The organism is Erwinia piriflorinigrans CFBP 5888 (assembly GCF_001050515.1).
In the GTDB taxonomy this organism is placed as follows: domain Bacteria; phylum Pseudomonadota; class Gammaproteobacteria; order Enterobacterales; family Enterobacteriaceae; genus Erwinia; species Erwinia piriflorinigrans.
In genome coordinates this window covers 57672-115342 of sequence record NZ_CAHS01000006.1, presented here as the reverse complement: position 1 = coordinate 115342, position 57671 = coordinate 57672, and the positions used below count along the sequence as shown (strand labels likewise).

General features: G+C 54.2%; 48 protein-coding genes, 1 pseudogene and 1 riboswitch. Of the genes and pseudogenes, 21 read left to right on the top strand and 28 right to left on the bottom strand.

The window, feature by feature from the left end; translation table 11 throughout:
* Positions 1–6: 6 nt before the first annotated feature.
* From EPIR_RS02405 to EPIR_RS02395, 3 genes are read right to left on the bottom strand one after another with little or no spacing between them, the layout of a single operon-like run.
* The gene (locus EPIR_RS02405) at positions 7–1059 is read right to left on the bottom strand and encodes a FecCD family ABC transporter permease (RefSeq protein WP_023653704.1); all 1053 of its coding nucleotides are present in this window, start codon (positions 1057–1059) and stop codon (positions 7–9) included.
* Positions 1056–2069 (bottom strand): FecCD family ABC transporter permease, encoded by a 1014-nt coding sequence (locus EPIR_RS02400; protein WP_023653703.1) that lies wholly within the window; start codon positions 2067–2069, stop codon positions 1056–1058. The genes EPIR_RS02405 and EPIR_RS02400 overlap by 4 nt, the downstream gene beginning before the upstream one ends.
* Positions 2066–2911: an ABC transporter ATP-binding protein gene (locus EPIR_RS02395; RefSeq protein ID WP_023653702.1), complete on the bottom strand. Its 846-nt coding sequence runs from the start codon at positions 2909–2911 to the stop codon at positions 2066–2068. The genes EPIR_RS02400 and EPIR_RS02395 overlap by 4 nt, the downstream gene beginning before the upstream one ends.
* A 452-nt stretch (positions 2912–3363) precedes the next feature.
* Between EPIR_RS02395 and EPIR_RS02390 the strand changes: the two genes are divergently transcribed.
* The gene (locus EPIR_RS02390) at positions 3364–5532 is read left to right on the top strand and encodes a TonB-dependent siderophore receptor (RefSeq protein WP_023653701.1); all 2169 of its coding nucleotides are present in this window, start codon (positions 3364–3366) and stop codon (positions 5530–5532) included.
* A gap of 770 nt (positions 5533–6302) precedes the next feature.
* Positions 6303–6815 carry a non-heme ferritin gene (ftnA, locus tag EPIR_RS02380; protein WP_023653697.1) on the top strand — a complete coding sequence of 171 codons (513 nt, stop codon included), beginning with the start codon at positions 6303–6305 and terminating at the stop codon, positions 6813–6815.
* A 68-nt stretch (positions 6816–6883) separates the two neighbouring features.
* On the opposite strand, the gene EPIR_RS02375 is transcribed toward ftnA, so the two are convergent.
* The 3 genes from EPIR_RS02375 to olsF form a co-directional block, all read right to left on the bottom strand.
* On the bottom strand, positions 6884–8014 hold the full coding sequence (locus tag EPIR_RS02375; RefSeq protein WP_023653696.1) for an ABC transporter substrate-binding protein: 1131 nt from the start codon (positions 8012–8014) through the stop codon (positions 6884–6886).
* 202 nt (positions 8015–8216) lie between these two features.
* Positions 8217–9479, bottom strand: coding sequence for an acid phosphatase (locus EPIR_RS02370; RefSeq protein WP_023653695.1), 1263 nt, complete (start codon positions 9477–9479; stop codon positions 8217–8219).
* Between the two features lie 113 nt (positions 9480–9592).
* A complete protein-coding gene (gene olsF, locus EPIR_RS02365) occupies positions 9593–11320 on the bottom strand; it encodes a bifunctional ornithine lipid synthase OlsF (RefSeq protein ID WP_023653694.1) in 1728 nt (575 codons plus the stop codon).
* A 356-nt stretch (positions 11321–11676) separates the two neighbouring features.
* On the opposite strand from olsF, the gene EPIR_RS02360 reads away from it, so the two are divergent.
* Entirely contained in the window at positions 11677–12582 is a 906-nt protein-coding gene (locus EPIR_RS02360; RefSeq protein ID WP_023653693.1) for a winged helix-turn-helix domain-containing protein, read from the top strand.
* Positions 12557–13015 carry a hypothetical protein gene (locus EPIR_RS02355; protein ID WP_023653692.1) on the top strand — a complete coding sequence of 153 codons (459 nt, stop codon included), beginning with the start codon at positions 12557–12559 and terminating at the stop codon, positions 13013–13015. The genes EPIR_RS02360 and EPIR_RS02355 overlap by 26 nt, the downstream gene beginning before the upstream one ends.
* Positions 13016–13022: 7 nt before the next feature.
* Here EPIR_RS02355 and EPIR_RS02350 read toward each other — a convergent pair whose 3' ends face one another.
* The gene (locus EPIR_RS02350; protein ID WP_023653691.1) at positions 13023–14018 is read right to left on the bottom strand and encodes a lysozyme inhibitor LprI family protein; all 996 of its coding nucleotides are present in this window, start codon (positions 14016–14018) and stop codon (positions 13023–13025) included.
* A 195-nt stretch (positions 14019–14213) separates the two neighbouring features.
* On the opposite strand from EPIR_RS02350, the gene EPIR_RS02345 reads away from it, so the two are divergent.
* Positions 14214–14696 (top strand): YlaC family protein, encoded by a 483-nt coding sequence (locus EPIR_RS02345; protein ID WP_023653690.1) that lies wholly within the window; start codon positions 14214–14216, stop codon positions 14694–14696.
* Between the two features lie 53 nt (positions 14697–14749).
* On the opposite strand, the gene EPIR_RS02340 is transcribed toward EPIR_RS02345, so the two are convergent.
* Positions 14750–16162 (bottom strand): aminotransferase-like domain-containing protein, encoded by a 1413-nt coding sequence (locus EPIR_RS02340; RefSeq protein WP_193387528.1) that lies wholly within the window; start codon positions 16160–16162, stop codon positions 14750–14752.
* A gap of 497 nt (positions 16163–16659) precedes the next feature.
* On the opposite strand from EPIR_RS02340, the gene EPIR_RS02335 reads away from it, so the two are divergent.
* From EPIR_RS02335 to tcuC, 7 genes are all read left to right on the top strand, one after another.
* Positions 16660–17226 carry a spore coat protein U domain-containing protein gene (locus EPIR_RS02335; RefSeq protein WP_023653688.1) on the top strand — a complete coding sequence of 189 codons (567 nt, stop codon included), beginning with the start codon at positions 16660–16662 and terminating at the stop codon, positions 17224–17226.
* A 22-nt stretch (positions 17227–17248) separates the two neighbouring features.
* Positions 17249–17776: a Csu type fimbrial protein gene (locus EPIR_RS02330; RefSeq protein ID WP_023653687.1), complete on the top strand. Its 528-nt coding sequence runs from the start codon at positions 17249–17251 to the stop codon at positions 17774–17776.
* Between the two features lie 25 nt (positions 17777–17801).
* Positions 17802–18521, top strand: a complete 720-nt coding sequence (locus EPIR_RS02325; RefSeq protein ID WP_023653685.1) for a fimbrial biogenesis chaperone — start codon at positions 17802–17804, stop codon at positions 18519–18521.
* A 3-nt stretch (positions 18522–18524) separates the two neighbouring features.
* A complete protein-coding gene (locus EPIR_RS02320; RefSeq protein ID WP_023653684.1) occupies positions 18525–20945 on the top strand; it encodes a fimbria/pilus outer membrane usher protein in 2421 nt (806 codons plus the stop codon).
* The gene (locus EPIR_RS02315) at positions 20942–21922 is read left to right on the top strand and encodes a Csu type fimbrial protein (RefSeq protein ID WP_023653683.1); all 981 of its coding nucleotides are present in this window, start codon (positions 20942–20944) and stop codon (positions 21920–21922) included. Before EPIR_RS02320 ends, EPIR_RS02315 begins: the two co-directional genes overlap by 4 nt.
* 253 nt (positions 21923–22175) lie before the next feature.
* Positions 22176–23069: an SDR family oxidoreductase gene (locus EPIR_RS02310; protein ID WP_023653682.1), complete on the top strand. Its 894-nt coding sequence runs from the start codon at positions 22176–22178 to the stop codon at positions 23067–23069.
* Positions 23070–23417: 348 nt separating this feature from the next.
* On the top strand, positions 23418–24737 hold the full coding sequence (gene tcuC / locus EPIR_RS02305; RefSeq protein WP_023653681.1) for an MFS transporter: 1320 nt from the start codon (positions 23418–23420) through the stop codon (positions 24735–24737).
* Between the two features lie 53 nt (positions 24738–24790).
* Here the strand turns inward: tcuC and exbD are convergent, their stop codons facing one another.
* Positions 24791–25213: a TonB system transport protein ExbD gene (gene exbD, locus EPIR_RS02300; protein ID WP_023653680.1), complete on the bottom strand. Its 423-nt coding sequence runs from the start codon at positions 25211–25213 to the stop codon at positions 24791–24793.
* 5 nt (positions 25214–25218) lie between these two features.
* A complete protein-coding gene (gene exbB / locus EPIR_RS02295) occupies positions 25219–25953 on the bottom strand; it encodes a tol-pal system-associated acyl-CoA thioesterase (RefSeq protein WP_023653679.1) in 735 nt (244 codons plus the stop codon).
* A 243-nt stretch (positions 25954–26196) separates the two neighbouring features.
* Here exbB and metC point away from each other — a divergent pair, with 243 nt between their 5' ends.
* Both metC and EPIR_RS02285 read left to right on the top strand, forming a co-directional pair.
* Complete coding sequence (gene metC, locus EPIR_RS02290; protein ID WP_023653678.1) at positions 26197–27387, top strand: cystathionine beta-lyase; 1191 nt, start codon at positions 26197–26199, stop codon at positions 27385–27387.
* Between the two features lie 197 nt (positions 27388–27584).
* A complete protein-coding gene (locus EPIR_RS02285; RefSeq protein ID WP_023653677.1) occupies positions 27585–28241 on the top strand; it encodes a DedA family protein in 657 nt (218 codons plus the stop codon).
* Positions 28242–28336: 95 nt separating this feature from the next.
* Here EPIR_RS02285 and EPIR_RS02280 read toward each other — a convergent pair whose 3' ends face one another.
* From EPIR_RS02280 to EPIR_RS02270, 3 genes are all read right to left on the bottom strand, one after another.
* A complete protein-coding gene (locus EPIR_RS02280; protein WP_023653676.1) occupies positions 28337–29809 on the bottom strand; it encodes a pyridoxal phosphate-dependent decarboxylase family protein in 1473 nt (490 codons plus the stop codon).
* A 4-nt stretch (positions 29810–29813) separates the two neighbouring features.
* Positions 29814–31208, bottom strand: a complete 1395-nt coding sequence (locus EPIR_RS02275) for a diaminobutyrate--2-oxoglutarate transaminase (protein ID WP_023653675.1) — start codon at positions 31206–31208, stop codon at positions 29814–29816.
* A gap of 202 nt (positions 31209–31410) precedes the next feature.
* Entirely contained in the window at positions 31411–32298 is an 888-nt protein-coding gene (locus EPIR_RS02270; protein WP_023653674.1) for an AraC family transcriptional regulator, read from the bottom strand.
* A 238-nt stretch (positions 32299–32536) separates the two neighbouring features.
* On the opposite strand from EPIR_RS02270, the gene dkgA reads away from it, so the two are divergent.
* Positions 32537–33361: a 2,5-didehydrogluconate reductase DkgA gene (dkgA, locus tag EPIR_RS02265; protein WP_023653673.1), complete on the top strand. Its 825-nt coding sequence runs from the start codon at positions 32537–32539 to the stop codon at positions 33359–33361.
* Positions 33362–33403: 42 nt separating this feature from the next.
* On the opposite strand, the gene ftsP is transcribed toward dkgA, so the two are convergent.
* The 4 genes from ftsP to EPIR_RS02245 form a co-directional block, all read right to left on the bottom strand.
* The gene (gene ftsP, locus EPIR_RS02260; protein ID WP_023653672.1) at positions 33404–34828 is read right to left on the bottom strand and encodes a cell division protein FtsP; all 1425 of its coding nucleotides are present in this window, start codon (positions 34826–34828) and stop codon (positions 33404–33406) included.
* Between the two features lie 96 nt (positions 34829–34924).
* Positions 34925–35662 carry a 1-acylglycerol-3-phosphate O-acyltransferase gene (locus EPIR_RS02255; RefSeq protein ID WP_023653671.1) on the bottom strand — a complete coding sequence of 246 codons (738 nt, stop codon included), beginning with the start codon at positions 35660–35662 and terminating at the stop codon, positions 34925–34927.
* A gap of 174 nt (positions 35663–35836) precedes the next feature.
* Positions 35837–38113 carry a DNA topoisomerase IV subunit A gene (gene parC, locus EPIR_RS02250; protein WP_023653670.1) on the bottom strand — a complete coding sequence of 759 codons (2277 nt, stop codon included), beginning with the start codon at positions 38111–38113 and terminating at the stop codon, positions 35837–35839.
* Positions 38114–38376: 263 nt separating this feature from the next.
* Positions 38377–39147, bottom strand: a complete 771-nt coding sequence (locus EPIR_RS02245; RefSeq protein ID WP_048696719.1) for a transporter substrate-binding domain-containing protein — start codon at positions 39145–39147, stop codon at positions 38377–38379.
* A 134-nt stretch (positions 39148–39281) separates the two neighbouring features.
* Between EPIR_RS02245 and EPIR_RS02240 the strand changes: the two genes are divergently transcribed.
* Positions 39282–39863, top strand: coding sequence for an NAD(P)H-dependent oxidoreductase (locus tag EPIR_RS02240; protein ID WP_023653668.1), 582 nt, complete (start codon positions 39282–39284; stop codon positions 39861–39863).
* Positions 39864–39897: 34 nt separating this feature from the next.
* Complete coding sequence (locus EPIR_RS02235; RefSeq protein ID WP_023653667.1) at positions 39898–40209, top strand: putative quinol monooxygenase; 312 nt, start codon at positions 39898–39900, stop codon at positions 40207–40209.
* Between the two features lie 47 nt (positions 40210–40256).
* Here EPIR_RS02235 and EPIR_RS02230 read toward each other — a convergent pair.
* The 6 genes and pseudogenes from EPIR_RS02230 to nudF all read right to left on the bottom strand — a co-directional run bounded on the left by EPIR_RS02230 (position 40257) and on the right by nudF (position 45717).
* Positions 40257–41158, bottom strand: a pseudogene (locus EPIR_RS02230) (LysR family transcriptional regulator).
* A 42-nt stretch (positions 41159–41200) separates the two neighbouring features.
* Positions 41201–43096, bottom strand: coding sequence for a DNA topoisomerase IV subunit B (gene parE / locus EPIR_RS02225; RefSeq protein ID WP_023653664.1), 1896 nt, complete (start codon positions 43094–43096; stop codon positions 41201–41203).
* Positions 43097–43150: 54 nt separating this feature from the next.
* Positions 43151–43729 (bottom strand): esterase YqiA, encoded by a 579-nt coding sequence (gene yqiA / locus EPIR_RS02220; protein ID WP_023653663.1) that lies wholly within the window; start codon positions 43727–43729, stop codon positions 43151–43153.
* A 3-nt stretch (positions 43730–43732) separates the two neighbouring features.
* Positions 43733–44560 (bottom strand): 3',5'-cyclic-AMP phosphodiesterase, encoded by an 828-nt coding sequence (cpdA, locus tag EPIR_RS02215; RefSeq protein ID WP_023653662.1) that lies wholly within the window; start codon positions 44558–44560, stop codon positions 43733–43735.
* Between the two features lie 99 nt (positions 44561–44659).
* Entirely contained in the window at positions 44660–45085 is a 426-nt protein-coding gene (locus tag EPIR_RS02210; protein WP_072066005.1) for a DUF1249 family protein, read from the bottom strand.
* Complete coding sequence (nudF, locus tag EPIR_RS02205) at positions 45082–45717, bottom strand: ADP-ribose diphosphatase (protein ID WP_023653660.1); 636 nt, start codon at positions 45715–45717, stop codon at positions 45082–45084. Before nudF ends, EPIR_RS02210 begins: the two co-directional genes overlap by 4 nt.
* 211 nt (positions 45718–45928) lie before the next feature.
* Between nudF and tolC the strand changes: the two genes are divergently transcribed.
* The 3 genes from tolC to EPIR_RS02190 all read left to right on the top strand — a co-directional run bounded on the left by tolC (position 45929) and on the right by EPIR_RS02190 (position 49409).
* Complete coding sequence (gene tolC / locus EPIR_RS02200; RefSeq protein ID WP_023653659.1) at positions 45929–47404, top strand: outer membrane channel protein TolC; 1476 nt, start codon at positions 45929–45931, stop codon at positions 47402–47404.
* 166 nt (positions 47405–47570) lie between these two features.
* On the top strand, positions 47571–48242 hold the full coding sequence (locus tag EPIR_RS02195) for a DUF1190 family protein (protein WP_023653658.1): 672 nt from the start codon (positions 47571–47573) through the stop codon (positions 48240–48242).
* 6 nt (positions 48243–48248) lie between these two features.
* On the top strand, positions 48249–49409 hold the full coding sequence (locus EPIR_RS02190) for a glutathionylspermidine synthase family protein (RefSeq protein WP_023653657.1): 1161 nt from the start codon (positions 48249–48251) through the stop codon (positions 49407–49409).
* 103 nt (positions 49410–49512) lie between these two features.
* Here the strand turns inward: EPIR_RS02190 and ygiD are convergent, their stop codons facing one another.
* Both ygiD and ribB read right to left on the bottom strand, forming a co-directional pair.
* The gene (ygiD, locus tag EPIR_RS02185; RefSeq protein WP_023653656.1) at positions 49513–50295 is read right to left on the bottom strand and encodes a 4,5-DOPA-extradiol-dioxygenase; all 783 of its coding nucleotides are present in this window, start codon (positions 50293–50295) and stop codon (positions 49513–49515) included.
* 195 nt (positions 50296–50490) lie between these two features.
* Positions 50491–51147 carry a 3,4-dihydroxy-2-butanone-4-phosphate synthase gene (ribB, locus tag EPIR_RS02180; RefSeq protein ID WP_023653655.1) on the bottom strand — a complete coding sequence of 219 codons (657 nt, stop codon included), beginning with the start codon at positions 51145–51147 and terminating at the stop codon, positions 50491–50493.
* Positions 51148–51254: 107 nt separating this feature from the next.
* Positions 51255–51403: riboswitch (FMN riboswitch) on the bottom strand.
* A 148-nt stretch (positions 51404–51551) separates the two neighbouring features.
* Here ribB and ubiK point away from each other — a divergent pair.
* On the top strand, positions 51552–51830 hold the full coding sequence (ubiK, locus tag EPIR_RS02175; protein WP_023653653.1) for a ubiquinone biosynthesis accessory factor UbiK: 279 nt from the start codon (positions 51552–51554) through the stop codon (positions 51828–51830).
* 44 nt (positions 51831–51874) lie between these two features.
* On the opposite strand, the gene hldE is transcribed toward ubiK, so the two are convergent.
* From hldE to EPIR_RS02160, 3 genes are all read right to left on the bottom strand, one after another.
* Entirely contained in the window at positions 51875–53311 is a 1437-nt protein-coding gene (gene hldE, locus EPIR_RS02170) for a bifunctional D-glycero-beta-D-manno-heptose-7-phosphate kinase/D-glycero-beta-D-manno-heptose 1-phosphate adenylyltransferase HldE (protein ID WP_023653652.1), read from the bottom strand.
* Between the two features lie 87 nt (positions 53312–53398).
* Positions 53399–56233, bottom strand: coding sequence for a bifunctional [glutamate--ammonia ligase]-adenylyl-L-tyrosine phosphorylase/[glutamate--ammonia-ligase] adenylyltransferase (gene glnE / locus EPIR_RS02165; RefSeq protein WP_023653651.1), 2835 nt, complete (start codon positions 56231–56233; stop codon positions 53399–53401).
* Between the two features lie 41 nt (positions 56234–56274).
* On the bottom strand, positions 56275–57579 hold the full coding sequence (locus EPIR_RS02160; RefSeq protein WP_023653650.1) for a CYTH domain-containing protein: 1305 nt from the start codon (positions 57577–57579) through the stop codon (positions 56275–56277).
* Positions 57580–57671 lie beyond the last annotated feature (92 nt).

Here is a 57671-nt window from a genome sequence, read left to right as displayed (position 1 = left end):
AGAGGGTTAAAACACGTCACGACGACGCCAGAGCAACAGCAGGAAAAACGGCCCGCCGACCAGCGCCATCACGATACCCGCCGGGATTTGCAACGGTGCAAACGCCAGCCGCCCGATGGAATCAGCGACCAGTACCAGCAGCGCACCCAGCAGCGCACTGCCGCTCAGCAAGGCCACCTGCCCGCCACGCAGCAGGAAACGCGCCATATGTGGCGCGATCAGCCCGACAAATCCGAGGCTGCCAACGCAGGAGACGCTGGCCGCCGTCAGCAGCACCGGAGCGGTGAAACGCCACAGCGCCAGCCGCGTTAAATGCACGCCCAGCCCGCTGGCCGCCTGGTTGCCCAACGCTGCCACATCAGAAGCACGGGCGGTGAGAAACAGGATCAGCGCGCCCGGCAGCGCCCAGCCTGCCGCCAACGCCAGCAGTGGCCAGGTCGCCGCATGCAGGCTGCCCGTCATCCACACCAGCGCCGTCTGCACATCACGCACGTCTGCGGTGGTGATAAACGCGCCAATACCGGCGGCAAACAGCCATGAGACGCCAATGCCGACCAGGATAAAACGCGGACGCGTTATATCCCGCGCCAGCAACACCACCAGTAACGCCACCAGCAGGCCACCCGCCATTCCCGCCAGCGGCCGCCACAGCAGGCTAAGCCCCGGGAACAGCAGGATCAGCGTCAGCACCACCGCGCTGGTGCCCTCTTTCACCCCGATCAGCCCCGGATCGGCCAGGCCGTTACGGGCGATCGACTGCATCGCCGCCCCGGCCATGCCGAGCATGGCACCACTCAATGCGGCCATCAGTAAACGCGGCAGCCGGATATCCCACACGATAAAGTGCTGCTGCGCGGGCAGCACTTGCGGATATAACAGCGCCCGACCAATCGCCGAGGCCGGAACCGGCAGGGAGCCCTGGGTCACGCCCACTATCACCAGCCCCAACAGCACGCCGAACAGCACCAACCCCAGCGCCAGTACGCGTGGACGCAGCAACAGGGTATAACGTCCTAGCTGAAGAGGCCGAAAACCGACCTGCTGTGCAATGGGTTTCATTTGAATAACCTTGAGGCAATAAAGATAAAGACCGGTGCGCCGACCAGTGCGGTCATCACCCCGGTAGCCAGCTCCTGTGGCGCAACCAGCATACGCGCCGCGATATCGGCCAGCAGCAGCAGCAGCGCGCCGCACAGCGCCGCGAGCGGCACCGCCAGCCGTATATCTTCCACTCCCCCACGGCGTAGGATATGAGGCACCAACAGACCGATAAAGCCCACGGGGCCCGCCACCGATACCGCCGCTCCGCATAATAAGGCGGCAGACACCAGGCCGAGCAGGCGCGTACGGGCGATATTCACCCCCAATCCGCTGGCGACCAGATCGCCAAGCGCCAGCAGGTTCAGTCGCGGGGCAATCCATACCGCCAGCATAAGCCCCACCAGCGCCGGAAGCGCCGCCGCGCGCGTGACTTCCCAGCTCTGTCCGGCCAGGTCGCCCGCCAGCCAGGTGCGCATCGCCAGCAGGGTCTGCTCGTCAAGGATCAGGATGGCGGCGGTGACAGAAGAAGCAAATGCAGAGAGCGCCACGCCGCACAGCGTCACCTTCAGTGGTGTCAGCCCGCTGCGTCCGGCTGAGGCCAGCAGCATCACCACGGCAAACAGCAGCGCGGCACCACAGGCGGCGATCGGCGGCCGACCGGTTAACAGGCTGCTGCCGCTGACGCCCAGCGCCGTGCTGGCGACGACCGCCAACGCCGCCCCGGCATTCAGGCCGAGAATATGCGGCTCTCCCAGCGGATTACGGATCGCCGACTGGAGTAGCACCCCGGCGACACCCAGCGCCGCCCCGGTTAATAGCGCGCCAACCAGCCGCAGCAGGCGCAGATCAACAATCACCCGGTGGTCAAAGTTGCGCGGATCATATTCCAGCAGCGCGCGGATCACGGCCTGCGGCGCGATATAGCGCGTACCCAGTCCGAGGTGAAGCACCGCGCTTGCGGATAACAGCACGAACAGCGCGATCGTCATGAATATCGTGCGGGACTGGCGGCGAGGTTGCGCACTCATTCATCACCCTCGTCGCGGCGGCGAAACGGGATAAAGAAGGGCCGACCGGTTAACGGGTTGACCGACATCTGCACTTCAACGTCAAACACACTTTTAATTAACGCCGCGCTGCATTTTTCAGCCTCGCTCACAATACCTGCCAGCTGCCCCTGTTTAAGAAACACCAGCGTGTCGGCATAGTTCAGCGCGAAGTTAAGATCGTGTAGCACCACCACAACCGTGCGCCCGTGCCGCCGCGTCAAATCGCTTAACAGTTCAAGAATGTCTACCTGATAGCGAAGATCGAGGAAAGTGGTCGGCTCATCCAGCAGGATGGTGGCGGTTTGCTGCGCCAGCGCCATCGCAATCCAGCAGCGCTGGCGCTGGCCGCCGGAGAGGCTGTCGACCGGCAAATGGGCAAATTCCAGCGTGCCGGTCAGGCGCATGGCTTCGTTTACCGCCTGCTCATCCTGTACCGACCACTGGCGCATAAATTTCTGCCAGGGATAACGCCCGCGTGATATCAGCTCAAATACCGTCACTCCTTCCGGCAGCAATGGTGACTGCGGCAGCATACCGAGCTGGCGCGCCACGGCTTTGGTGGGCTGGTGATGGATAGATTTGCCGTCCAGACGCACGCTGCCGCCAAGTGGGTTAAGCATGCGCGCAATGGTGGTCAACAACGTGGATTTACCAGAACCGTTAGCGCCAACCAATACCGTCAGTTTGCCCCGTGGAATGGTCAGACTGACATCATCAACGATACGCTGTTTACCGTAGCCAGCCGACAGGCGATCGAGGACAATCCCCTGCTCTGCGCACGCGCCGGATGCGCCAGCTTCGTTTTCCACCTGCTGTGGCATTTCTTACTCCCGCTGTGCGGCGGCATGGCGATAAAGCCTGCGCGTGCACAGTTATTAAATAAAAACAAATCTCATTCGCTTTCAAGATCATGCGGAGAATGGCTGTAGTAGTCAAGAATTAAAGCCCTGCTTATCAGCCTGATTGATTACATCAAATCATGTGAGAGCATGAAAACGAAAAGAAGAGTTATCATATTGATAAAAAACGGATTTAAAAAACAATCCCGCACTCTTATTACGCCATTTTGCCGCTCATTTAGCGTCATATTATTTGTCTTTTTTTTCATTTACTACTACACCACTACATGTTTGAATGATTCTCAATTACATATCTGCGCCACGTCTGACGTGCACAACAGATAGAAAAGCGCTTGATGCCATTGAGCGAGCAATGATTTTACCAACCTCTTCTCATTTAACTGAAAATGCGAAGCCTGCGGGAAATAACAAAAATGACAGAGTTAATACCTTCTTTTCTGGGGAAAAAAGGGCATGGATTATTTTCAGTGCTGTTTATTGGGGCACTGAGTTCACCGACGGCGATGGCGGCCAAAAGCCCCTCCACCGCCGACGACAAGGCCACCAGCGATGGCGGCACGTTGACGGTCGATGCCAGCACCTCCGACGTGCCGATGACTTCCGGCTATCAGCCGCTGAGCTCCTCGACCGCCACCCTGACCACCATGCCGCTGCTGGATATTCCACAGGTGGTGAACACCGTCAGCGACAGGGTCATTGCCGACCAGCACGCCACCACGCTCGACGAAGTGCTGAATAACGTCAGTAACGTTGTGCAGACCAATACACTCGGCGGCACCCAGGACGCGTTTGTGCGCCGGGGTTTTGGCAGTAATCGTGACGGTTCGGTGATGACCAACGGGCTGAAAACCGTGCTGCCGCGCAGTTTTAATGCCGCTACAGAGCGCGTTGAGGTGCTAAAAGGCCCGGCCTCCACCCTGTACGGCATTCTCGACCCTGGCGGGTTGATCAATGTGGTGACTAAACGGCCGCAAACCACCTTCGGCGGTTCCCTTCAGGCGACCTCGACCAGCTTTGGCGGCGGAACCGGCAGCGTCGATATCACCGGGCCGATTGAAGGCACCCGTCTGGCGTACCGCCTGATTGGTTCTTATCAGCATGAAGACTACTGGCGTAACTTTGGCAAAGAGCGCAGCAGCTTTATCGCTCCGTCACTGAGCTGGTTCGGCGACGATGCCACCGTGAATATCTCTTATTCACACCGCAACTACTCTACGCCTTTTGACCGTGGCACCCTCTTCGACCTGAACACCGGCCATGCGGTCAACGTCAGTCGTGAAACGCGCTTTGACGAGGCGTATAACGTCACCGACGGCGAATCCGATCTGGCGCAGCTGAACGGCGAGTACCGCATTAATAATCAGTGGACCGCAAAATTTGATTACAGCTTCAGCCAGGACAAGTACAGCGATAATCAGGCGCGCGTGATGGCCTACGATGCCACCACCGGTACGCTGACAAGGCGCGTTGACGCGACCCAGGGATCGACCCAGCGGCAGCACGCGGCACGCGCCGATTTGCAGGGTAATGTCGACATTGGCGGGTTTTATCATGAGATCCTGACCGGGATCGCTTACGAGAACTACGATCTGCTGCGTACCGATATGATCCGCTGTAAAAACGTGAAGGATTTTAATATTTATCGTCCGTCATATGGTTCGAGCGGAACCTGTAGCAGCGTGTCGGCATCCGACAGCGATCAGCGTATTCAACAGGTGGGCTACTCCGCCTACGCCCAGGACGCGCTCTACCTGACGGATAAGTGGATTGCGGTCAGCGCCATGCGCTACCAGTATTTCACCGAATTTGCTGGAAAAGGCCGACCGTTTAATACCAATACTGACAGCAGCGACAGCGCCTGGGTGCCGAAGTTTGGCCTGGTCTACAAAGCGACGCCAAACATATCGCTGTTCGGTAACGTCTCGCGTTCGTTTATGCCGCAGTATTCAATCGCCAGCTATATCGGCGAACTGCCGCCGGAAACCGCCACGGCTTATGAGGTGGGAGCTAAATTCGATCTGTTCAGCGGCGTGACCGCCAACGTGACGCTGTTTAATATCGACAAGCGTAACGTGCTGTATACCGAAACGGTTGGCGACGAAAGCGTGGCGAAAACCGCCGGTAAAGTCCGTTCTCGCGGCGTTGAGGTCGACGTTGCCGGTGCGCTAACACAGAACGTTAACCTGATCGCCAGCTACGGCTATACCGATGCCAAAGTGATGGAAGATCCCGATTATAAAGGCAAAATGCTGCCTAACGTCCCGCGCCACACCGGGTCGCTGTTCCTGACGTACGATTTCCATAATGTTATCGGCGGTAATACGTTAACCGTTGGCGGCGGTGGCCATGCGGTAAGCCGTCGTTCAGGCAATAACGCTGAGGATTATTCGCTACAGGGCTATGCGGTGGCCGATGCGTTTGCCGCTTATAAGATTAAGACGCAGCACCCGGTGACCCTGCAAGTTAACGTGAAGAACCTGTTTGACAAGACGTATTACACCTCGTCTATCGCCACTAACAATCTGTCCAATCAGATTGGCGATCCGCGTGAAGTGCAGTTCACCGTGAAGATGGATTTCTAACCCCCAGCTATTGGCCAGAATCGACCCAAAAGAGGGGTTGATTCTGGCTTATCTGCAACGATGCGTTAAAACACGGCAGCCGTCTCCTCTGGCAAATGAGGTCGACGCCTTTTTCCCTTCATTGATGAAAATTAAATATCTTTCTCTGTCTGTATATAGCCGGGTCATCCGCACTGGGCTATTTACGGCGATTATTTTAACGTCCGGTGATAACGATATGATCCGGATAAAGATATAAAAAAACATGGCGTCTGACATTGCCAAAAAAAAGGGTGGCATTCTGTGAGAAATAACAGGCGCTTTTTATATCATGCATTTTGCCAATTAACTCACTATCAATAATCATCTCAGTCAGCGCTTTTTGGCTGCACCTCATCAGCCTTACCGCAACGCGCCGCCACTGCCATCACGGTGACAGGCTGCGTCAGGGCTGGACGGGCGCATGCGCGCTGCGGCTCTTTTTCCCGCAGAACGCCGATACAACGAGCCGCCCTGCTGGGGCACAATAGCGTATCAGAATACTATTAATCAGCATTGATTCTCATTTATCCTCAGTGCCCTTATCCTTAATAAGAATGGTTATCAGACTTATTTAAATCATTTGAGGAGAGGAATTTAAATAATGGAATGATTATCAATTACCTAAAAAAAACGGGACAGGAATATTAATTTAGCCACTGCTATAATTAATCGTGTTTATTTGCGCGTAACATGTGCATAATGCACCGAAATCACCTGTTTAATACCGCCCATCGGGTAAAGGAGTCACCATGCTGACTAACGAAATGACCGCTCAGCTGAACGATCAGCTGAATCTGGAATTCTATTCTGCCAACCTGTACCTGCAGATGAGCGCATGGTGCAATAACAAGGGGTTTGAAGGCGCTGCCGCTTTCCTGCATGAGCATTCGGTAGAAGAGATGCAGCATATGCAGCGTCTGTTCAACTACCTGAGCGATACCGGCGCCATGCCGGTGCTGGGTACCATTGATGCGCCACCGGTCACCTTTAACTCCCTGCATGAAGTGCTGGAGCTGGCGTATCAGCATGAGCAGCTGATCACCGGCAAGATCAATGAGCTGGCGCACTCCGCTATCACCACCCAGGATTACTCCACGTTTAACTTCCTACAGTGGTATGTCTCCGAGCAGCATGAAGAAGAGAAACTGTTCAAATCCGTGCTGGATAAATTGGCGCTGGTCGGTAATAGCGGTCAGGCACTGTTCTTCGTGGATAAAGACCTGAAGAAAATGAGCGAGCCCGGCGCACACCCTCAGGCTTGAGCCTTCAGTATGATCGATTAAAAAAGGCGGCCCTGTTTCAGCGGCCGCCTTTTTTTATCCTGTCGTATTTATCCTGCGGTCGCTGGCAACGTCACCCAGTAGCCTGGCTGATAATCTATCGGCAAGAAACGCTGATAAAACTCACGGAAAGTCGCATCCGGGTCGAGATCCTTAAACAGTTCGGGATGCAGCCACTTCGCCAACGCCTGGATCGCGACAAACTGATACGGGCTGTCATAGAACTGGTGCCAGATGGCGTGCGCATTGCCATTGGTGGCGACTGGCAAAGTACGGAATGCCGGACGCGCCATCAGCGCGGTCAAACGCTGGCTGGCAACGGATAAATCAGCACCCGGCCCAACGCCCACCCAGCCGCCTGCGGTATTGTAGTTTTTCCAGTTGGCTCCGGTGACCACCACCACATCCGGGCGCGCGGCAATAATCTGTTCCGGATTAAGCATGCCGAAGGTGCCGGGGATCAGCTGTTTGGCGATGTTGACGCCTCCGGCGACTTCAACCATGCGGCCAAAGTTCTCGTCACCAAATGACATGCAGCACTCTTCCGTATACCCCCCCGCACGATCCAACATCACTTTCGGACGCTTGCCCTGGAAGTTTTTCAGACGGTCAGTAACGATATCGATCTGCCGCTGACGGAAGGCGACGATCTCTTCTGCGCGCGCTGACTTACCCACCAGCTGCCCCATGATGCGGATACTTTTTTCGGCATTTTCAAAGGGTTTTTCACGGAAGTCGATAAAGACAACGGGGATGCCCAATTTGCCGAGTTTTTCGGTCAGTTTGGACTCATCGGTCGCGGCCTTAGACTCAAGATTCATCAGTACCAAATCCGGTTTCAGCGTCAGCGCCTGTTCAATGTTAAAAGTGCCATCTTTTGCACCGCCAAAGGTCGGCAAGGCGGTAATTGACGGATATTTCTTGGCGTAAATCTGATAGCTGTCGAAATCGGCTTTCGGCAGATCGTCACGCCAGCCGACCACGCGTTTAAACGGCGCGTCGGTATCAAAGGCAGCCAGCAGATAGATCTGCCGCCCTTCTCCGAGGATCACCCGCTGTACTTCAGACTTGATTTCAACTTTACGTCCACTGACGTCTTCCACCACAAAGGGTGCCGCCAGCAGCGTCGCAGACGTGAGCAAACCGCCAACCAGAATCAATAATTTACCCCAGAATGTCATAACCTACCCCACACAAAAGAAAATGATTATTATTATCAATCTCAAAACTGCACCGGGATGCTACGACGAATAAAAAACAATGACAATATGCGTCAGGAGATTTCTTAAGATGTCTGTTGGCGGGAAGGACGAGATAGCAGGTGCGGGCGAAGCTGCCGGTGTATAGGTGTATAGCAGCCTGCGCCCGTTTTATCGTTGGCGGTTAATGCGCAGCGGCTACCGCATCATGCAGGTTCAGACGCTGCCAGAAGCTCTGGTCGGCACTCCCCGACAGCGGATAGCCGCCCGCCAGTGCCGTTTTCACCATCAGCTGACGGCGCTGCGCCGTGCTCAGATGAGGTAACGGTGCTTCCAGCAGTACTTCAGCCCCTTGCGGCACCTGTACCGGTGATGGCGCTACCCGCTCGCCCGGCAGGTTGTAGGTCATGGTAAAACGATAGAAGGTCTGCATCGATGCCGCCGCGTAAGGATCGTCTTTTAACGGTACTTTCGCACAGGCAGAGAGTGACATGCCGCACTCTTTCTCCAACGCGGTGCGTAACTGCTGTTTCGCCGTCTCAAACAGAGCCCGGTACTGCGGGTCATTGAGATAATGCGCCACGTTACGCTGCGCCACCATGCGCGATCCCATCACGTCCAGCGGGTAGTGTACGCCGAGCACAACACGCGAATAGCCGTAGCGCGCGCCGCGATCCACCAGCGGAACAAAGCGCTCCGGAACCATTTCAGCCATCAGCAGCGCATCGGTGTAGCCGGCATTGGTATGGCCGCTGGGGAACGCGCCGCCATCTGCGCTGTACGGGTGGTTATCTTTGACTACCGCGCTGTCCGGCACCAGATGAATGGTGTTAGCAGGTATCAGGAACGGACGCGGATAGCCGAAATGCTTTTTCGCTTCGCTGGTACTGACTTCGCTGGCTTTGATCAGCGCGGCGGCTTTGTTTAACTCACCGTTGTTATAGGCACGGATAAAGGCCTGGCCGAGACGAGGCCCCAGCGCATCGGCGAGGAAAAAGAGATAATTCTGTCCTTCGGCATCCACCAGCGCCTGCTGACGCAGCCCGCTGGTCGCATTAAGATTGATGCTCTCCACCGTTGCCAGATTTTGTTGCAGCGTATTTTTCGGCAGATGGCTAAACGTTTCCAGCAGGGCTATACCCGCCTGCTGCTGCTCTTTTTTAGCAAAATCGTAGCCGGTGGATTTCAACCACGCCTTATCCGCCAGCGCCTTGCCCTGCCCTGCACTCTCCAGCTGACTGCGGGTTAGCGTGCTGCTCTCCCCTTTCAGCGCATTGATAAGCGAGCTATGCGCCTGATTTTCCAACTCAACAAAAGCAGTACTGCTGCCAGCCGCCGTGGTTTCATTCGCGGTCGCCGCCACCTGCGGCAGGTCGGCGGCGTTTTTAGCCTGGGTAAGCGGGCTGACCAGCAGCGCAGCGGTGAGTAACGTGTAACGAAAGCGCATACATTATCCTTTTTATCATCATAAATTGAACCTTGCCGACAGCCAGGCTAAGCGCAAAAGATGACGTTTTTATGGCAATTCATATTCGGTAACAGATAAAACCGTTCAAGATTTTATCCCGCATGGGCTGGCTTCAATGTCGGCTGATAAGGCGCGATGTAGCGCTGGAAACGGCTCTCTTTCAACATAGTGATATCGACCAATACCAGCCCATCGATGCAGTGATTAAAATTCGGGTCGCAGCCAAAATCGATAAACTGCACCCCGCCGGTTTCGCAAAGTTCAGAATACTGTTTGTATAAAGGAGGGATCGCGCAGCCGAGGTTGCCAAGCAGCTGCTTCAACCGCTTCAAATCTTCGCCGTAATTATTGCCGCTGAACTGTGCCAGCACGTCTGGCAACGAAGCCGGATAAGGACGGCGCGAGATCGCCAGCGGCAGCTCGGGAGCAAAGTACAGACGATAAAATGCCACCAGCAGGTCGCGTGCCGCCAGCGGAAGACCGCCGGAAATAGACACCGGGCCAAACAGATAGCGATACTGCGGGTATTTCGCCAGATACGCGCCAATGCCCATCCACAGATAATCAAGGCCGCGTTTACCCCAGTAGGCTGGCTGAATAAAACTGCGTCCCAGCTCAATTCCCTGCATCAGCACCGGTTCCATGCGCCGATCGTAATGGAACAGGCTGTGACTGTAGATGCCATCGATCCCTTTGTGCTCAAGCTGCTGGGCGGTAGGAATAAAACGATAGGCACCCACGATCTCCAGGGCCTCGTCATCCCAGAGGATCAGGTGATAATAGTCATCGTCAAAATCGTCGAGATCGCGCCGCGTACCGCTCCCTTCGCCCACTGCCCGGAAGGCAATTTCGCGCAGTCGCCCCAGTTCACGCAGGATTGGCACATATTCCTCACCGTTACGGCGGTAAAGCCAGACGGTTTTACCATCCGGCAGCTGCCCCAGCATCTCACAGCCACCCAGCGCACGTTTTAGCACCGCGCGATCTTCGGCACGGGCGATGGCCGCTTCGGTATGAAAGAGTTCGGGTTTACCCTGAGCAATATGGTACAGGTGGTCGCGAAAACGGGTCGCGAGCGCCTTCGCCGGGAAACAGCTATCGTGCCAGCTGGCCCAGGGGATACGCTTGCCGACGATCAGCTTGAGCCGCGTACCGCGTTTGTTAAACATTTCTTTAGCCAGCAGCAGCATTGACAGTGGCTGATAAATGACGGAGGTGAGGTAGAACAGCATGCTGTTGTGACCACTAATATGAACCGGCACGATCGGAGCACGAAAACGCGCAGCAAGCCGCAAAAAACCGCTGCTCCACTGACCGTCTTTTATCCCCTGCATTCCCAGGCGCGCGACTTCTCCCGCCGGGAAGAAAATGAGTACCCCCTGCTGCTCCAGCTGCTGCTGCATCATCTCAACCTGCTGGCGGCTAGTGCGATTACCCATGTTGTCTACCGGCACCATCAGGCTATTCAACGATCCCAGGCAGCTCAACAGCCGATTGGTGACGATTTTTACATCCCGCCGCACCTGTGAAACCGCATGCAGCATCGCCAGACCATCCAGCGTGCCAAGAGGGTGGTTCGCCACAATGACCACAGGCCCCTGACTGGGGATCTGCTCCAGATCGCGCTCGCTCAGCTCACAGCTGATATCCAGATATTCGAGCACCTGCTCGACCATATCCAGCCCTCTCAGATGTCTGTTTCGCTGGCTGAAAAGCTGAAACTCTTTTTCATGCAGCAGATACCGCAACAGGTTTTTTTGCCAGGCTGATGCCTGATATTTGGGACGCAAATCGTTGAGTAGGCTTTCGACAGTAAACACAGGCTCACCTCCGGGTAGGTTATCGGCACACTACCCCACCAAAATGACGGTTCGATATCAAAGAGATGACAAATAAATAATTCAGCATTAAGGAAAGAACGATCTGTTTCACCATTCAGCTCCGTGTCGGTGATGCCGTTTTCCGGCAAGAGCAAAAGAGCAACATCATCAGGCTATGAGCACCTGATGATATAATTCATTAATTTCTCAGTTGTTTTTCGCCTTAATTAATTATCAGACTTCATAATAATAACCGTTTATAATCAGCGTGCATGCAGTGAGGATAATGCCAACTTGTAGAGTGAAACCGGCTATTAAGTGGTGACTCACGTTTATTCCGATGATATACGGCGACTATGACTGTGGATTGTATTATTAATCACTGGAGCGTTGATTTTGCTACCGGTACTTTGCTCCATCAAAGCAGCGGCGAACAACGCCGTTTGGGGGAGTATCAGCTCAAGCTGCTGCGCGTCCTGGCTGAGAATGCCGGAAAAACGCTTTCGCGAGAAGAGTTAAATCACCTGGTCTGGGAACGGCGTGTTATTGGCAATAACAGCCTGCCGAATGCGATCCATGCGCTGCGTATCGCGCTTGAGGATGATGGTAAGCAGCAGAAAATTATCAAGACCGTCCCCAAAAAGGGCTATATTCTTGAGGCTGAATTCTGTGAACTGATCCCCAATCCTCAACCAGAAACAGAGCGGGCAGACGCTGATACGGCGATTGAGCCGTATGCACCCGCAGAACCCGAGTCCGTGTCTGCCGCTTTCCCCGCACCTTATACTGCCCAACAACCTGAACATCGCCAGAGGCCCGCCGTGCGTAAGCTATGGTATTGGCTGGTTCCTTTGCAGGTCATTCTTTTAATAGGTTTGCTGGTTTGGATCCTGGTGCCGCGCGAACTCTGGTTTCGCACACAAATACTCGAACAGGATGCGGGGGTTTACAGCAATATTCGCCTGCTTGAATTACACCGCCGCAATGAGAAAACCTCCGCCGCTGGCGAATTGAGTAAACAGCTGGAACCCGCTTTTTATGCTCTCAACCAGAATTTAAAAAATAAGCAGGTCGACATGGAAGTATTCTTTTTTTCATCCGGCGTTTCGCTTAATTACACGCTGACGCTGAAAAGCCGCTGCGACAGTAAGCAGCTAGCGATGAATATCGTCAACTGGCGTATGAATGGTCATCTGCTTAGTGCTTTGATCTATCGGGAAAGTGAGAGAAAGCTGAATGAAATGGCGAACTGCGTCAATTAGTCTACTGCTGGTCACCCTGGCGATAGTGCTGGTGGCCGCCCTGATGAAACGGCTGCCTGGTCAACAGGAGGCGCTTTTATCTCCCGGATTTGCCGCAGAAGATCTGCAACTGGGATACTACGATTTGCTGTCAAGGCAGCGTGAAGTTTACGACTCCAGTATTGTCTCCCATGACAAAACCTCGCTGATGACGCTGACCAGCCCTAACGATAGCCGTTTTGTGCTTAAAATTTACCTGCAGCAGCACAACTCAATCTTCAGAGGCGTCACTTTTGATTATCAGCTGGTCTATTTTGCCGAGAGTCATCAGGCGCGCATGATTAAAAGCATCATTGGTAATTCCGGGCGTAACGGCATCGCGTTTGTTACTCTCGATTTTGAAGACAAACACCTCATCGTTACGCCCTCAGGGCAAATTTACAGCTATCATTAAGGCGAGATTATCGATCTGTAAACCTCGCCTGCCAATTGGCGAGGGTTTTGGGCAGCGTCTTTTTATCGTTTTCGGTGGTTACATAGTGCAGCTTTACCCGCTTCCCTTCACCCGCAGGCTCCAGCCGTAGCGCCCATATTTTCCCCTGCGGGCTGGTCATAATCATCGCGGCTTTTTGATTCGCCAGACCTTTAACCCATAGAACCATCACGGTTGCCCCGATATTGTCGAGATCCTTTCCTCTGGCAAAATCCGTGGCGGTATCGACATACTGCTGATAATCCGCCCCTACCAGCTGGCGGAATTTATCATCCGTTGCCCTGTCGGGGAAAATCCCGATACTGAACAATGTCGCGGGCGGGCGCGGGTCGGTCTGACTCTTGACATAAATACCATCTATGGCCATCTCTCCCGGCAACAGCAGGCTGCAACTCCCGGCGCTGTCACTACTGACTTTCAACCTGCCATCTGCCAGTGGCACCAGGACGATAGCACAGTCACCACCCCACTTGATGTTATCGGTAAAACCGACGCCGGTATAAAGGCGCACATCCCCCGCGAAAACCGCGCGGTTAGCACCGCCTTTTACGCTGGCATCCATATGAAAGTGCTGACCGTCATATTTATTAATCAGGATATGACCGCTGTTGCCAGCGCGGGCGGTGCTGTTCCACCATGTCCCCTGCCAGTCATAGGGACGATCGGCCCCGTACAACTGGCCGATCTTGCGAAGATAAGCGCCACGCAGGCAGCTGGTATTGGAACACCAAGGCGATCCCTGACGTTGGGGCGCGACCCACAGAGCGGCATGATGGGGATCTTCAGTCATCCGTTGATGAAAAGCATCATTGAACAGCCGATCGAGCCAGAGCAATTGAGGATGAGTACAGACGGTATATTCCGCCGTATTTACCGTTCGACCACAATCCAGCGCACTGGCTGGATTCGTCGCGGCTATCAGCCAAGAGAAAAGCAATAAGGGAAGGATTTTTTTCAACGTCATTCTTTCACCAACCAAGGGACATTCGCACAGCCCCTGTACGAAGCCGAGAGTCTACACATTGCGATGTCAGCTGGCTACTGTCGCACCGGGGCATAGGTCACTGTTATAACTTAATTGGCCTAAACTGTGTCTGCTATTATGGCTGAAACCTGTGTCTAATAACATTATGCCCGGAATGTCTATCGGAGAGACAAAATGGAAGAAGTGAAACAGATACTACTGCGCGAGATCGATACGATAAACCGCGAGGAAAAGCGCGATAACAGACCCCGTTTCAGCTTTCAGTTCCTGAAGACCCACCCCGGCCTTTGGGCATCCATGTATGGCTGCTACGCGTTGACCGTTGCACTGATTTTCACCACCGATTTTCTCGGCTGGCCTGCATTTTGGGGAGCAACGGTGTTTGTTCTACTGATGAGTGGCCTGATGCTGATGGATATCAACCCCCGATATCGCTTTGAAGACATCGACACACTTGACCTCCGCGTGTGCTACAACGGCGAATGGTATTATGTGCGCACCCTTTCTCAGCAGGCGGTAGCTGATATTCTTGCCAGTGAAAACGTCCCCGCTAACGTTAAGCAGGGCATCAATAAACTGCTGTCGCTGAAGGGCGAAGTGGACTTCTATGATGTGTTCCACTTAACCTGGGGGCAGAAGCGCGCGGCCACGGTATAGGGCATTGATCGCGGATACCGGACGACCGCTAATACGGCCGTACCGGCCCGCTACTAGTGCTCAATACCGTCGGCGATCAGCCGTCCCAGCGTGGCAACCGCTGTTTCCTGCGACTCGCTCCACCATGCGGTGTTAAAACGGAAATAGTTGGCGTATTGCTCGCTGGAGGAGAACATTTTGCCCGGCGCAATGCTGATATCGTGGCGCAGAGCGCGATAGCACAGCTCGGTCGCATCTATCTGTTTCGGCAGTTCAATCCACAGAAAATAGCCGCCGCGCGAATCATTGATTTGCGCCCCTGCGGGCAGGTATTTTTTCAGCGCCTGACGCGCCAGATTCTTACGCTGCTCCAGCACCTGACGCAAACGCCGCAGATGGCGGTCATAGCTTCCGGTGCCCAGATAGGTGGCCAGCGCCTGCTGCATTGGCGCACTGGTCGACAGCGTGCTCATCAGCTGCAACCGTTGAATGCGCTGGGCATGTTTCCCCGCCGCAACCCATCCGACACGAAATCCTGCCACCAGATTTTTTGAAAATGAAGAGCAGTGCAGAACATGATCATGGCGGTCAAACGCCTTTGCCGGTAGCGGCTTCTCGCTGCCAAAATAGAGTTCACTGTAAACATCATCTTCAATCAGCGTGACGCTATATTGCGCCAGCAGCGCGACCAGCTGCTGTTTCTTTTCTCTGCTTAACGTGCAGCCCACCGGATTCTGCTGGTTGGTCATCATCCACAGCGCTTTTATCGGCCAGCGCTCCAGCGTACGCTTTAACTCATCAAGATCGATGCCGGTTTGCGGATCGGTGGCAATGGCCACCGACTTTAACTTGAGTCGTTCAATGGCTTGTAACGCGCCATAAAATGAGGGGTTTTCAATCGCCACCCAGTCTCCTGGCTCGGTTAACGCCTGTAGGCTGAGGTTCAACGCCTCCAGCGCACCGTTGGTAATAACAATATCATCCGGCGAGACCTGAACGCCCTGTGAGGCATAGCGCTGCGCCAGCGTTTTGCGCAGCGCTTCATTACCGGGGGGCAGATTATGCAGGGCATCAACCGCTTTCATACTGTGTGAAACGGTGGTCAACGCACGCATCATCTGGCGTTGGGGAAACAGTTCAGGGTCGGGAAACGCAGATCCAAACGGCACAATGCGCGGGTCGCGGCAGGCCTGCAACACATCAAAAATAAAAGCATTAATATCCACGGATTCAGCGAGTTGCACCTTCTGGTGGCTGGACGGCTGGCTGAGAAATTCAGCGTGAGGCGCAACAAAGTAGCCTGACTGCGGGCGAGACTGGATTAATCCCTGGCTTTCCAGTACTTGGTAAGCGTGCATTACCGTCATCAGGCTCATGCCGCTCAACCTGACCTGATCGCGCAGCGAAGGCAACTTCTCTCCCGGCAACCATATTTCAGATTCTATTTGCTGGCGAATTAGCGCCACCAATTGTTCATATTTTGCCACTGCGCTACAACTCGCTACCATCAATGAAAGCTCAACAGTATATACCCTTATTCCTCAGGTTGCAGATGGTCCTAAAGTCACAGCACGCGTGGTGAAATTCGCGCTGCCAGCAGAGTCCCAGCTCATATTATTGTTAAATCGAGTCAACCAAATAATGATATTTTAACCTGATTAAAAATGGCTAACCTTTTGTTATTAGGTATAGAAATAAAACCTACCCTCGATGAAAACAATTAAAACAGCAGATTACATTTTTTATACATAGGGATATTCTTATATGTTTATACGCCGCTATATTTCACTTCACACAACAGATTTATTCCCCCTATAGTTTCTCCAGATAACTCCAAATTTGTTAACAGGAGTTACTAATACTGATGGCTAAATTATTAACTCCGTCACATTTTCGCCCTTATTTCTTATGCTGCTTTTTATGGCAGACAATAAGACTTCATCAGGAAAAAAAACCTTCTCACTCTGATAAGTAAGGAATAGTTATGAAAATGAAGCTTTTCTTGCTGGGCTGTGGTCTTGGACTCGGCGTCATTTCTACGGGTTATGCTGCAACCGTGACCGGCACCATCAATGCAACCCTTAATTTGACCAATAGCTGTCTGGTCAACGGACAAACGGGAACCACCGGGGTTAACTTCGGTAGCCTGAACTTCGGTACCAGTCCTGCAACGTTCACCACCTTGACCGCCTCCGTATCCGGATCGGCGGGCAGCGGTATCTACGTTAACTGTAGTTCGGGCGACACCTATAACGTTCAGATCACCGGAAGTAACACTGCGCCGACGACCGTTTACGGCACCGTAACGGCCTCCCCGCGCTATCTGATCAGTACCACCAGCGCCACTACGGGTATTGCCTATACCCTTTACCCAACATCATCCTCAAGCACACCCATCGCCAACAATACCAATTTGGCGGCGAACGGCACGCCCGATCCGGTCCTGGGATCGAACTATCAGATCTTTGGTCAAATTACCGGTGGTGGTAATAGTGCGGCCATTCCGCAAGGAACCTATGCTGACGTGATCAACGTTGTCGTGAACTACTGATTGCTGCCCCGGGGAACTTATTGTGCCACATCGGGCTTATCGGTTTGCGGGCGCTATGCGCCCGCTTATCCCGCTACTGCTGCTGTTCAGCCATAGCGGATCGTCGTTACCAACCCAATCCTTTGCGGTTAACGCCGCGATTGTTAACGGTTGCGTGATATCCGGCACCAACACCGGCGTATATGGCACGCTGAATTTTGGCACCTTACCGGCTATTGGCACCTATAGCGCTAACGCCAGTCTGGTTCAGAACGCAACCATTACGCTGGCCTGCACGCCCGGCACCACGCTGAATATGAGCATTAACGGCGGCAGTTACTACGCCAGCGGCAGCCGTAAACTCCAGCAGACTACCGGAACTAATCGGGTGGCTTACAGCCTGTACAGCAATGCCGGCCTGACGACCGCTATTCCGGTTAATCAGAACGTGGCGCTGAGCTATAGCAATGCGAACAACATTATTTTACCTGTTTATGGTCATCTTCAGGTGACCGGAGTGAATACTGCCGGTAGCTATACCGACACGTTAACGGTGACGTTGAACTGGTGATTTTTGCCACAAGGAGCCATAAAGGATGATGTCATTACCGCGTATTTCCGGGCTGTTATGGGTTGCGTTCAGCATGCTGCTTTCCCTGAGTAGCCGTGCAGCAAACTCCGTGCTGATTTGGCCTATCGATCCAAAAATCAATGGTGATGAAAAAGCCGCCGAGCTGTGGCTGGAGAATCGCGGTACCAGCACGACATTAATGCAGGTTCGGGTATTTCAGTGGCAGCAAAATCAGGGCCAGGAACAGTTCCATACCCAGCAACAGGTGATGGCCAGCCCGCCGATGGTGCGCATTGAACCGGGAAAGAGACAGTTAATACGCTTAATCAAGCAGACGCCCCCCGCAGCCGGACAAGAGTCTGCCTATCAGGTGGTACTCGATGAAATCCCTACGCCGCAAAAACAGGAAGAGAATAACGTCGGGCTGAATTTACAAATGCGCTACTCCGTGCCGCTTTTTGTCTATGGTTCCGGCCTGAGCGCAAACACGATTAAACCAAACCTAAGCTGGCGGTGGGTAAGGGAGGGAAACCAGCAGGCTATCGAAATTATCAATCATGGCAATGGCCATGCACGGCTGAGTAATGTGACTTTGGGCGGACGCAGTATCACCGACAGCCTGATGGGCTACGTGCTGGCCAACGCCAGTCATACCTTCCCATTGCCGTTTAAGGCCCCGGATGGCGCAGAAATCAGCGCAGAGCTGGGCAATAAAATCAGCTGGCGCAGCAGCGCAGTGCGGTAACCCATGCAAAGATGCCGCGCTGCCTCACTATACAGCCGCACCCTGGCGATGACCGGGCTATTGAGCAGCCTGGTCTCATCAGGCATCAGCGCGGAAACATTCAACGGGCTACCGCCTCCGCCACCTGCCGCTTCGTCAACGAGAGAAAAACAAACCTGGACGCTGGCACTGATCATTAACGGCCGGGATACTGGCGAACTGATCCCGGTTCAGTTCCATGACAACCATTATCTGATCCGCGCCAGCGATCTGTTGCGTGTCGGTATTCCAAGCTCGCGCATCACTTCCACTATTATGGATGTGTCGGCTATGGAGCAGGTGAAAGCAGATTATGACAGTCAGGGCCAGCGTATCGTCCTGACCGTGCCGCCCGGTTGGTTACCCGAGCAAACAATCAGCGGCGCGGCACGTAATGGCGACTTCTACGCCGGGCGAAGTAGCAACGGGGCGTTATTCAACTACGACTTCTATACCAGTAATACTCGCGGCAGCGGTTCACACCTTTCCGCCTGGAACGAGCTGCGTCTGTTTGGCAGCAAAGGGCAGTTTTCCAGCAACGGCATCTGGCAACAGCAGCTGTCTGGCGCTTCCGCTGCTCAGAATGATGGCTATACGCGTTACGACACCTGGTGGACAAGTGAAAATGAAGAAAATGCCCAGACTTTGCGCGTCGGGGACTTGGTCACAGACTCACTGGCGTGGAGCAACAGCGTACGTCTTGGCGGGGTTCAATTTGGGCGTGATTTCTCGGTAAGACCAGATTTAATCACCTATCCACTGCCTTCATTTGCCGGCCAGGCGGCAGTCCCCTCCACCGTCGACCTGTTTATCAATGGTTATAAAAACAGCAGTAACAGCGTTCAGTCAGGGCCGTTTTCTCTGACCAATATGCCGTTTGTCAACGGTGCAGGAGAGGCGGTCGTGGTGACCACTGATGCGCTGGGACGGCGCGTCAGTACCACTCTGCCCTTTTATGTTGCCAGCGCGTTGCTGAAGAAAGGTCTTTCTGACTATGCAATATCTGGCGGCGCACTGCGTGAAAACTACGGATTAAACAGCTTTGATTATGGCCAGGCGGCAGGCAGTGGATCATACCGCTATGGGGTCAGTGACTGGCTCACTCTGGAAAGCCATGCTGAAGCAGCAAAATCGCTGGCTCTGGGCGGCGGCGGATTGCAAATGGGGATAGGGCCTTTTGGGGTAGTAAACGGTGCCATCAGCCAAAGCCAGATGCAGAGTCAGACTGGCAAGCAGTACAACTGGGGCTATCAGTATAGCGCCAGCCGTTACAGCTTCGGTTTTCAACAAACCGTTCGCTCCGCTGAATTCGCTAACCTTGCCCTGTATGGCGAGCGGCAGATTTCAAGCACGCTTACATTCGCCTCTCTGAGCCGCCGCAGCGCACAATATAGCGCCAGTCTGGCGCTGGACAGATTAGGCAATCTCGGGGCAGCGTTGATCGATATTACCCCCGGCATGGGCGAGCGTACCCGGTTGTTAAACCTGTCGTGGAGTAAAACGATATTTAAAAACAGCAACCTGTACTTATCCGCCACCCGCGATCAGCAGGAGGGGAGCTGGTCCGGCGCGCTTTCGCTGATCGTACCGTTCAGCGATCTGAGCAACGTCAGCATGACGATGCAGCGCGATGCACAGGGCAATAACTCACAGCGCATAGATGTTTCCAGGGCGATGCCGTCTGATGGTGGCCTGGCCTACAACGCCGCATGGGCCAACCAAAGCATCAATGGTGATTACCGCCAGGCCACGCTGCAATGGCGTAATAACCAGCTGGACGCATCGGCCGGTTTCTATGGCGACGACAGCTACAGCACGCGCTGGGCCGAACTGAGCGGCTCGCTGATCCTGATGGATAACAACCTGTTTGCTGCTAATCAGGTGAACGACGCCTTTGTGCTGGTGAAAACCGACTATCCGGGTATTAAAGTGAGTTATGAAAATCAGCTAATGGGCGAAACCAATAGTAAAGGGTATCTGCTGGTGCCGCGCGTCAGCGCCTGGTATCCGGCAAAATACGAGATTAATACGCTCAACCTGCCTGCGGATATGACCAGCAGCAGCGTGGAGCAGCGCTTCGCGGTCAGACGACAAAGTGGCTATCTGCTGCACTTACCGGTAACACCGCTGCGCGCCGCCAATGTGATCCTGCAAGACCAGCACGGTGAGCCACTGCCGGTATCCACCATCATCACCCGAGAAGGACAACAGGATGAATATGTCGGCTACGATGGCATCGTTTGGATGGAAAATCTGGCTATTCGTAATGTTATTCGTGCCGAGACCCCTGACGGGCGCCACTGCAACACCGAGCTGACGGTTGCGGAGACTAAGCCAAAATCACTGATGACTTATGGCCCTGTGGTCTGCGCGCTGTCATCGTTACCTACGGGAACCGCCCGATGAAAAAACCACTGTGGCTTTGCACCTTTTTGCTGTTGATGCTGTACTCTCTGGCGGGCCGGGCGGCATGTAGCATCAGCCCTACCATCGATAATGTCAGCCTGGGTACGGTGACGTCATTTGTCCTTAACACCACCCCCAGTACCGTCAGTACCACTATCACCGTTAACTGCGGTAGTGGCCTGGTGGTGCTGCTAAGCAGTGACTTTGTCTCCGTCCAGCTGACGAGCGCCACGCCTAACGCCGGGGGGCGCGGTGAACTGGCGTTTGGATCCGACAACATCCCGATCCAACTCTGTTCCACCTCTAACTGTAGCACCGAGTTAACGATAGGCGGCACGGCGACCACCTACAGCCAGAGCCAGTTGATAAACCTCGCCAATTTACTGGGGGGATTCGTCTTCCCGATCCCGTTTTATATTCGTACGCTGCCCAATGTGGTAGTACCGGCCGGAACCTATACGGGCCAGCTGTCGGTGCTGTTCACCTATCGGATCTGTACCGGCATCGGCCTGTTCGGTGCCTGCTTGCTGGGCCAGCAACAAACCGGCACGTTTACCGTACCCATTAACGTGACCATCACCATTACTAACGACTGCACGACGATAACAGCCCCAGCGATCAACTTTGGCAGCGCGCCTTTGGTGGGCAGTTTCCTGCCGGTCAGCCAGTCAATCAGCGTAATTTGTACCAAAGGCAGCACTTACACCGTGGGGTTTAACAACGGGCTACACGCCACAGGAAATCAGCGTTATATGGCAAGCGGCGGTAATCTGCTGGCCTACCAAATCTATCAGGGCAGCGGGAGTACTTACTGGGGCGATACCGGCACCGCTCGCGTATCCAGCTCAGCCTCCAACTCAATCAGCAGCGATCAGCTAACGCGAACCTTTAACTACAATGCGCTGATCCTGACCAGCCAAAATACGCCGATGGCCGGCTCCTACAGCGATACGGTGACGGTTGATTTGTCCTTTTAACCGACTGTCGGGGAGGGCTGGCATTTATGCCCCCTTCCGGTTGACGCTGACGAGTGAAATTATGAGGTGGCGCATTAATTATGCAAATTTCTGTATTTTTTTATATTTAGCAATATTCTGTTGCTTTTAAAAACAATGTTTTTTCAGCATGATTTCAGTGAGATAAAATAAATTCCCAACATTTTCTGGACGTATCACTCTCGTCTGCCAAGCTTAGAAAGTTAAAAAAAATTAATTAACAGCTGGAGGACGAATGACAGACCAATATAAAATACAGAATCCCCTTACTCAGTATCCAGCCACTGATTTCCCAAAACAGCACCAACCAGCGCCAGGCGTTCAGGCCGAAATGCGTCCGGCGCCGGACTGCGGTGAAAAAACCTGGCGCGGTAGCGGACGCTTGCAGGATCGTAAAGCGCTGGTGACCGGGGCTGATTCAGGTATCGGCCGGGCAGCCGCCATTGCCTATGCGCGAGAAGGCGCAGATGTTGCACTGTCCTACCTGCCAGACGAACAGCAGGATGCGGAAGAAGTGGCAAAACTGGTGGAACAGGCAGGACGTAAAGCCGTACTGCTGCCGGGTGACATTAGCAATGAAGCCTTTAGCAAAAAGCTGGTGGCAGACGCCCACAAAGCGCTCGGCGGACTGGATATCCTGGCACTGGTCGCCGGAAAACAGGTTGCGGTGGAAGATGTTGCCGACCTCAGCAGCGAGCAGTTCCGTAAAACCTATGAAACTAACGTCTTCGCCCTGTACTGGATAACCCAAGCGGCCATTCCTCTGCTGCCTGCGGGTGCCAGCATTATCACGACATCGTCTATCCAGGCTTACCAGCCCAGCCCCAACCTGTTGGATTATGCCTCAACCAAAGCGGCAATTATCGCCTACACCCGGGCGCTGGCCAAACAGGTTGCCGCTAAAGGGATCCGCGTAAACAGCGTGGCGCCGGGGCCTATCTGGACGCCATTGCAGATATGCGGTGGGCAGCCGCAGGACGCCATCCCGACATTCGGTCAGCAGACGCCGCTCAAGCGCGCAGGACAGCCGGCAGAACTGGCGGGCGTTTATGTTTACCTGGCTTCTCAGGAGTCCAGCTATGTTACCGCCGAGGTTCACGGTGTAACGGGTGGTAATCACCTGGGCTAAACCCTGTTTACCCGTGGGTTGACAGGGAACGTCACCCGCAGGATGCATAACCGCTGGAACGGGCTGTTTTTACCCGTTCCAGCGGTTCGCGTTCGGTTTCCGCTAACCCTCTCTGACCAGCGACCGCTGGCCTTCATTGCAATGACCTCTCTTCACAACACCAACTCCAAACGGCTCCCTGTGTAGGAAAACGCTTCCTGTGCATCCAGCCCGGCTCACCCCTAAGACAGGGTATCTTGTTATATTTTTGTTACAAAAATGTATCATTTACAATTTAGAAAGCAGATCGTAATCACATTAAAACCGCCGCTGCCAGGCTAAAAGGGTGAAAAACATAAGGAAACGTTAATGACCTCACATGTAAGCCAATCCACCTCACCTCAAAGCGGTGCCCGACGTATCTTCAACGTTACCAGCGGTAACTTCCTCGAAATGTATGATTTTATGGTATTTGGCTATTATGCCACTGCCATTGCCAAAACCTTTTTCCCCGGTGATGATCCCTTTGCCTCGCTGATGCTGACGCTAATGACCTTTGGTGCGGGCTTCCTCATGCGTCCGCTGGGAGCCATCATCCTCGGCTCATATATCGACAGGCACGGACGTCGCAAAGGTCTGTTACTTACCCTCGGATTAATGGCGCTTGGCACGCTGTCCATCGCGCTCACGCCTGGTTACAGCACGCTCGGAATGGCGGCACCGATAATGATCCTGTTGGGTCGTCTGTTACAAGGGTTCTCGGCCGGGGTCGAACTGGGCGGCGTGTCGGTTTATCTGTCGGAAATTGCGCCAAAGGGGAAAAAAGGGTTCTACGTCAGCTGGCAGTCCGCCAGCCAGCAGATTGCCGTGATCTTTGCCGCGCTGCTCGGCCTGCTGCTGAACCACCTTTTGGATAAAGGTGAAGTGACCGACTGGGGCTGGCGCATACCGTTTGTCGTTGGCTGTCTGATCGTGCCATTCCTGTTCTGGATCCGCCGCATGCTGGAAGAGACGGAAGCATTCAGCCAGCGCAAGCACCACCCCTCCATACGCCAGATTGTTCACTCGGTAGCGCGCAACTGGGCGCTGGTACTGGCTGGCATGCTGATGGTGGTCACGACCACCGTGATGTTTTATATGATTACCGCCTACACGCCAACATTCGGCAAAACCGTGCTGATGATCAGCGATAAACAGAGCTTTATGGTGACCCTGTGCGTGGGTATATCTAACCTGTTCTGGTTACCGGTAATGGGTTCACTGTCCGACCGGGTTGGCCGCCGTCCGCTGCTGCTGCTGTTTACCGTGCTGATGATCGCCACCGCATGGCCGGTACTGCACTGGCTGGTCGGATCGCCGAGCTTAGCGCACCTGCTGACGGCCGAACTCTGGCTCTCTTTCCTTTACGGCAGTTACAACGGAGCGATGGTAGTCTACCTGGCAGAGGTGATGCCCGCCGAGGTGCGCGCGACCGGATTCTCGCTGGCTTACAGTCTGGCGACGGCACTGTTTGGCGGCTTTACTCCGGCAGTGTGTAGCTATCTGATCCATGTGACGGGGGATAAAGCGATGCCGGGCGTGTGGCTCTCTTTCGCCGCCATATGCGGCCTGATCGGAACATTGATTATTAAGCGGCTGGTGAAACAGTATCAGGTGAAGCGCCTGTTGGAACCGGCTATCGAGGTATAAAATTAAGGGCGGCTCAATGAGCCGCCCTGATAAACGTTGCATCCACCGCCAGGTTATTTGCTGGCAGTTTCCATGCCCATCAAACCAATCTTCAGGTATCCGGCCTGGCGCAGTTTATCCATTACGCTCATCAGCGTTTCGTAATCCACCGACTTATCAGCCTGGAAGAAAATGGTGGTCTCTTTCTTGCCTTCGGTCTGCTGTATCAGGGTCTCGATCAGCGTCTCTTCACTTACCGCATCATTGCCAATAAACAGCTGTTTATCCGCTTTAATTGACAGGTACACCGGTTTTTCCGGGCGCGGCTGTGGCGCACTGGTAGAAGCAGGCAGATCGACACGCACGTCAACGGTAGCAAGCGGGGCGGCGACCATAAAGATAATCAGCAGCACCAGCATCACATCGATAAACGGCGTCACGTTAATGTCGTGCATTTCACCGTTGCTATCGAGATCTTCGTTCAATCGCATTGCCATAATGCTTAACCCACCCGCAGCTTCTGAGCAGGCTGAACGCGGTGAGCGCTTTCACTGGATCCGAGGTCGAGATCACGGCTTTGCAACAGCAGAACTTGCGCCGCGACATCCCCGAGTGAGGCTTTATAGCTACCGATAGTGCGTGCAAAGACGTTATAGATCACCACCGCAGGAATGGCCGCAACCAGACCAATGGCGGTAGCCAACAGCGCTTCGGCGATACCGGGAGCGACAACCGCCAGATTCGTCGTCTGGGTTTGAGCAATGCCGATAAAGCTGTTCATGATGCCCCAAACGGTTCCGAACAGACCGACGAACGGCGCTATCGCACCGATAGTGGCAAGAAAACCGTTACCCCGGCCCGCATGGCGGCTGATGGCTGCCACTCGGCGCTCAAGGCGGAAGGCGGTACGCTCTTTAATGCCGTTGTTGTCGTCAGAACCGGTGGACAGCTCCAGCTCGTTTACCGCTTCATTAACCAGCAAACGGCTGAGGCTCTGGCGATGAAAACCGTCACAGGTTTGCGCTGCATTTTCCAGCGAACGCACATCGCTTAGCAGGGCCTGCTCACGCTTAATACGCTTGCGCGCGCGGCTTAATTCGATACTTTTGCTGAAGAAAATCGCCCAAGTAACAACCGATGCCAACAGAAGCCCAATCATCACCGCTTTTACCACGATGTCTGCATGCTGGTACATGCCCCAGACGGACAGGTCCATCTGCATCAAATTATTTGTCACGCTGCGTCTCCAAGGTCTGATTGCTGACCTAAAAAATTCCAGTGCGAATGATACCAAAACAGTCGGGAATTGATAGTGTGTCTCATTACTATTTACCTTAAACGGGGCGTTTTTTACACTTTTTCCCTGCGTGCCTATGGCTATCAGGGCGGTATTTTTTTGTCACTTATCCATCGGCTTAATATCGTCGCGGCGGCTGGCGTGTTAACGTTGAAACAGGGCAGCAAAGGACACAGGATTTCCATGACCAGCAAAAAAATTGAAACGGCACTCGTCAGTGCCGGGCGCAGCAAACGTTATACCCAGGGTTCGGTAAACCCGGTTATTCAGCGAGCTTCATCGCTGGTATTTGAAAACGTCGCCGAGAAAAAACGCGCTACGGCAGGACGTGCAGACGGCGAACTGTTCTATGGTCGCCGTGGCACCCTGACCCATTTTTCGTTGCAGGAGGCGATGACTGAACTGGAGGGCGGCGCAGGCTGCGCGCTCTATCCCTGCGGTGCGGCAGCGGTGGCCAATGCCATCCTTGCCTTTGTCTCTGCTGGAGACAACGTGTTAATGAGCGGCAGCGTGTATGAACCCACGCAGGACTTCTGTACCAAGATCCTCAGCAAGATGAATGTCAGCACCACCTGGTTTGACCACAGCTTAGGGTGCGAAATCGCCGAGCAGGTGCAGCCGAACACGCGCGTCGTTTTTCTTGAGTCTCCGGCTTCCATTACGATGGAAGTGCAGGATGTCCCGGCCATCGTTGCGGCTGTACGCAGCAAAGCGCCAGACGCGATCATTATGCTCGATAACACCTGGGGAGCAGGAATTCTCTTCCGTGCTCTGGATTTCGGCGTCGATATTTCTATTCAGGCCGGGACAAAATATCTGATTGGTCATTCCGATGCGATGATCGGCACCGCCGTTGCCAACCAGCGCTGTTGGGCACAGCTGCGGGAAAATTCCTACCTGATGGGGCAAATGGTCGATGCCGATACCGCTTATATGACCAGCCGTGGCCTGCGCACCCTGGCAGTACGCCTGCGCCAGCACGAACAGAGCGCTATTCAGGTGGCACAGTGGCTGGCTGAACGTCCGGAAGTCGCGGTGGTCAACCATCCTGCCTTGCCACAGTGCAAGGGCCATACGTTCTGGCAGCGCGACTTCACCGGCAGCAGCGGTCTGTTTTCCTTTGTTTTAAAGGAAAAGATCGGCGATACGCAGCTTGCGCACTATCTGGATAATTTTAGCCACTTCAGCATGGCTTACTCCTGGGGAGGTTATGAGTCGCTGATCCTCGCCAATCAGCCCGAAGAGCTGGCGGCAATTCGTCCTGCTGGCGCGATCGACTTTAGCGGCACCCTGGTGCGTGTGCATATCGGGCTGGAAAACGTGGAAGATCTTATCGACGATTTGCGTAAGGGTTTCGAACGTTTGCATCAATAAAGCCTAAAAGAATCGATGATACCTTGCGATTTGTGTGTCTTTCATCGATGTCTTTGCGCGTAATGACGTTAGAATAGCCAATCTTATTAGCAGTACGGCAGGTGGCACTTCGCGGGCTGGCGACGAAATAGCGTTAGCAAGCTGCCATTGCTGCCGCAAGACTGGGTATCAAAGCGACGGAATAAACGGGAAAAAAAATGGATGTACTGTGCGAAATTGTTAAGGCGTTATGGCATCAGGACTTTGCCGCGCTGGCCAATCCGAACGTCATTTGGATTGTTTATGGAGTGATGTTTTTAACATTGCTATTAGAGAACGGTCTGCTTCCGGCCGCCTTTTTACCGGGCGATAGCCTGCTGCTATTAGCCGGTGCCATGATCGCCAAAGGGGTAATGGATTTTATCCCCACCATGATGATCCTGACCGTGGCCGCCAGTCTCGGCTGTTGGCTGGGCTATTTGCAAGGCCGCTGGTTGGGCAATACCAAACTGGTGAAAAGCTGGCTGTTCCACCTGCCGGAACAGTATCACCAGCGCGCCCGGCATCTGTTCAATCGTCACGGTCTGATGGCTCTGCTGCTTGGCCGATTTTTGGCGTTCGTTCGGACTATCCTGCCTACGCTTGCCGGGATTTCCGGCCTGAAAAACGGGCGTTTTCAGCTGTTCAATTGGCTCAGCGGTTTACTGTGGGTGATGATTCTGGTCGGCCTCGGTTATGCCATAAGCCAGGTGCCATTTATTAAGCGCCATGAAGATCAGATGATGGCCTGCCTGATGGTGCTACCGCTGGTGATGTTGTCCATTGGGCTGATTGGCAGTATTGCGGTGGTGGTTCGCAGTAAAAAGGCCCGATAAATATCGGGCCTGAAGCGGTAACGACATGGCGAGATTAAGCGCTCATGCCGCTCGGACGATCGGAGGGCTGGGCTATGCGCCCAGCCGCACTGATATCAGGCACTCTGCAATTGTTCTGCCGTGCGTTCAACCAGAGCCAGCAGCAGTTTAATATCCTGTAGGCTCACCGTCGGATTCAGCAACGTCATCTTCAGGCAGGTGATGCCCGCAAACTCAGTGACGCCAACGTTGGCTCGCCCGGACTCCAGCAACGCATCGCCAATCTGCTGGTTAAGCAGCGCGACGGCAGCATCACTGCCGTCAGCCAGCTGCTGCGGACGGTAGCGGAACAGCACGCTAGCCAGCTGCGGCTGCATGACCAGCTCCAGTGACGCCAGCTCATCCACATACTGCGCAACCTGCTGTGCCAGCGTGACGCCGTGATCGATGATCTCGGCATACTGTTTTTCGCCCAATGCTTCCAGGCCCATCCACAGTTTCAATGCGTCGAAACGGCGAGTGGTCTGTAACGATTTGGAGACCAGGTTGGGTACGCCCTGCGCTTCATCGAACTCAGAGTTCAGATAAGCGGCCTGATAACGCATCAGCTCATAATGGCGCGCTTCTTTTAACAGGAAAGCGCCGCAGCTGATGGTCTGGAAGAACTGCTTATGGAAGTCCAGCGTAATGGAATCCACCAGTTCAATCCCGTCCAGATAGTGACGGTACTGTTCAGACATCAGCAGCGCGCCGCCCCATGCAGCATCAACGTGCACCCAGATCTGATGTTCTGCCGCCAGTTGCGCAATGTCACGCAGCGGATCGATAGCACCAGCATCAGTGGTTCCGGCGGTAGCGACGATCGCGAGGATCTGTTCGCCGTTGGCCTCGGCCTGCGCCACTTTTTCCGCCAAATCATTGATATCCATGCGCGCGAAGCGGTCGGTTTTCACCAACGTCACCGACTGATAGCCCAGCCCCATCAGCGCCATATTCTTCTGTACCGAGAAGTGAGCGTTTTCAGAGCACAGCACTTTAATCTTACGCAGATCGCCCACCAGTCCATCCTGCTGGATGGAATGACCCTGGCGGGCAAAGAAGGCGTCACGCGCCAGCATCAGACCCATCAGGTTACTCTGGGTGCCACCGCTGGTGAATACGCCAGCATCGCCAGCCTGGTAGCCAACCCGGGTACGCAGCCATTCAATCAGCTTCATCTCAATGAGGGTGGCTGACGGGCTTTGATCCCAGGAGTCCATGCTTTGGTTGGTGGCGTTAATCAGCACCTCGGCTGCCTGGCTGATCACCAGGCTTGGGCAGTGAAGATGCGCCACGCACTGCGGATGATGCACCGCAAGGCTGTCTTTCAAAAAGAATTCAACCGCACGCTCAATGGCGACCTGGTTGCCCAGGCCCTGAGGATTGAAATCCAGCGCAATACGTTCACGCAGTTCGGCAACGGTTTTGCCCTGATACATTTCGGGCTGTTGCAACCACTGCACCACGGCTTCGCTACTTTGCGCTATCGCCTGCTGGTATGCCTCGCGGCTTTGCGCGCTGGCGGCCAGAATAGGATTCAATCTGGACATCAATTTACTCCACACAAACCGGCTTGACGCCAGCGGCTAACAGCGCCATTTCAAATTTATCGAGGAAAATCGCCAGCTCTTCATTGGAGATCAACAGGGATGGCAACAGACGCAGTACGCAACCGTGACGCCCGCCGCGCTCAAGGATCAGCCCGTTCTCGAAGCATTTTTTCTGTAGCAGAGCCGATAACTCGCCATCAGCCGGGTAGCAGCCCATGTGATCCTGCGCTTCGCCAGGTTTGACGATCTCAACCCCGAGCATCAGGCCGAGGCCACGCACATGACCGATGACCGGATAGCGTTTTTGTAACTCAGCCAGCTGCGCTTTCAGCCATTCGCCCTGTGCGGCGACTTTATCGGCAAGTTTATTATCTTTCAGATACTGCAAGGTAGTCAGACCGGTTGCCATCGCCAGCTGGTTGCCACGGAAAGTGCCGGTATGATGACCCGGTTCCCAGGCGTCGAACTGCTTCTTGATACCCAGTACCGCCAGCGGTAAACCGCCGCCGACCGCTTTGGACATCACGATGATGTCCGGTTCAATACCCGCATGTTCAAAGGCAAACAGTTTTCCGGTACGCGCGAAGCCAGCCTGAACTTCATCAATAATCAGCAGAATACCGTGTTCTTTCGTCACTTTACGGATGCGTTGCAGCCACTCTGCCGGAGCCGGATTAACCCCACCTTCGCCCTGCACCGCTTCCAGAATAACGGCAGCAGGTTTACGCACGCCGCTCTCGACGTCGTTGATCAGGTTTTCAAAGTAGTAGGTTAATGCCTGTACGCCCGCTTCGCCGCCGATGCCCAGCGGGCAACGATACTGATGCGGATAAGGCATAAACTGTACTTCCGGGATCATGCCGTTCACCGCTTCTTTCGGTGACAGATTGCCGGTTACCGCCAACGCGCCGTGTGTCATGCCGTGATAGCCACCGGAGAAACTGATCACACCGGTACGGCCGGTGTACTTTTTCGCCAGCTTCAGTGCGGCTTCAACCGCATCAGCCCCGGAGGGACCGGTAAACTGTAGGCAATACTCTTTGCCTTCGCCCGGCAGCAGAGAGAGCAAATATTCAGAGAAGCGATCTTTTAATGGCGTAGTCAGATCCAGTGTATGTAACGGCAAGCCGCTGGTAATGACATTTTGGATGCTTTGCAATATATCAGGATGGTTGTGTCCCAGTGCCAGCGTACCTGCACCAGCCAGGCAATCAAGATATTGATTACCCTCAACATCAGAAATCCACACGCCCTCAGCCTTTGCAATGGCTAACGGCAATTTGCGCGGATAACTCCTGACATTCGATTCAAATTCAGCTTGTCGCGCCAAATAGGTTTCATTGTTACCATCAAATGAAGTCGCACCTAAATTATCAATACGGACTTTATCCGTCATCATATCACTCCTACAACTGGGGGTATCAGTTACGCCGCAGTTGAAAATTTAAATTAAAGGAAAATTACCACTGTTAAAAACGCGGCCAATATATGGCTTTTTAAGTATCTTCTCAATCACTTATTTTTTTAAGATTTTGTTAATAATTATCAGTGCGTTACATGTTATTTTCTCCGTTACCGTCTGTTACAATGCGTGGTGAACGCTACCCCATATAGCGCATACGCATCATTTCTTCTCCCGGCGTCACGCCGAAGTAACGTTTAAATTCTCGCGAAAACTGCGACGGGCTTTCATAGCCGACCTTCAGCGCCGCCACGCCGGCCTTCATCCCTTCCTGTAACATCATGATCCTCGCCTGATGCAATCTGTAACTTTTCAGGTACTGCAAAGGAGAGGTACTGGTGACGGCCTTGAAGTTATGATGGAAGGCCGAAACGCTCATATTGGCCTCCGCCGCCAGCTGGTCAACGCTCAGGCTATCGGTGAAATGATGTTCAATGCGCCGCAGCGCGCGGGCTATTTGGCTGAACTGCGTTTGACGGCTGACCAGAGACAGCAGCGCACCGCCACAGGGCCCTTGCAGCACATGGTAGAGAATTTCACGCACGATATATGGGCCGAGCACGCGGGCATCGCGCGGATGCGCCATCGCATCCAGCAGGCGTTCGGTGGCACACAGCATCTCTTCCGTTAGCAGCGCGGAGTGGATGCCGTGAGTGAGCGGAGGCGGATGAAGCTCGTCGTCTTCACCGATATCGATCAGCAGATCCTGTAGCTGGAGCGCATCCACCCGCAGTGACAGCCCGGCGAGCGGCAGTTCAGGGGTAGCAGAGGTTTCGCATTCAAACGGCAGCGGTACCGTTAGCATCAGGTATTTGCTGGCATCATAGTGAAAAACACGCTGGCCGAGATAACCGGTTTTCTCGCCCTGGAACACAATCACAATCGCCGGTTTATACATCACCGGCTGACGTACCGAGCCAGATTCGGAATGAAACAGAGTGATGCCCGGGACCGGGTTTAATTTATCCTGCTTCACCAGACGGGTGACCTGTTGCGCCAGCCGGGCACAGACGATTTTTCGATCCATAGGTGTTAGCCGCTCGCTGAAAGAATCATGCGCCTATCATCACCGGAGGCAGATCTTTTCTCCAGCAGTTTGGAGGATTGGGCAAGATTCAGCGAGAAATGGGCACTGAATAACACGTTGCGCCCCCTCACGCGCATCGAATGTCTGTTTCTCACCCACCGCTTATCTATGCATCAACTAGAATTAATCTCACCCATCGGTTTCAGTACACCGGTTAACCTGCACAACAGGAGATATCATGCCAAATCAACCGATCATCAAATTACACGACGGAAACAGGATGCCGCAGCTCGGCCTGGGCGTCTGGCAGGCCAGCATTGATGAGGCGCGCAGCGCGGCAGTTAAAGCACTTTCCGTGGGCTATCGCTCCATCGATACCGCCGCCATCTATAAAAATGAGGAAGGCATCGGCCAGGCACTGCGGGAGACCGATGTTGCTCGCGACGATATTTTTATCACCACCAAATTATGGAATGACGATCAGCTGAACGCACAGCAGGCGCTGGAAACCAGTCTGAAAAAATTGCAGCTAGAGCGTGTCGATCTCTACCTGATGCACTGGCCGTGTCCGCAGACAGACAATTATGTCGCCGCCTGGCAACAGATGATCTCACTGCAACAGCAGGGGCTGACCAAAAGCATTGGCGTCTGCAATTTTAATGAACCGCATTTAAAACGCCTGATGGACGAAACGGGCGTCAGGCCGGTGATCAACCAGGTAGAATTGCATCCGCTGTTACAGCAGCGCACTCTGCATGCATGGAACGCCCTGCACCAGATTCAGACGGAGTCATGGAGCCCGTTGGCTCAGGGGGGTAAAGGCGTATTCGACCGGGAAGAGATCAAGAAACTGGCGAAAAAATATGGCAAAACCCCGGCACAGGTAGTTATTCGCTGGCACCTGGACAGTGGTCTGGTGGTGATCCCTAAATCGATCACGCCATCACGTATTGAAGAGAACTTCAACGTGTTTGATTTTCGTCTGGAAAAAACGGAAATCAGCGAGATTACCGCGCTGGACCAGGGCAAGCGCCTTGGGCCGAACCCGGAAGAACTGGATTAACCCGCAGATGCAGGGCGACCATAAAGGTCGCCCACTGCTGATTCAGCCCGCCTGCGGTGTCGGGTTGACCACCAGCTGCCCCGCCGTTCCGCGATCGGCCATCTCCAGCGTCTGGCTGTAGTAGACAAACGGGAAATGATCGGACGATGGCTGTGTAAAGGAGACAAACAGCTCCACATTGCCATCAACCCAGACGGTATCTTTCCAGCCACGATCCTCCGCCATCGGCTGCGCGCCATTGACGTTTTTGATCAGGAACATCACTCCCTGAATATGGAACGCCTGCGGCGTATCCGCGTGTATGGTCCAGCGCTCATAACTTCCCTGCTGCGCCTGGGCGTCAACGCGCAGCATATCCCACAGAGCACCGTTAATGCCTGGCGGCGAATCCTCAAGACGTAACTCACGCGTGCGGCTCACCGCACCTTCAATGATCTGATCGGGCAGCAGACGCATCGGTAAGTTGTCCGTCATCAGCGGCAACAGGCCGGTAGGCCGTAACGTGAGAATAAGGGTTGAGGTCAGAATAGAAGATGGCTCAAAGAAACCACGCAGGCGGTCAACAATACCCGCCGCTTCACCGGCGGTGATCGCCACTTCATTCCCCTGCGACATATCCACCAGCACTTCACGCCGCTCTCCCGGAGCCAATGAGAGCTGTGACACCGCAACCGGTGCTGGCAGGAATCCCTGGTCGCTGGCGATCACATTGAATGGACGGTCATCGCTCATCCGCAGCAGATAGCGGCGCGCGTTTGACGCATTCAGCAAACGGAGACGCACCCAGCCGCGCGAGACTTCGACAAACGGGTTTTGTACGCCGTTGACCAACAGGATATCACCAACAAATCCGCCATTCCCGGAGGGGGTGTACATCGGGGTGCCAAAATTATCCAGACGCTTGTCCTGAATAATCAGCGGGAAATCGTCGACGCCGTAGTGGTTAGGAATTTGTAAGGACTTACTAACTTCATCTTCCACCAGCCACATGCCTGCCAGCCCGTTATAGACGTGCGGAGCCATACGGTTCGGCGTATTGGCGTGATACCAGCAGGTAGCCGCCGCCTGACGGATCGGCACGACCGGCGCCCAGTCAACGCCAGGCGACATCAGACGTGCGGCCCCGCCCATCAGCGCACCCGGCACCTGCAAACCGCTGACCGTCATCGCCACCGGTTCAGTCAGACGGTTGCTGTATATCAGCTTCACGTCGTCGCCGTTCCACACCCGTACCGTTGGGCCAAGATACTGGCCGTTAATTCCCCAGACTGCCGCCTTAGTGCTACCGTTAAATGACCAATGGCTACGTTGCAGCGTCAGAAAAAGCGGCTGCCCACGACGTGACTCAATCAGCGGAGGGATCGGTAGCGCGATGCCCGGTACTGCGGCACGGGCGCTGAAAGGTAAAGAGGAAGCACAGAGGGCAATGCCCGAGGCCTGAAGAAATTGACGACGACTGAAGGACATACCCACTCCGTAAGCCAAAAATGGGCCACCCCGGTGGCCCCGTTACTTTTTATCATTCTGCGCGGACGGTCTGGCCGCATGGCGATGCCATTAAATTTATAGCTTACCTGAGGCTTCGCGTTCGGCGACTTCGGCATTTAGCTCATCCAGCTTCGCGGACATCAGCTCACGGCAATGCGTCGCCAGCTTACGCACCGACTGGTCGGCAAAGGCCTGGGTATCTACCGGCGGCAACATTTCAACAATCGCCAGACCATTTTTCAGCCGGTTCAACTTAATTTTGCCATGAGTGTTGGAAACCACTACCGGGATAATCGGCACGCCAGCCGCAACGGCAGCATGGAACGCGCCGGTCTTAAACGGCAGCAGGCCACGACCACGACTGCGGGTTCCTTCCGGGAACATCCAGAAAGAGATTTTCTTCTTTTTGAACTGCGCAACCAGCTCACCGATAGTGCCATGCGCTTTGGTGCGGTTTCCCCTGTCGATCAGCAGGTTGCCGGTCAGCCAGTAAAGCAGGCCAAAAAACGGTATCCACAGCAGGCTGGTCTTGCCAACGGTCACGGTAGTCGGCTGCACGATGGCAGCGGCGGTGACCATATCAAAGTTATTCTGGTGGTTGCAGATATAAATCGCATTCGGATAGTTTTCAGCTCCTGCGGGCTTTCGCAGCTCAACCTTGAGGCCAAGCACCGGCGCAAGGCGACCAAAAAGATGGCCAAACGTCGCCACATGGCGTGGATTCCGGGGGCTGAACAGACAGTAAATACAGCCAAAAATACACACCAGCAGAGAGTAAACCACGACGACAATTGTTCGTAACAGAGCAAGCATCAGAACCTCATATCCCTTATTCCCGTCATCGTTCAGGCAGCACAGACGCTGGTGTATTTCGCAGTGCGAATCACCAACATCCAGGCCCTGACGATACAGCAATACGCTTTCTTAAAAGTAGAAATCATACTATTCAGTCAGTTGACTAAGCTATTTTTCAGATAAAACAGAGGATCACTCCCCGCTGTTATCCACGGCAGCTGCACGCACCGCACCTTCCACGTCAACCCGATCAATACGCTGGAGGCCACGCGGCAACAGCGTGCCTCGGCGACCACGCTCGGCACGGAATTTCTGCAAATCAGCAGCTTTCAGCGTCAGCTTACGTTTGCCGACATGCAAGGTAATATCGCTTTCGGGCGTCAGTAGCAGCAGCCAGGCCAGCTTATCTTCCCCTGAAGCCGCCTCGGCAGAAGGGATGGAAACAATTTTATTGCCTTTACCCTTCGACAGCTGAGGCAGGTCGCCCACCGGGAACATCAGCATACGGCCAGCAGCGGTGATCGCCAGCAGCAAATCGTCATTGCTGTGGATGGCTAACGGAGCCATCACTTTGGCATTTGTCGGAAGGCTTAACAGCGCCTTGCCAGCGCGGTTACGCGACACCAGATCGGCAAAGGTGCAGACAAAACCATAACCGGCATCAGAAGCCATCAGCAGTTTCTGCGTATCCTCAGCCATCAGCACCTGTTCTACCACCGCCCCCGGCGGCGGGGTCAGTTTACCGGTGAGCGGTTCGCCCTGACCGCGCGCTGACGGTAACGTCACCGGATCAAGCGCATAGCTGCGCCCGGTAGAGTCAATAAACACAACCGGCTGGTTACTCTTACCGCGCGCCGCGCCGAGGAAGCTATCCCCGGCTTTGTAACTGAGGCCAGCGGGATCGATATCATGGCCCTTAGCGCTGCGCACCCAGCCACTCTGTGACAAGACGATAGTCACCGGTTCTGACGGCATAAGTTCATGCTCACCGATCGCTTTTGCTTCTTCGCGCTCGCGCAACGGTGAGCGGCGATCGTCGCCATAGGCATCGCTGTCGGCCTGCAATTCTTTCTTCAGCAGGGTATTCATTTTGCGTTCGGAGGCCAGAAGACCTTCCAGATGGGCGCGCTCTTTTTCCAGCTCATCCTGTTCGCCACGGATCTTCATCTCTTCCAGTTTAGCAAGATGGCGAAGTTTCAGTTCAAGGATCGCTTCTGCCTGGATTTCTGAGATATCAAAGCGCGACATCAGCACCGGCTTAGGTTCATCCTCGGCACGGATAATCTCAATTACTTCATCAATATTGAGAAAGGCCACCAGCAAACCGGCAAGAATATGCAGGCGTTTCAGCACTTTTTCCAGACGATGATTCAGACGGCGACGTACGGTATCGCGACGGAACACCAGCCACTCGGAGAGGATCTCCAGCAGATTTTTTACCGCCGGACGATTGTTCAACCCAATCATATTCAGATTGATACGATAGCTGCGCTCCAGATCGGTGGTGGCGAACAGGTGATTCATCACTTGATCCATGTCCACACGATTGGAACGCGGAACGATGACCAGCCGGGTTGGGTTTTCATGGTCGGACTCATCGCGCAAATCTTCAACCATCGGCAGCTTTTTATTGCGCATCTGTGCGGCGATCTGTTCCAGCACGCGTGCGCCGGAAACCTGGTGCGGCAACGCGGTGATCACCACGTCGCCCTCTTCCTTCTTCCACACCGCGCGCATACGCACCGAACCGCGCCCGTTCTGATAGATTTTGCGAATTTCACTACGCGGAGTGATGATTTCCGCTTCGGTCGGATAGTCCGGCCCCTGGACAATATCCAGCAGTTCATCCAGAGTGGTTTTTGGGCTGTCGATCAACGTGATGGCGGCTTTCGCCACTTCCCGCAGGTTATGCGGGGGAATGTCGGTGGCCATGCCGACGGCAATCCCGGTGGTGCCGTTCAGCAGAATATTCGGCAGGCGTGCCGGTAGCATCGACGGCTCCTGCATGGTGCCGTCAAAGTTCTGCACATAGTCGACGGTGCCCTGGCCCAGCTCCCCCAGCAACACTTCAGCATACTTTGACAAACGCGACTCGGTGTAACGCATTGCCGCAAAAGATTTAGGATCGTCCGGCGCGCCCCAGTTTCCCTGGCCATCCACCAGCGGGTAGCGATAGGAGAAGGGTTGCGCCATCAGCACCATCGCTTCATAACAGGCACTGTCACCGTGCGGATGGTATTTACCCAGTACATCCCCGACGGTACGCGCCGATTTTTTAAACTTAGCGTTGTTGCTCAGCCCCAGCTCCGACATCGCATACACGATACGGCGCTGGACAGGCTTCAACCCATCGCCAATATAGGGCAGCGCGCGATCCATGATGACGTACATGGAATATTTAAGGTAAGCATTTTCAGTAAACTCATGCAGGGCGAGACGCTCTGCACCATCCGGCGTCAGGTCACTCATTCTTTATCTTTTCCTCATATCGCGGCGCGTTCAGGGCCAGCACCGCCACAGCGGTAAGTTTGGCGAGGATAGTACCTTATCTGGTAAGGGTCTGTCACAGAGATCGGTGGTTAAGCGGGGGGCTGCCTGCAACGAATAGTATCATGCAGCGGTGAAACAGGATTTACGCCGCGATCCTTCGCTGAATCACCTAAAAATGGGGAGGCATCATTGTCCGAAGGCTCCATGAGTGAAGGCCAGGCATTGCGCTCCGGCCTTTTCGTTCAGCCCTTCATCGCTAACCATTGCCCCACTATCATCTGGTATTCGCCGTTGGCTTTACTCAGATGTAGCCACTGGTCAACGTACATCTTCCAGCTGATATCATCGCGCGGCAACATCCACGTCTTCTCGCCGTACTGCAAAGGCTTGTCAGGATTGATGGCGCAAAGCTGTGGATAGCGTTTCTGCTGATAGAGCGCTTCAGAGGCATCGGTTATCATCACGTCCGCCTTTTTGTCGACCAGCTGCTGGAAGATCGTCACGTTATCGTGAAACAACGTCAGGTTAGCCTGCGGCAGATAAGCATGTGCAAAAGCCTCATTGGTGCCGCCCGCTGGTTCGATCACCCTCACCGTCGGCTTATTCATCTGCTCAAGGGTGCGGTATTTATTTTTATTTGCACAGCGCACCAGGGGAATTTTACCATCGCTATCCAGCGGGTTAGCAAACCATGCGCTCTGCTGGCGCTTCAGGGTGACCGATACGCCTCCCAGCGCCACATCGCACTGTTTGTTGATAAAGTCGTCGGTCAGGGTTTTCCATGTAGTTGGCACCCACTTCACCTCCGCTCCCAGACTTTTTGCCAGTGACTGCGCCAGTGAAATATCGATCCCCTCATAGCTGCCATCCGCACGCAGATACGTATAGGGTTTATAGTCCCCGGTGGTACAAACGGTCAGGATTTTACTCTGCATCACCCTATCGAGATGCGATTGCGCACTGGCGCTACCTGCCACTAACATCAGAGCCAAAATCCCTGTTTTCATCATCATTTTCTCTCTCGTTATGGGTCTTTATGACTACGGATTATTGCCTTAAACGCAATAGTATTGTGACCTAAACCACATTTTTTCGGCAATATCCGTCCTGTAGACTCGCATTCATTGCCCACCGTTGCGAGATATTCATGAAACAGATCCTTATTATTGATGCTGGTAAAGCCTTTGCTCACTCTAAAGGTGAGCTAAACCACACCTTAACCGATATTGCCGCCAGCTTGCTGCGTGACGCGGGTCATCACGTCAATATCACCGTTGTGGATGATGGCTACGTGGTAGCCGACGAAGTCGAAAAATATCTCGCCGCCGATACCGTCATCTATCAGATGCCGGGCTGGTGGATGGGAGAGCCGTGGACGCTGAAGAAATACATTGATGAAGTCTTTACCGAAGGCCATGGAAAACTCTATGCCAGCGATGGCCGCACCCGCACCGATGCGGCAAAGCAATATGGCTCCGGCGGTCTGTTGCAGGGCAAAAATTATATGTTGTCCCTGACCTGGAATGCCCCTTTACAAGCCTTTACCGATCCGCAGCAGTTTTTTGAAGGCGTGGGAGTCGATGGCCTGTATTTGCATTTTCACAAGGCGAATCAATTCCTTGGCATGCACGCTTTGCCGACCTTTATCTGTAACGATGTGATCAAACAGCCAGATGTCACCGGTGATATTGTGCGCTATCGGACTCATCTGAGCGAAATCTTTGCTTAACTGATTACCTGATTTGTAGAAAAAAGGAAATCGTATGCTGACCGTTCTCGCTGAAATTTGTATCAGGCCAGGCCGCCGCAATGCCGTTTTACAGGCAATTGAGGAACTGATCCCGATGGTACTGGCGGAGGAAGGCTGCGGAAGCTACCAGGCACTGATCGATCATAAGGCTCAAGTCCCCTGGAAACAGCACTCCCCACATTCGATTTTTATGGTGGAACACTGGGAATCGCTGCGTCATCTTGAACAGCATCAGCAAGCGCGACACATGGAACATCACCGGGCTGCGATAAGGGATGATGTTATTGACGTAAAAATCTTTGTGCTGGAACCCACCGTTAAATAACACTGGCCAGAGGTGTTACGGCCGATCCATGCTGTGGATCGGCCTTTTTACAGCAGCGTGTTGCTGGCAAACTGCTCGGCCAGATAATCAAGAAAACAGCTGATACGTGCCGAAAGCGTACTGTTACGATAGTAGACCGCATGGATTGGATGGCGCATTTCATGGGTTTGCGATTCCAGTACCGGCACCAGACGGCCAGAAGCCACATCCTCACGGCTCAGAAAATCGGAAATACGCACGATCCCCATGCCGTTTACCGCCAGCTGGCGCAACGTCTCACCGCTGGAAGCGCTAATGGTGGGTTTGATATGCAATAATTCGCCTTCCGAGCGCCAGATCGGCCAGATATTATGCTGTTCCAAATTGCAGAACCCCAGCAACCGGTGATTGGCGACCAGATCCGCCACGCTCTCGGGTTCGCCGCATTCGGCAAGATAGGCCGGACTTGCCACCAGACGTAGCTTGCTGTTGCCCAGAGAGCGGGCATGCAGCGTAGAATCGCGCAGTTCACCGATGCGGATAGCGATATCGGTCTGCTGCTCTAGCAGGTCGATTACCACCTCATCCGTATTTAACTCCAGCTGGATCAGCGGGAAACGCCGTGAGAACTCGGGGATAAGCGGCACGATCGCATGTAACATAAACGGCGTAGCGGCATTGATGCGCAGCCGCCCGGAGGGGATCTCTCGCCGCTGGCAATCTGTTCTTCAGCGGCTTCTACTGAACGAATGATCTGCCGCGCATGTTGCAAAAAAATCTGCCCTTCTTCGCTCAGCGCAATACGGCGGGTCGTGCGATGCAACAGGGTCGTTTGCAGTTTGCTTTCCAGCCGACTCAGCGCCCGACTGATGCCGGATGTCGTCTGATTCAGCTGGTCTGCGGCAGCGGTGATCGAACCGCTGTCGACCACCACCACCCACGCACGTAGCTCTTCCAGGGTAATTTTCACCGGCTGCTCTCTGTCAGTTGATACATCTTCCCGGCAACGGCTTTAGACTTCGACTTCGGCGCTGTCGCCTTTTTCCTGTAGCCAATTACGGCGATCCTCGGATCGTTTCTTCGCTAACAGCATATCCATCACCGCCAGCGTTTGATCCACATCCTCATCGCCTATCGTTAACTGCACCAGACGACGGGTGTTAGGATCGAGCGTGGTTTCACGCAGCTGTAACGGGTTCATTTCACCCAACCCTTTAAAGCGCTGCACGCCCGGTTTGCCTTTCTTACGCTTCAGCTGCTCAAGGATGCCCGCTTTCTCTTCTTCGTCCAGCGCGTAATAGACTTCTTTGCCCAAGTCGATGCGGTAAAGAGGCGGCATGGCGACATAAACGTGGCCATTTTTCACCAGCATGCGGAAGTGGCGCACAAACAGGGCGCATAGCAGAGTCGCAATATGTAGACCGTCGGAGTCAGCATCGGCAAGAATGCAGATTTTCCCGTAACGCAGTTGGCCGAGATCTTCGCTATCAGGATCGATGCCGATCGCCACCGAAATATCGTGCACTTCCTGCGAGGCCAGTACCTCATCAGAGGAAACTTCCCAGGTATTCAGGATTTTACCCTTCAGCGGCATAATCGCCTGGAATTCACGGTCGCGCGCCTGCTTGGCAGAACCGCCCGCCGAGTCCCCTTCCACCAGAAACAGTTCGGTTCGACTCAAATCCTGTGCGGTGCAGTCAGCCAGTTTCCCCGGCAGCGCAGGGCCGCTGGTGAGCTTTTTACGCACCACTTTCTTTGCCGCACGCATACGGCGCTGGGCGCTGGAGATCGCCAGCTCGGCCAGCATTTCTGCCGCCTGGACATTCTGATTCAGCCACAGGCTGAAAGCATCTTTGACTACGCCTGAAACAAACGCGGCGCACTGACGTGATGACAGGCGCTCTTTGGTCTGACCGGCGAACTGTGGGTCCTGCATTTTTACCGACAGCACGTAAGCACAGCGATCCCAGATATCTTCCGCCGACAGCTTCACGCCACGCGGCAGAATATTGCGGTATTCACAAAATTCGCGCATCGCATCCAGTAAGCCCTGGCGCAGTCCGTTAACGTGAGTGCCACCCTGCATCGTAGGGATCAGGTTCACGTAGCTCTCGGTCAGCAGCTCTCCCCCCTCCGGCAGCCATAGCAGCGCCCAGTCTACCGCTTCAACATCTCCGGAGAATGTCCCGACAAAGGGTTTTTCGGGCAGCAGGGGCAGGCCGTTGACCGCCTCCATCAGATAGTCGGTCAGACCATCTGCGTAGCACCAACTCTGTTCGGTTTTGTTCAGCTTGTCTTTAAAAACGATTTCCACGCCGGGACAGAGCACCGCTTTGGCTTTTAGCAGGTGGCTTAAACGCGACACCGAAAAGCGGGGACTGTCGAAGAAAGACTCATCTGGCCAGAACTGTACGCGAGTACCGGTGTTACGCTTACCGACCGTGCCGGTAACCGTTAATTCCTGAACTTTATCACCATTCTCAAACGCCATTTCATACACTTCGGCATTGCGGCGTACGGTGACTTCGACGCGTTTTGACAACGCGTTAACCACCGAGATCCCCACGCCGTGCAGGCCGCCGGAAAACTGATAGTTTTTATTAGAGAATTTTCCTCCGGCATGCAGACGGCAGAAAATCAGCTCAACCGCCGGTACGCCCTCTTCGGGATGGATATCCACCGGCATGCCGCGCCCGTCGTCAATCACTTCCAGTGACTGGTCGGGATGCAGGATCACCTCCACGCGTTTGGCGTGACCGGCCAGCGCTTCATCCACGCTGTTATCGATCACTTCCTGGCCTAAATGATTTGGGCGCGAGGTATCGGTGTACATACCCGGGCGGCGACGCACGGGTTCAAGTCCGCTGAGAACCTCAATGGAATCTGCGTTGTAGCTGGATTGGGTCATGGTAACAATCTGATTAGTGGTGGCTAAAAATGCGTGGCCAGACTCCGGCTCGGCTCAATCCTTAACGCTAAGGAAATCGAGGATGGCGGAGAAATGACGTTCGAATCCGACAAAAGCATGATTTCCGCCCTGTTCTACCGTCTGTCGGCAGGCGCTGTAATAGTCCAGAGCCTGGCGGTAGTCGAGCACTTCATCGCCCGTTTGCTGTAGTAACCAGAGCAAATCCGGTGACTCCAGCGGGTCAATTTGCATGACTTTTAGATCGTAAATATGGCGTGACTCTAACACATATTGCTGGCCGGTGTACGGGTTCTCGTTTTCACCGAGGTAATCGACCAGCAGCTCAAATGGGCGCACGGCGGGATTGACGATCGCCGCAGGCAGGGTAAAGCATTGCGACAGCCAGGTTGCGTAATAGCCGCCCAACGAAGAGCCGATAATCCCCAACGGCTCGCCGGCCGACTGCATCACGAAATCCTCCAGCAGCTGAGCAGCCTCTGCCGGATAAGCCGGAAGCTGAGGCACATAAAGGCGAATATCAGGATGATACTGCGCCAGCCACTGCCCGAACTGGGTCGCCTTAGCCGATCGTGGCGAACTGTTAAAACCATGCAGATAAAGCAACGTAGCCATAGGTCAGTACCCTTCCGAGTCGAGATCCGGGTTAAACATGCGGGTGTTCAGACGCCGAACCTCAGTCTCCAGACGGCCATCTTCATGCAGTTCCAGATAGCGCCAGCCCGGCGCTTCGGCATCAATCGTAAAATTAGTACAGTGCGGCTTGAACTGCACGCAGGTTGACGGCGTTGCCAACACGCGTCGTCCTTGCCAGTTGAGGTCAAGCTCTTGATGAATATGACCACATATCAGCGTTTTTGCCAGCGGATAGCGCTGCAAAACAGCATCAAGCATATGCGGATTACGCAGACTGTGCTGGTCAAGCCATGAGCAGCCGGAAGGCAAGGGATGATGATGCAGTAAGATCAGCGTGTGACGCTGCGGTTCAGCGGCCATCGCCCGTTCCAGCCATTCCAGCTGGTAATCGCTCAGTTCACCGTGAGGCACCCCGTAGACCTGACTGTCCAGCAGCACGGCTTGCCAGCGATCTCCTACCAGCACCTGCTTTTGGTCAGCAATGCTGGATGCCCCCAACGTTCTGAACATCATTGGTTGATAGTCATGATTGCCGGGTAGCCAGACGCAGGGCGCAGGCAAGCGAGCAATACCCTCAGCAAAATGCTGATAGGCTTCCATCGAGTGGTCCTGCGCCAGATCGCCCGTGGCAACGATCAGGTCATAGTGCGCTTGTTCTGCAACGATAGCTTCCAGCACCGCGTCAAAACTGGCCCAGGTATTCACCCCCAACAGCGTTTCATGCTTACCTGCAAAAAGGTGGGTATCCGTTATCTGTAAAATCCTGACTCTTGACCCACTCGCCACAGGAAGTTTTAACAGGCTATCCAATCAAAGTCCTTAAAGTAAGATCGCTACCAGTTATGCCGAAAAGCTGCAGGTGAGTTGGCTGCAACCCGGATTATTGCGTCATACAATCTGTCGTTGGCGCTAACAGACCGGCACGGCCATTGCACCGTGGGACAGACAATAGCGTAACCAGTCCGCTAAGAACTGATTAATCTGGTGTTTTTCGTCACGCTGATGCAGCTTTTTATTAGGATAATCATAGCGTGCTTTGAAGCGATAGATCTGCTGAGTGGAACACACTTCTGCCACCATAGCGTCATGATATAAGCGTACCGACATGGAAGGCAGGCTCCAGTAACTGACTGCCGGTGCGGTCTGTCTGACTTCCACCAGCGTGGTATAACGGGTCGATTCCTGAACAGTGATCTGATAACTGGCCCCGTTGACCTGATATGCAACAGATTCGCCTGCCCGATCTTCTTTAGGCAATAAGCGGCGTAGCTGCGCAAAATTTGTTTCGCAGACGCGCATCATTTCAGGAAAGTCAGGGACATAGCGTTTCATTATTCGTTTTTCCACTCAAGGCGTAACTGTCTATGGTGCAGCTCCAGCCATTGCAAAGCAATAACGGCAGCAGCATTATCAATTCTCCCCTGTTCCACCCATTGATAAGCCTGACTACGACTCACCACATGCACAAGAATATCCTCATTCTCTTCCTCCAGACCGTGGTTTCCCTGCGCCACGCTGGCATCCACTTCACCAACAAACACCGCCAGCCGTTCAGACGTTCCTCCCGCACTGGAAAGATAATTGATAATCGGTTTAATGCGTCCGGCGGTCAGACCGGCTTCTTCTACCGCCTCTCGGCGAGCCACCGCTTCCGGCGTTTCACCCGCTTCAATCATACCGGCCACCAGCTCAAGCACCCAGGGAGTGGGGCTGGTATCGTAAGTAGCGATACGGATCTGCTCGATCAGTACCACTTCATCGCGCTGCGGATCATAGGGTAGCAGCACTGCGGCATGACCGCGCTCAAAAATTTCTCGGGTGATTTCACCGCTCATGCCCCCATTAAATAGACGGTGGCGGAAGCGGTAACGTTGCAACGAAAAAAAACCTTGGTATAACGTTTCGCGGGCAATGATTTCTACATCGTTTTTGGTAAAAGTGACCGGATAATCGTTAACTGCTGTCATCAGTGCATCTCCTGCAAAATGGTGGCGAAAATGTTAAGTTCAATAGTAATCTGCCGGATGTCTGGTTCTTGATGAATTATTTGAGTAAATTAAAAGAAGGATGGCACTTTCAGCCAACTTACCTTATCCGGACTCTCTGCTATTATCGGCGATAATTTTTGGCCTTCATCAGCGCTACCATAGCAATTTTGCTGCACTACAAGGAATGCAAATGAACAAACTGCTCCCTTTACTTATCGGTCTGAGCCTGGGCGGCTTCAGTGTTGCCAGCCAGGCTGAAAACCTGCTGCAGGTATATCAGCAGGCGCGTTTATCAAATCCTGACCTTCGTAGCTCAGCAGCCGATCGTGATGCGGCATTTGAGAAAATTAATGAAGCACGCAGCCCGCTGTTACCCCAGCTTGGCCTTGGGGCAGACTATTCTTACACCAACGGCTACCGCGATAGCAGTGGCTCTAACAGCAACACCAAAAGTGCCTCACTGAAACTCACTCAAACCATTTTTGACATGTCAAAATGGCGAGCACTGACCTTACAGGAAAAGACCGCAGGGATTCAGGATGTCACCTGGCAGACCGCGCAGCAGACGTTGATCCTGAATACCGCTACCGCCTATTTTAACGTACTGAATGCCATCGATACCCTGTCATATACCGAGGCACAAAAACAGTCTATTTATCGCCAGCTTGATCAAACCACACAGCGCTTTAACGTAGGTCTGGTCGCCATCACCGATGTGCAGAATGCTCGCTCACAGTACGATACCGTGTTAGCCAGCGAAGTCACCGCACGCAATGCGCTTGATAATGCAGTGGAAACCCTGCGTCAGGTCACCGGCAACTACTATTCAAGCCTGGCCTCACTGAACGTTGATAACTTTAAAACGGATAAACCGCAGCCTGTCAGTGCTCTGCTAAAAGAAGCAGAAAATCGCAATCTGAGTCTGTTATCAGCACGCCTTTCTCAGGATCTGGCGCGTGAGCAAATTCGCTCATCCGAAACTGGCCATATGCCAACGCTGGATCTGACCGCGTCTACCGGTTTATCTAACAACCGTTACGGCGGAAGCCGAGCTAACCAGTCATCCAGCAATCAGGACAATATCAGCGGCAGTAACCAGGTCGGTTTGAGCTTTAACCTGCCGCTGTACAGCGGTGGCTCAGTCAGCTCACAGGTTAAGCAGGCGCAGTATGCCTTTGTCGCCGCCAGCGAACAGCTCGAAGGCGCTCACCGCACTGCCGTTCAGACCGTGCGCTCTTCGTTCAACAACGTGAATGCTTCAATCAGTAGTATTGCAGCCTACAAACAGGCCGTTGTTTCAGCACAAAGTTCGCTGGATGCAATGGAAGCCGGATATTCGGTGGGTACCCGCACCATCGTCGATGTGCTGGATGCCACCACGACGCTGTTCAATGCAAAACAGCAGCTGTCTAATGCGCGTTACAGCTATATGATAAACCAGCTGAATATCAAGTCTGCGCTGGGTACGCTTAACGAACAGGACCTCCAGACGTTGAATAACCAGCTGGGTAAAGACGTGGTTACCGCGCCAGACGCCGTTGCCCCGGAGAATCCACAGCAGGATGCCAGTGCCGATGGCGCTGCTCACGAGTCACGCAGCAGCAAAGCCAATGCCACCAGCCGCCCGGCGGCTACCCGCACCAGCAATAATCCCTTCAGTCATTAATCCCTTTCGGGGCAGCACCCGCTGCCCCTTTTTACAGGACTGGCGCTTCCCACACCATTGAACGTATAGCTAAGTAAAGATCCCCCGCCACTCTGGCCCCATCGCTTCATTTTTCGCCGCAGTTCCCCTATCCTAAGCGCTACCTATGGGCACAGGACGAAAATTGATGAAACGGACTAAACAGATTAATCACGCCTCCTTTCGCAAAAGCTGGAGCGCCCGCCATTTAACGCCGGTGGCGCTGGCGGTAAGTGCTGTATTTATGCTGGCCGCATGTGAACAGGCCGACGAAACCGTATCAATGTATCAAAATGCTGATGATTGCTCGGCTGCTAACCCCGGCAAGAGCGCGCAGTGCACCACGGCGTTTAACAGCGCTAAAGAAGAAGCGGCCAAAACCGCGCCGAAATATGCCAGCCGCGCAGACTGCGTAGCAGAATTTGGCGAAGGCCAGTGTCAGCAGGCACCGGCTCAGGCTGGGGTTGGCAATACCAATGCGGAATCTCAGTCCAGCGGCAGCTTCTGGATGCCGCTGATGGCCGGTTATATGATGGGCAGACTGATGGGCGGTGGTATGGGCGGCCAGCAGCAGCCGCTTTTCAGTTCAAAATCCCCCACCAGCCCCGCCAACGGTAAATTTGTTGATGCCACGGGTAAAAGTTATGGTGCCGCCACACCGGGCCGTACCATGACGGTGCCGAAAAGTGCGATGGCTCCTAAACCTGCGACCACCAGCACCGTAACGCGCGGTGGCTTTGGTGACAGCGTCGCCAAACAAAACACCATGCAGCGGAGCAGTAGCAGTGCTGCCAGCACCAACCGCAGCATGGGGGGCTAATCGCTGATGAAGCGTATTGCCATTGCAGAACGACCGGGCTGGCGTGAAAAAGCGACTGAATATGGTTTTCGCTTTCACACCATGCACGGCGAACCATACTGGTGTGAAGATGCTTACTACCAGTTCACTTTGCAGCAAATTGAATCACTGGAAGATGTCACCAGCGAACTGCATCAGATGTGTTTGCAGGCGGTAGAACGGGTTACCGGTAGCGAAGAGCTGCTCACCAAATTCCGCATCCCCAAACATACGTGGGACTTTGTGCGCGAATCCTGGAAAAGCGGTCAGCCATCGCTCTATTCCCGACTCGATCTCGCCTGGGATGGTCAGTCACCGGCCAAACTGCTGGAAAACAATGCCGATACGCCCACCTCACTGTATGAGGCCGCTTTTTTCCAGTGGCTTTGGCTGGAAGACCAGCTGAAGGCAGGTCAGCTACCCGCAGGCAGCGACCAGTTCAACAGCCTGCAGGAGAAGCTGATCGAACGCTTTAGTGAGCTGCATCAACAGCACGGTTTTAGCTGGCTGCACTTTGCCTGCTGCCGCGATTCTGAAGAAGATCGGGGCACCATTCAATACCTACAGGACTGCGCCACGGAAGCCGGACTGCCGACTGAATTCCTTTATATGGATGAAATCGGCCTCGGTGAAAAAGGGCAATTTACCGATGTCCATGACCAGGTGATTGGTAACCTGTTTAAGCTCTATCCGTGGGAATTTATGCTGCGCGAAACGTTCTCCACCAAACTGGCCGATGCTGGCGTGCGCTGGCTGGAACCGGGCTGGAAGAGCATCATTTCCAATAAAGCGCTGCTGCCTCTGCTGTGGAAAATGTTTCCTAATCATCCGAACCTGTTACCCGCCTGGTTTGCAGAAGATGACGTGCCCCACATGGATAAATATGTGGTGAAGCCGCTATTTTCCCGCGAGGGAGCAAATATTCGCATCGTAGAAAACGGTCAGGAGATTGCGCGCGTTGACGGGCCGTACGGTGAGGAAGGGATGATTGTGCAACAGTTCCATCCGCTGCCTAAATTCGGTGACAGCTATACGCTGATTGGCAGCTGGTTGATCAACGATCTGCCAGCCGGCATCGGCATACGCGAAGATCGCGATTTGATCACCCAGGATCTGTCGCGCTTCTATCCGCACGCGTTTATTGAATGATCGGTAAGGGCGAGTCATCACTCGCCCTTGTGCCATTTTGAGATGCGATATAAGGCGTCAGCATGCCGCTGACACAGACAATAATCTTCCAGCCAACGCCCGGTCAACCTACCTGCACAGACAGCATACTGAGTGACCCCATTACTATTCCGTCCACCGGAACAGACACCGCTTCGCCCGGTGCGCGTGCGCCGAGCACATAGAGCAGCGGCAAATAGTGCTCAGGCGTCGGGTTCGACAGCGCCGCGCCCTCATGTTGCATAAAGTTCACCAGAGGATGCTGCGAAACGTCTCCTTCCCAACTCAGATTATCACGTACATATTGATTAAAAGATTCCGCCCAGGGCCACGCTGCGGCTTCATGCTGCCCGCGTATCTGGCTCAGGTTATGCACTACGTTGCCGCTGGCGATAATCATAATCCCTTGCTCACGCAGCGCGGCCAGCTTACGTCCAAGCTCGAAGTGGTAAGCCGGTGGTTTGCTGGCGTCCACGCTCAGCTGTACCACCGGAATATCCGCGTCAGGATACATCTTAATTAGCACTCCCCACGAACCGTGGTCGAATCCCCACTCCCGGTCGAGCTTTACTGCAACAGCCAATGTCTCAGCAACCTGTTGTGCCAGCGCCGGAGATCCCGGTGCCGGATAATGCGTGTCAAATAACGCCTGTGGAAAACCGCCGAAATCATGGATAGTGCGCGGATTTTCCATTGCCGTTACCGCAGTACCACGGGTATACCAGTGGGCGGAGACCGCAACAATCGCTTTCGGCTTTGGCAACGCATCCCCCAATTTACGCCAGGTTTGCGTATAGATATTCTCTTCCAGAACGTTCATCGGGCTACCGTGTCCAAGAAAAAGCGCAGGCATAATTTGCTTACTCATGATGTGACTCCAGGCAAAATGTTGCTCAATGGACACCACATTACGCCCTTTCATCGACGGATGAACCTGGATAACCCTGAAGAAGATATTCAGTAAATTTGAATGCCAAAGAGGCATGTTTTGACAGGTATCAGCCTGATGCTGTTGATGCCCAGGCTGATACTAACGGGCCGGAGAAACCGGCCCGAAACAGGATTAACTTGCCTGAAGCGTTTCGCGGCTACGACGATAAGACACCAGGTCTTCGATGGTGACCACCGGCATATCGTGCTGGCGGGCAAACACGATGACTTCTGGCGCATGCGCCATTGAACCATCATCGTTGGTCAGTTCGCAAAGCACGCCAGCTGGTTTGAAACCGGCCAGAGTGACCAAATCAATGGTTGCTTCAGTATGACCGCCACGGGTTAACACGCCACCGGAACGGGCGCGCAGCGGAAATACATGGCCGGGACGATTCAAATCGCTGGGCTTCGCATCATCTGCAATAGCGGTTCGGATGGTGGTCAGGCGATCTGTAGCAGACACGCCGGTCGTCACGCCCTGGGCTGCTTCGATAGTGACGGTAAAGCCTGTTCCGTAAGCACTGGTGTTGTCCTGCACCATCATGGGCAGATCAAGCTGTTCCAGGCGTTGTTCGTTCAGGCACAGACAGACAATACCGCTGCCATGACGGATGGTGAGTGCCATTTGCTCAACGGTCATGGTTTCGGCGGCGAAGATCATATCACCTTCGTTTTCACGATCTTCATCGTCCAGTACCATCACGCCACGGCCTGCGCGCAGCGCCTCAATGGCATGAGTAACACGTTGTTCAGACGTGCCAAATTCAGAAAGTAGCGACTGATTCATGGTAAATAAACCTTAATAAATGTATGGGTTACCAGAACCAGGGCGTGCTTAGGAGTGTTATGCGGTGACAACAAATAACGCGAGGCGAGCTTCAGCCCGTCAAGAATCGTTACTCTCTCCCATCCGGACTTTAACCGTCGGCCCCGGAATTACACCGGATCTGCTGACCTTCAGAATGGATCTGAAGCGCTCGCGGGCTTTCAGCATCAGCTGATTTACCGCCGGTGGGGAATTTCGCCCCGCCCTGAGAATAAGCGAGTTCATGATAGCGCTGAAAAAGTAACAGAGCAACGAACAAAAAGGGCTATTGGCTATCCATTTTATCACTAAGGCATTTTAAAGTTTGTGGCTGACAGCGGAGCGATTACACTAGAGGCAAACTCGCTGCTATCAGGAAACCTGCCATGATTGATGCAAAAAAAATTGAACAGCTGGCCCGTCAGGTCCATGACGCCATGCCGAAAGGCATTCGTGATTTGGGTGACGATGTTGAAAAGAAAATCCGTCAGACTTTGCAATCACAGCTGACGCGGCTGGATCTGGTTAACCGGGAAGAGTTTGACGTACAGACTCAAGTACTGCTGCGCACGCGCGAGAAGCTGGCCGCGCTGGAACAGCGGCTGTCCGAACTGGAAAACCGTGCGCAACAGCCTGCTGAAATAGCCGAAAAGCCAGCAGAGTAAGCCACGGTGGATCATGGCTGCCCCGAGCGGGCAGCCGTCAACCGTCAACTTTTCCCGCTTCCTGAAATGATGGTTTTGATGATATTACTGGTAGAAATGCCGTCTTCGAAATTGAGTACCTGCACGTCTCCGCCGTTCGCCCAAACCTCTTTGCTCCCGGCAATATCTTCCGGTTTATAGTCACCACCTTTCACCAGCAGATCCGGCAATACTTCAGCGATCACTCGCTGCGGCGTATCTTCTTCAAAACCGATCACCCAGTCTACCGCCTCAAGCGCACCTAATACCATCATACGGTTAAGCAGCGGGTTAACCGGGCGTGTTTCACCTTTCAGACGACGGGTGGAAGCATCGCTATTCACCGCCACAATCAGGCGATCCCCCAGCTTACGCGCATTAGCAAGGTAAGAAACATGACCGGCATGCAAAATGTCGAACACGCCGTTGGTCATCACCACTTTTTCGCCACGCTGGCGGGCTTTGTTCACTTCAACAATCAGCTGTGCTTCGTTCATCACGCCAAAACCCGACTCCGGGCGAGCATGAATGGCATTTTCCAGTTCCATCGGAGACACCGTGGAGGTGCCGAGCTTACCCACAACCACGCCTGCCGCCGCATTAGCAAGAAAACAGCTCTCTTCCAGCGTGTTCCCTGCAGCCAGCGCTGCGGCTAGCACACCGATTACCGTATCTCCAGCGCCGGTGACATCAAAGACCTCCTGCGCCTGGGTCGGCATATGGAAAGGTGCTTTTCCCGGTTGCAGCAGCGTCATACCGTGTTCGGAACGAGTGACCAGTAGCGCAGAAAGGGCATGCTGTTGCATCAGCGCCGTGCCACGTTCCACAATGTCGGCTTCGCTTTTACACTTACCCACTACCGCCTCGAATTCAGACAGGTTTGGCGTCAGGAGGGTTGCGCCGTGATAGCGAGAGAAGTCCGTTCCTTTGGGGTCTACCAGCACTGGAACACCCGCTTTACGCGCCAGCGCTATCATGGTTTCCACGCTGGCCAGCGCCCCTTTCGCATAGTCAGACAGCACCAGCGCCCCGATGCCCGGCAGTGACTGCTGGATACGTTTAAGTATTGGCTCGGGATCGACGTCTTCAAATCCTTCCTCGAAATCCAGGCGGATCAGCTGCTGGTTACGTGACAGCACACGCAGCTTGGTGATAGTCGGATGAGTCGCCACAGAAACAAAGTCGCACTGCACTTTTACCCCAGACAGGGCGGTGTTTAGGGCACGCGCCGCGTCATCAACCCCGGTCAGGCCAACCAGACGCGACTTTGCGCCAAGAGAAGCGATATTCATGGCAACGTTAGCTGCGCCGCCGGGGCGCTCTTCCACGCTATCAACTTTTACCACCGGAACCGGCGCTTCAGGAGAGATGCGGTTGGTGGGGCCATACCAGTAGCGATCCAACATCACGTCGCCCACTACCAGCACACCCGCGCGCGTAAAATCGGGCAGGGTAATTTTCATTCCAGAGACTCCAGACTGCAGTAAAAATGAATGCGCGCGATGATAGCATAATTGTTTGGCTGGCTAACCATCGAGTGCGAATGGTGCTCAGGGACTTAACCACGTCTGCCAGCAGGCTTGCACCTCGGCTTTCTCCTGGGCGAAAGCGTCGATCGCAACGTGCCCCGGTAATTCCTGCAAGGCAAGATGATGAAGCGCATCGCGCAGCGTCACATAGGCATGTGCCAGCGCCTCAGCCTGAACCGACTCCATTTTACCGCTGCGCGCCAGAAGCTCAAGAATGCGCACGTTATCAGACCAGCGCGTCAGTTCAGGCACCTCGGAGGCGTAGCGCAAAACCAGATATTGTGTAATAAATTCAATATCGACGATGCCGCCTGCATCGGCTTTGATATCCCAGCGCCCTTTGTGCTTGTTGCCGAGATGCGCCCGCATTTTCTCACGCATCTCACGCACTTCCGTTTGCAATGTCTGGCCTTCACGCGGTCGTGCCAGAATGCCGTGACGGATATGCGCAAAGCGCTCACTCAACGCGCTGTCGCCAAAAACGATACGGGCACGTACCAGCGCTTGGTGCTCCCAGGTCCAGGCATCGTTGCGCTGATACTCATCAAAAGCATCAAAAGTACTGACCAACATGCCCGCTGCCCCGGAGGGACGCAGGCGGGCATCCACCTCGTAAAGAATGCCCGAAGAGGTGCGGGTACTGAATAAGTGCATCACACGTTGCGCCAGGCGCAGATAAAACTGACGACCGTCAATAGTGCGCTCCCCCATGGTCACCGCTTCGGCCGGGCAATCGTGCAGGAATACCAGATCGAGATCGGAACTGTAGCCGAGTTCCCATCCGCCGAGCTTACCGTAACCGACTACGGCAAAACCGCGTTCGCTATCGTCAGCCAGGTGCGAAGGGCGGCCATAGCGCTGAACCATCATATTCCACGCCTGCTGCACCACGGATTCAGTTATCGCCTCCGCCAGCCAGGTCAAATGATCGCTGACTTTCATAACCGGTAGCGTTTTGGCGATATCCGCAGCGGCAATACGCAGATGCTGTGCCTGTTTAAACTGGCGCAGCGCCTCCAGCTGCTGTTCTTCATCCTCTTCCGGAATACGCAGCAGATACTGACGCAGTTCGTCGCGATAGGCATCGGTGGCGGTAGGATGATACAGCGTAGCCGGGTCGAGTAGCTCATCGAGCAGCAGCGGATAGCGCGCCAGCTGGCTGGCAACCTTTGGCGAGGCGGCACACAGGCGGATTAAGTGCTGTAGCGCACCGTGATATTCGCTGAGCAATTCCAGATAGGTGGAACGCGTCACCACGCCCAGCAGCAGCGGCGTCAGGCGCATCAGCGTAACCGGAGCATCATCACGCGGTACCACTTCGCTCAACAGTCGCGGCATCAGTTGATCCAACGCCTGTCGCCCGCGTGGACCAATGGTGCGCTTATCAAGATCCTGGCGGAAATCGTTAATCACGCGTAACAGCTGCTGGCGAGCCTCAATGGCAAGATGTGGCACCAGCGGTTCCAGATCCTGCTCTTCCAGCGGCTCCTGCCACAGTGAACCGTATTCGGCGACTTCAGGGTTGTCATCACCATCCGTTGTATCATCGCCAATCAGCTCGTTGAAAATAGTGCGAACCTCTGCCATATAAAGGTCAAGCCGGTCGTGTAGCTCCGCCCAGTTCGCAAAGCCCATCGCCCAGGCGAGGCGTGCACGATCCCGTTCGCTATCCGGCAACGTCTGGGTTTGCTCATCGTTGATGCTTTGCAGCAAATTTTCCAGCCGCCGCAGGAAAAGATAGGCGACACGCAGCTGCCCGGGCTGTTCTGGCGGCAAAAGATGCAACTCATCAATGGCAGACAGGGCTGGCAACAGAGAACGCTGCTGGAGAGATCGCTCACGCCCGCCACGGATCAGCTGGAAAACCTGCACAATAAACTCCGTCTCACGGATACCGCCCGCACCGAGCTTAATGTTATCCGTCAGACCGCGCCGCCGTACTTCACGGGCGATCATCCCTTTCATATTACGTAGCGACTGGATAACGCTGAAATCAATGTAACGGCGGAAGACAAACGGCCGCAGCATCTGGCGCAGCTCTTCACTCCAGCGATCGCCGCTATCGCCCATCAAGCGCGCTTTGACCATCGCGTAGCGTTCCCAGTCTCGTCCCTGCTCCTGGTAGTAATCTTCCAGTGCGGCAAAGCTTAAAACCAGCGGGCCACTATCGCCAAAGGGGCGCAGACGCATATCGACACGGTAAACGAAACCGTCAGCGGTCGCCTGGTTCAGCACTTTGATCAAACGCTGGCCGAGGCGGGTGAAAAACTGAGCATTATCCAGTTCACGCCGTCCCCCCCGTGTGGTGCCATTTTCCGGCCAGGTAAAAATCAGGTCGATATCTGAAGAGAAGTTCAGCTCTACGCCGCCCAGTTTTCCCATACCGAGGATCAGTAAAGGCTGTGGCTCCCCGGCAGCATTCATCGGGGTACCAAGATCGGCACAGCAAGCGTGCCACAACCAGTCACGAGCGGCGACAATCAACGTTTCCGCCAGTTCACTCAGCTGGCGTAGGCTCTGTTCAGTGGTGCTTTCTGCCAGGGTTTGCATCCAGGCAATACGCGTCAACATATGGCGGCGAAACCGCCGCAATTCGCGCATTAGCGCATTTTCGTCCTGTGCAGCAGCAAGCTGAGTTTGCAACCATTGCCGATAATGCTGCCATTCATCCGGCTGGGGCGGTTGCGCTTGCAGCTGCTGCCACCATGTCGGGAACTGAATCAGGCTGGTACGGATAAAGTCACTAAAAACCAACACCGCCTGCTGCCGGAAAGACGCGCCGCTAAACAGCGGGTCAAGCCGCGTAACCTGGTCCGCCAGCAGCACGGGCAAGGGCTGAGTGAATGATGGCACCATAAGGTAAACGCTCCCTTCAGAATCCTACGACTGAACAAAAATTACAGGCTACCGTTTTTCCAGAATGCAGGCTGTTTCAGTGCCTGACGCAGATGGGCATCGAGCCAAGTATCCTGCTGGCCGTCGATCGCCTGGCCCAACTGCTGCCAGCTCTGAGTCCAGGCATTGACCGCAGCGGCATCATAAGCCCCTGCCAACAGCTGAACGGCCAGCAGCTGGCGATGCAGACGCGCCAGTTTGTCCTGATATTCGCCCGAATGATTCACCTGAGAAAAAGTCTCTTTCAGGTCGGCAGCGATGCGACCCAGCATAATATCGCTAAAGCGTTTAAAGGAGCCTTGCAGTTTAGCGTCAGCCTTGCTGTCGACAAACTCTCGCCATCCTGCACTGACAAGCCAGTTAGTAAGCGCTAACTGGGGTTGCAGCCAGAGCGCGCTGAAACAGAGCGTTTCTGCCGCGGTACCTTTGTCGAGCATGGCCTCTTCCAACAATGTTAGTTTCTGACGCAGATCGCTGCTGGCCTTGCGAGGTACCAGCGCACCGTACAATGAAAAGGCTTGGCGCAGGGTTTCCAGCGCATCTTTTACTTCACGCCGCGCATCGGCATTACCCCGCAACCACAACTCTTCATGGTACTGCCACTGGTTGAGCGCCTGTAGAAAGGCCCCCTGCATCCCCTCTTCCACCGTCGCCTTCGGCCTGACTTTCAACAGCGGAAGCGGGCGCAGTGGTCGTGGCGGATTGCCCTGTGCCAGCGCATAGCCCCGAGCCGCTTTACTCAGGCTACCAAGGCGTAACCCGTCAATCGTCGCCAGCTCACTGGCAAAGTCCAGCAGGTCATCACGATGGCCACTTTTTAACTCAAGCTCAATCTCCATCAGAGGTTCGCTCAGCGCACCTGCACTAACGTCCCCACTATCGAAAGCAACCTCAATCTCGCTTTGCAGATAAGTGACCACCCACTTTTCGCGCACAAAGTGAGTACTGAACAAGGGGTTGAGCCGCTTCTGTAAAGCGTCAACATCTGTACCGACGGGCCATACTTCGCACGGTAATTGCCGGATATCCAGTTCGGGTTGCTTTAACAGCACATTATATTCCGGCCGCTGATGCAGCCCGCCGACGGTTTGCCCGGCGGTTTTTAGCGTCATCTCATAGCTGTCACCGCAACCACGAATGCGCAACCCCATATCCCATTGCCGCAGCTGGTTGTCGTCTGTTTCGAAGTAAATATTGGTTAACTTCTGTCCAGGCGTATGCTTATGAGGCCACGCAGCCGATTTGGCTGCCACTTTTGTTGCTGCATCTGGCAAAGCAATGAACTTTAATTCGATTTCAATGGTCATAGTGTCTTATTAACGTCGTTAGGGGCACGGTCAGCGTGTCAGATTGCGTCCGCTTTTGTCTTGCGGTGAATCGGGTCTGATATTGCCGCAAA

Excerpts from the sequence above, each read along its gene's own strand:
- EPIR_RS02405 (WP_023653704.1), bottom strand. The coding sequence starts at position 1,059 with ATGAAACCCATTGCACAGCAGGTCGGTTTTCGGCCTCTTCAGCTAGGA.
- EPIR_RS02355 (WP_023653692.1), top strand. The coding sequence starts at position 12,557 with ATGAAATGGCGAACTGCGTCAATTAGTCTACTGCTGGTCACCCTGGCG.
- EPIR_RS02335 (WP_023653688.1), top strand. The coding sequence starts at position 16,660 with ATGAAAATGAAGCTTTTCTTGCTGGGCTGTGGTCTTGGACTCGGCGTC.
- tolC (WP_023653659.1), top strand. The coding sequence starts at position 45,929 with ATGAACAAACTGCTCCCTTTACTTATCGGTCTGAGCCTGGGCGGCTTC.
- EPIR_RS02400 (WP_023653703.1), bottom strand. The coding sequence starts at position 2,069 with ATGAGTGCGCAACCTCGCCGCCAGTCCCGCACGATATTCATGACGATC.
- EPIR_RS02270 (WP_023653674.1), bottom strand. The coding sequence starts at position 32,298 with ATGGATCGAAAAATCGTCTGTGCCCGGCTGGCGCAACAGGTCACCCGT.
- EPIR_RS02280 (WP_023653676.1), bottom strand. The coding sequence starts at position 29,809 with ATGTCCAGATTGAATCCTATTCTGGCCGCCAGCGCGCAAAGCCGCGAG.
- EPIR_RS02255 (WP_023653671.1), bottom strand. The coding sequence starts at position 35,662 with ATGCTTGCTCTGTTACGAACAATTGTCGTCGTGGTTTACTCTCTGCTG.
- metC (WP_023653678.1), top strand. The coding sequence starts at position 26,197 with ATGACCAGCAAAAAAATTGAAACGGCACTCGTCAGTGCCGGGCGCAGC.
- parC (WP_023653670.1), bottom strand. The coding sequence starts at position 38,113 with ATGAGTGACCTGACGCCGGATGGTGCAGAGCGTCTCGCCCTGCATGAG.
- EPIR_RS02350 (WP_023653691.1), bottom strand. The coding sequence starts at position 14,018 with ATGACGTTGAAAAAAATCCTTCCCTTATTGCTTTTCTCTTGGCTGATA.
- EPIR_RS02190 (WP_023653657.1), top strand. The coding sequence starts at position 48,249 with ATGAAGCGTATTGCCATTGCAGAACGACCGGGCTGGCGTGAAAAAGCG.
- nudF (WP_023653660.1), bottom strand. The coding sequence starts at position 45,717 with ATGACAGCAGTTAACGATTATCCGGTCACTTTTACCAAAAACGATGTA.
- hldE (WP_023653652.1), bottom strand. The coding sequence starts at position 53,311 with ATGAAAATTACCCTGCCCGATTTTACGCGCGCGGGTGTGCTGGTAGTG.
- EPIR_RS02370 (WP_023653695.1), bottom strand. The coding sequence starts at position 9,479 with ATGCGCTTTCGTTACACGTTACTCACCGCTGCGCTGCTGGTCAGCCCG.
- ftsP (WP_023653672.1), bottom strand. The coding sequence starts at position 34,828 with ATGTCCTTCAGTCGTCGTCAATTTCTTCAGGCCTCGGGCATTGCCCTC.
- EPIR_RS02235 (WP_023653667.1), top strand. The coding sequence starts at position 39,898 with ATGCTGACCGTTCTCGCTGAAATTTGTATCAGGCCAGGCCGCCGCAAT.
- EPIR_RS02160 (WP_023653650.1), bottom strand. The coding sequence starts at position 57,579 with ATGACCATTGAAATCGAATTAAAGTTCATTGCTTTGCCAGATGCAGCA.
- EPIR_RS02245 (WP_048696719.1), bottom strand. The coding sequence starts at position 39,147 with ATGATGATGAAAACAGGGATTTTGGCTCTGATGTTAGTGGCAGGTAGC.
- EPIR_RS02275 (WP_023653675.1), bottom strand. The coding sequence starts at position 31,208 with ATGATGACGGATAAAGTCCGTATTGATAATTTAGGTGCGACTTCATTT.
- EPIR_RS02320 (WP_023653684.1), top strand. The coding sequence starts at position 18,525 with ATGCAAAGATGCCGCGCTGCCTCACTATACAGCCGCACCCTGGCGATG.
- exbD (WP_023653680.1), bottom strand. The coding sequence starts at position 25,213 with ATGGCAATGCGATTGAACGAAGATCTCGATAGCAACGGTGAAATGCAC.
- EPIR_RS02310 (WP_023653682.1), top strand. The coding sequence starts at position 22,176 with ATGACAGACCAATATAAAATACAGAATCCCCTTACTCAGTATCCAGCC.
- EPIR_RS02390 (WP_023653701.1), top strand. The coding sequence starts at position 3,364 with ATGACAGAGTTAATACCTTCTTTTCTGGGGAAAAAAGGGCATGGATTA.
- EPIR_RS02195 (WP_023653658.1), top strand. The coding sequence starts at position 47,571 with ATGAAACGGACTAAACAGATTAATCACGCCTCCTTTCGCAAAAGCTGG.
- EPIR_RS02345 (WP_023653690.1), top strand. The coding sequence starts at position 14,214 with ATGGAAGAAGTGAAACAGATACTACTGCGCGAGATCGATACGATAAAC.
- EPIR_RS02325 (WP_023653685.1), top strand. The coding sequence starts at position 17,802 with ATGATGTCATTACCGCGTATTTCCGGGCTGTTATGGGTTGCGTTCAGC.
- yqiA (WP_023653663.1), bottom strand. The coding sequence starts at position 43,729 with ATGGCTACGTTGCTTTATCTGCATGGTTTTAACAGTTCGCCACGATCG.
- ubiK (WP_023653653.1), top strand. The coding sequence starts at position 51,552 with ATGATTGATGCAAAAAAAATTGAACAGCTGGCCCGTCAGGTCCATGAC.
- EPIR_RS02240 (WP_023653668.1), top strand. The coding sequence starts at position 39,282 with ATGAAACAGATCCTTATTATTGATGCTGGTAAAGCCTTTGCTCACTCT.
- ribB (WP_023653655.1), bottom strand. The coding sequence starts at position 51,147 with ATGAATCAGTCGCTACTTTCTGAATTTGGCACGTCTGAACAACGTGTT.
- EPIR_RS02285 (WP_023653677.1), top strand. The coding sequence starts at position 27,585 with ATGGATGTACTGTGCGAAATTGTTAAGGCGTTATGGCATCAGGACTTT.
- dkgA (WP_023653673.1), top strand. The coding sequence starts at position 32,537 with ATGCCAAATCAACCGATCATCAAATTACACGACGGAAACAGGATGCCG.
- EPIR_RS02315 (WP_023653683.1), top strand. The coding sequence starts at position 20,942 with ATGAAAAAACCACTGTGGCTTTGCACCTTTTTGCTGTTGATGCTGTAC.
- tcuC (WP_023653681.1), top strand. The coding sequence starts at position 23,418 with ATGACCTCACATGTAAGCCAATCCACCTCACCTCAAAGCGGTGCCCGA.
- glnE (WP_023653651.1), bottom strand. The coding sequence starts at position 56,233 with ATGGTGCCATCATTCACTCAGCCCTTGCCCGTGCTGCTGGCGGACCAG.
- parE (WP_023653664.1), bottom strand. The coding sequence starts at position 43,096 with ATGACCCAATCCAGCTACAACGCAGATTCCATTGAGGTTCTCAGCGGA.
- EPIR_RS02360 (WP_023653693.1), top strand. The coding sequence starts at position 11,677 with ATGACTGTGGATTGTATTATTAATCACTGGAGCGTTGATTTTGCTACC.
- EPIR_RS02375 (WP_023653696.1), bottom strand. The coding sequence starts at position 8,014 with ATGACATTCTGGGGTAAATTATTGATTCTGGTTGGCGGTTTGCTCACG.
- ygiD (WP_023653656.1), bottom strand. The coding sequence starts at position 50,295 with ATGAGTAAGCAAATTATGCCTGCGCTTTTTCTTGGACACGGTAGCCCG.
- ftnA (WP_023653697.1), top strand. The coding sequence starts at position 6,303 with ATGCTGACTAACGAAATGACCGCTCAGCTGAACGATCAGCTGAATCTG.
- EPIR_RS02395 (WP_023653702.1), bottom strand. The coding sequence starts at position 2,911 with ATGCCACAGCAGGTGGAAAACGAAGCTGGCGCATCCGGCGCGTGCGCA.